54 protein-coding genes, 1 tRNA gene, 2 rRNA genes, 3 pseudogenes and 1 riboswitch (2 of these 61 only partly in view) are annotated in these 57,671 nt (G+C 69.7%); of the genes and pseudogenes, 13 read left to right on the top strand and 47 right to left on the bottom strand.

Annotation, left to right across the window (positions count from 1 at the left end):
- From VYL96_RS07300 to VYL96_RS07290, 3 genes are all read right to left on the bottom strand, one after another.
- A protein-coding gene (locus VYL96_RS07300; RefSeq protein WP_329439824.1) for a TnsB C-terminal domain-containing protein crosses the window boundary here: on the bottom strand, positions 1-181 show its 5' end (the start). 659 nt of this gene lie to the left of the window's left edge; only the first 181 of its 840 coding nucleotides appear in the window; its start codon is at positions 179-181; its stop codon lies beyond the left edge, outside the window.
- A 537-nt stretch (positions 182-718) separates the two neighbouring features.
- Entirely contained in the window at positions 719-1,285 is a 567-nt protein-coding gene (locus tag VYL96_RS07295) for a hypothetical protein (protein WP_061917924.1), read from the bottom strand.
- 228 nt (positions 1,286-1,513) lie between these two features.
- Positions 1,514-2,086 carry a transposase gene (locus VYL96_RS07290; RefSeq protein ID WP_329439821.1) on the bottom strand — a complete coding sequence of 191 codons (573 nt, stop codon included), beginning with the start codon at positions 2,084-2,086 and terminating at the stop codon, positions 1,514-1,516.
- A gap of 243 nt (positions 2,087-2,329) precedes the next feature.
- Here VYL96_RS07290 and VYL96_RS07285 point away from each other — a divergent pair, with 243 nt between their 5' ends.
- Positions 2,330-3,715: an IS1380 family transposase gene (locus tag VYL96_RS07285; RefSeq protein WP_407935065.1), complete on the top strand. Its 1,386-nt coding sequence runs from the start codon at positions 2,330-2,332 to the stop codon at positions 3,713-3,715.
- Between the two features lie 182 nt (positions 3,716-3,897).
- Here VYL96_RS07285 and VYL96_RS07280 read toward each other — a convergent pair.
- Positions 3,898-4,602 (bottom strand): annotated as a pseudogene (locus VYL96_RS07280) (transposase); the annotation flags it as partial.
- Between the two features lie 164 nt (positions 4,603-4,766).
- On the opposite strand from VYL96_RS07280, the gene VYL96_RS07275 reads away from it, so the two are divergent.
- The 3 genes from VYL96_RS07275 to VYL96_RS07265 all read left to right on the top strand — a co-directional run bounded on the left by VYL96_RS07275 (position 4,767) and on the right by VYL96_RS07265 (position 8,622).
- Positions 4,767-5,988, top strand: a protein-coding gene (locus VYL96_RS07275; RefSeq protein WP_329439819.1) for an IS3 family transposase whose coding sequence is annotated in 2 segments (ribosomal slippage) — positions 4,767-5,023 and positions 5,022-5,988 — 1,224 coding nt in all. Because the reading frame shifts where the segments join, the coding sequence is not laid out codon by codon here.
- Between the two features lie 82 nt (positions 5,989-6,070).
- Positions 6,071-7,471 carry an IS1380 family transposase gene (locus tag VYL96_RS07270; protein WP_329439075.1) on the top strand — a complete coding sequence of 467 codons (1,401 nt, stop codon included), beginning with the start codon at positions 6,071-6,073 and terminating at the stop codon, positions 7,469-7,471.
- A gap of 650 nt (positions 7,472-8,121) precedes the next feature.
- Positions 8,122-8,622 (top strand): hypothetical protein, encoded by a 501-nt coding sequence (locus VYL96_RS07265; protein WP_153038723.1) that lies wholly within the window; start codon positions 8,122-8,124, stop codon positions 8,620-8,622.
- 55 nt (positions 8,623-8,677) lie between these two features.
- Here VYL96_RS07265 and VYL96_RS07260 read toward each other — a convergent pair.
- Positions 8,678-9,178 (bottom strand): annotated as a pseudogene (locus tag VYL96_RS07260) (IS3 family transposase); the annotation flags it as partial.
- Positions 9,178-9,642, bottom strand: coding sequence for a hypothetical protein (locus VYL96_RS07255; RefSeq protein ID WP_254425955.1), 465 nt, complete (start codon positions 9,640-9,642; stop codon positions 9,178-9,180). The gene VYL96_RS07255 and the pseudogene VYL96_RS07260, both read right to left, overlap by 1 nt.
- Between VYL96_RS07255 and VYL96_RS07250 the strand changes: the two genes are divergently transcribed.
- Positions 9,641-10,783: an IS630 family transposase gene (locus tag VYL96_RS07250; protein ID WP_329439817.1), complete on the top strand. Its 1,143-nt coding sequence runs from the start codon at positions 9,641-9,643 to the stop codon at positions 10,781-10,783. The genes VYL96_RS07255 and VYL96_RS07250 overlap by 2 nt on opposite strands.
- Here the strand turns inward: VYL96_RS07250 and VYL96_RS07245 are convergent.
- The 3 genes from VYL96_RS07245 to VYL96_RS07235 form a co-directional block, all read right to left on the bottom strand.
- Complete coding sequence (locus tag VYL96_RS07245; protein ID WP_329439814.1) at positions 10,752-11,162, bottom strand: IS3 family transposase; 411 nt, start codon at positions 11,160-11,162, stop codon at positions 10,752-10,754. The two genes, VYL96_RS07250 and VYL96_RS07245, sit on opposite strands and share 32 nt — an antisense overlap.
- A gap of 53 nt (positions 11,163-11,215) precedes the next feature.
- Positions 11,216-11,509, bottom strand: a complete 294-nt coding sequence (locus VYL96_RS07240; protein ID WP_329439811.1) for a transposase — start codon at positions 11,507-11,509, stop codon at positions 11,216-11,218.
- A 31-nt stretch (positions 11,510-11,540) separates the two neighbouring features.
- Positions 11,541-12,486 (bottom strand): IS5 family transposase gene (locus tag VYL96_RS07235; protein WP_407935074.1). Its coding sequence is split into 2 segments (ribosomal slippage): positions 11,541-12,101 and positions 12,103-12,486, totalling 945 coding nucleotides; the frame shifts between segments, so codons are not numbered across the junction.
- A gap of 60 nt (positions 12,487-12,546) precedes the next feature.
- On the opposite strand from VYL96_RS07235, the gene VYL96_RS07230 reads away from it, so the two are divergent.
- The 6 genes from VYL96_RS07230 to VYL96_RS07205 all read left to right on the top strand — a co-directional run bounded on the left by VYL96_RS07230 (position 12,547) and on the right by VYL96_RS07205 (position 18,838).
- Positions 12,547-15,093, top strand: a complete 2,547-nt coding sequence (locus VYL96_RS07230; protein ID WP_131886335.1) for a DEAD/DEAH box helicase — start codon at positions 12,547-12,549, stop codon at positions 15,091-15,093.
- A gap of 83 nt (positions 15,094-15,176) precedes the next feature.
- A complete protein-coding gene (locus tag VYL96_RS07225) occupies positions 15,177-15,635 on the top strand; it encodes a DUF3817 domain-containing protein (protein ID WP_131886336.1) in 459 nt (152 codons plus the stop codon).
- Positions 15,632-16,288, top strand: coding sequence for a TetR/AcrR family transcriptional regulator (locus VYL96_RS07220; RefSeq protein WP_131886337.1), 657 nt, complete (start codon positions 15,632-15,634; stop codon positions 16,286-16,288). Before VYL96_RS07225 ends, VYL96_RS07220 begins: the two co-directional genes overlap by 4 nt.
- 59 nt (positions 16,289-16,347) lie before the next feature.
- Positions 16,348-17,163, top strand: coding sequence for an NUDIX hydrolase (locus VYL96_RS07215; protein ID WP_131886338.1), 816 nt, complete (start codon positions 16,348-16,350; stop codon positions 17,161-17,163).
- An 87-nt stretch (positions 17,164-17,250) separates the two neighbouring features.
- Entirely contained in the window at positions 17,251-18,252 is a 1,002-nt protein-coding gene (locus VYL96_RS07210) for a TY-Chap domain-containing protein (protein WP_131886339.1), read from the top strand.
- A 52-nt stretch (positions 18,253-18,304) separates the two neighbouring features.
- A complete protein-coding gene (locus VYL96_RS07205) occupies positions 18,305-18,838 on the top strand; it encodes a hypothetical protein (protein ID WP_131886340.1) in 534 nt (177 codons plus the stop codon).
- Here the strand turns inward: VYL96_RS07205 and VYL96_RS07200 are convergent.
- Positions 18,835-19,230, bottom strand: coding sequence for a YchJ family protein (locus VYL96_RS07200; protein ID WP_131886341.1), 396 nt, complete (start codon positions 19,228-19,230; stop codon positions 18,835-18,837). The genes VYL96_RS07205 and VYL96_RS07200 overlap by 4 nt on opposite strands.
- A gap of 114 nt (positions 19,231-19,344) precedes the next feature.
- On the opposite strand from VYL96_RS07200, the gene VYL96_RS07195 reads away from it, so the two are divergent.
- Positions 19,345-19,593: a hypothetical protein gene (locus VYL96_RS07195; protein ID WP_197471380.1), complete on the top strand. Its 249-nt coding sequence runs from the start codon at positions 19,345-19,347 to the stop codon at positions 19,591-19,593.
- A 41-nt stretch (positions 19,594-19,634) separates the two neighbouring features.
- On the top strand, positions 19,635-21,191 hold the full coding sequence (locus VYL96_RS07190) for a fatty acyl-CoA synthetase (protein WP_131886342.1): 1,557 nt from the start codon (positions 19,635-19,637) through the stop codon (positions 21,189-21,191).
- Positions 21,192-21,207: 16 nt separating this feature from the next.
- Here VYL96_RS07190 and VYL96_RS07185 read toward each other — a convergent pair whose 3' ends face one another.
- From VYL96_RS07185 to VYL96_RS07005, 37 genes and pseudogenes are all read right to left on the bottom strand, one after another.
- Positions 21,208-22,056, bottom strand: coding sequence for an alpha/beta fold hydrolase (locus tag VYL96_RS07185; RefSeq protein WP_243699781.1), 849 nt, complete (start codon positions 22,054-22,056; stop codon positions 21,208-21,210).
- A 25-nt stretch (positions 22,057-22,081) separates the two neighbouring features.
- Positions 22,082-22,906, bottom strand: a complete 825-nt coding sequence (locus VYL96_RS07180; RefSeq protein WP_131886343.1) for an 8-oxoguanine DNA glycosylase OGG fold protein — start codon at positions 22,904-22,906, stop codon at positions 22,082-22,084.
- A 67-nt stretch (positions 22,907-22,973) separates the two neighbouring features.
- Positions 22,974-25,850, bottom strand: coding sequence for an aminomethyl-transferring glycine dehydrogenase (gene gcvP / locus VYL96_RS07175; RefSeq protein ID WP_131886344.1), 2,877 nt, complete (start codon positions 25,848-25,850; stop codon positions 22,974-22,976).
- Between the two features lie 177 nt (positions 25,851-26,027).
- Positions 26,028-26,124: riboswitch (glycine riboswitch) on the bottom strand.
- A gap of 34 nt (positions 26,125-26,158) precedes the next feature.
- On the bottom strand, positions 26,159-26,800 hold the full coding sequence (locus VYL96_RS07170) for a MerR family transcriptional regulator (RefSeq protein WP_061228827.1): 642 nt from the start codon (positions 26,798-26,800) through the stop codon (positions 26,159-26,161).
- Positions 26,801-27,037: 237 nt separating this feature from the next.
- Entirely contained in the window at positions 27,038-27,538 is a 501-nt protein-coding gene (locus tag VYL96_RS07165) for a bifunctional nuclease family protein (protein ID WP_061228849.1), read from the bottom strand.
- A gap of 79 nt (positions 27,539-27,617) precedes the next feature.
- Positions 27,618-28,355 carry a transcriptional regulator FtsR gene (ftsR, locus tag VYL96_RS07160; protein ID WP_061228828.1) on the bottom strand — a complete coding sequence of 246 codons (738 nt, stop codon included), beginning with the start codon at positions 28,353-28,355 and terminating at the stop codon, positions 27,618-27,620.
- Complete coding sequence (gene odhI, locus VYL96_RS07155) at positions 28,352-28,771, bottom strand: oxoglutarate dehydrogenase inhibitor Odhl (RefSeq protein ID WP_174521542.1); 420 nt, start codon at positions 28,769-28,771, stop codon at positions 28,352-28,354. The genes ftsR and odhI overlap by 4 nt, the downstream gene beginning before the upstream one ends.
- Before the next feature lie 122 nt (positions 28,772-28,893).
- Positions 28,894-29,298, bottom strand: coding sequence for a glycine cleavage system protein GcvH (gene gcvH, locus VYL96_RS07150; protein WP_061228829.1), 405 nt, complete (start codon positions 29,296-29,298; stop codon positions 28,894-28,896).
- Between the two features lie 47 nt (positions 29,299-29,345).
- On the bottom strand, positions 29,346-30,110 hold the full coding sequence (locus VYL96_RS07145; RefSeq protein WP_007629038.1) for a CDP-alcohol phosphatidyltransferase family protein: 765 nt from the start codon (positions 30,108-30,110) through the stop codon (positions 29,346-29,348).
- Complete coding sequence (gene secA2 / locus VYL96_RS07140) at positions 30,107-32,374, bottom strand: accessory Sec system translocase SecA2 (protein ID WP_243699782.1); 2,268 nt, start codon at positions 32,372-32,374, stop codon at positions 30,107-30,109. The genes VYL96_RS07145 and secA2 overlap by 4 nt, the downstream gene beginning before the upstream one ends.
- Positions 32,375-32,491: 117 nt before the next feature.
- Positions 32,492-33,631 carry a hypothetical protein gene (locus tag VYL96_RS07135; RefSeq protein ID WP_061228850.1) on the bottom strand — a complete coding sequence of 380 codons (1,140 nt, stop codon included), beginning with the start codon at positions 33,629-33,631 and terminating at the stop codon, positions 32,492-32,494.
- 107 nt (positions 33,632-33,738) lie between these two features.
- Entirely contained in the window at positions 33,739-35,340 is a 1,602-nt protein-coding gene (locus VYL96_RS07130; protein WP_165928532.1) for a polyamine aminopropyltransferase, read from the bottom strand.
- Positions 35,341-35,362: 22 nt separating this feature from the next.
- Entirely contained in the window at positions 35,363-35,815 is a 453-nt protein-coding gene (locus VYL96_RS07125) for a DUF350 domain-containing protein (protein ID WP_007629042.1), read from the bottom strand.
- Between the two features lie 43 nt (positions 35,816-35,858).
- On the bottom strand, positions 35,859-36,278 hold the full coding sequence (locus tag VYL96_RS07120; RefSeq protein WP_007629043.1) for a DUF4247 domain-containing protein: 420 nt from the start codon (positions 36,276-36,278) through the stop codon (positions 35,859-35,861).
- On the bottom strand, positions 36,275-36,658 hold the full coding sequence (locus tag VYL96_RS07115; protein ID WP_131886347.1) for a DUF2617 family protein: 384 nt from the start codon (positions 36,656-36,658) through the stop codon (positions 36,275-36,277). The genes VYL96_RS07120 and VYL96_RS07115 overlap by 4 nt, the downstream gene beginning before the upstream one ends.
- A 70-nt stretch (positions 36,659-36,728) precedes the next feature.
- Positions 36,729-36,779, bottom strand: a pseudogene (locus tag VYL96_RS17275) (hypothetical protein); the annotation flags it as partial.
- Positions 36,780-36,844: 65 nt separating this feature from the next.
- Complete coding sequence (locus VYL96_RS07105) at positions 36,845-37,471, bottom strand: DUF4178 domain-containing protein (RefSeq protein WP_131886349.1); 627 nt, start codon at positions 37,469-37,471, stop codon at positions 36,845-36,847.
- Positions 37,472-37,648: 177 nt separating this feature from the next.
- Positions 37,649-37,722, bottom strand: a tRNA-Pro gene (locus VYL96_RS07100).
- Between the two features lie 71 nt (positions 37,723-37,793).
- Positions 37,794-39,260, bottom strand: a complete 1,467-nt coding sequence (gene der, locus VYL96_RS07095; protein ID WP_375545295.1) for a ribosome biogenesis GTPase Der — start codon at positions 39,258-39,260, stop codon at positions 37,794-37,796.
- A complete protein-coding gene (gene cmk / locus VYL96_RS07090; protein WP_207913593.1) occupies positions 39,257-40,003 on the bottom strand; it encodes a (d)CMP kinase in 747 nt (248 codons plus the stop codon). The genes der and cmk overlap by 4 nt, the downstream gene beginning before the upstream one ends.
- On the bottom strand, positions 40,000-40,758 hold the full coding sequence (locus tag VYL96_RS07085; RefSeq protein ID WP_131886350.1) for a pseudouridine synthase: 759 nt from the start codon (positions 40,756-40,758) through the stop codon (positions 40,000-40,002). Before VYL96_RS07085 ends, cmk begins: the two co-directional genes overlap by 4 nt.
- A gap of 7 nt (positions 40,759-40,765) precedes the next feature.
- Positions 40,766-41,494 (bottom strand): SMC-Scp complex subunit ScpB, encoded by a 729-nt coding sequence (gene scpB / locus VYL96_RS07080; RefSeq protein WP_131886351.1) that lies wholly within the window; start codon positions 41,492-41,494, stop codon positions 40,766-40,768.
- Positions 41,485-42,339, bottom strand: a complete 855-nt coding sequence (locus VYL96_RS07075) for a segregation and condensation protein A (protein ID WP_131886352.1) — start codon at positions 42,337-42,339, stop codon at positions 41,485-41,487. Before VYL96_RS07075 ends, scpB begins: the two co-directional genes overlap by 10 nt.
- Before the next feature lie 7 nt (positions 42,340-42,346).
- On the bottom strand, positions 42,347-43,222 hold the full coding sequence (locus VYL96_RS07070) for a ParA family protein (RefSeq protein ID WP_007629053.1): 876 nt from the start codon (positions 43,220-43,222) through the stop codon (positions 42,347-42,349).
- 92 nt (positions 43,223-43,314) lie between these two features.
- Positions 43,315-44,265, bottom strand: a complete 951-nt coding sequence (locus VYL96_RS07065) for a tyrosine recombinase (protein WP_131886353.1) — start codon at positions 44,263-44,265, stop codon at positions 43,315-43,317.
- A 17-nt stretch (positions 44,266-44,282) separates the two neighbouring features.
- Positions 44,283-44,852 (bottom strand): NUDIX domain-containing protein, encoded by a 570-nt coding sequence (locus VYL96_RS07060; protein ID WP_061228838.1) that lies wholly within the window; start codon positions 44,850-44,852, stop codon positions 44,283-44,285.
- Between the two features lie 6 nt (positions 44,853-44,858).
- On the bottom strand, positions 44,859-46,688 hold the full coding sequence (locus VYL96_RS07055; RefSeq protein ID WP_061228839.1) for a CTP synthase: 1,830 nt from the start codon (positions 46,686-46,688) through the stop codon (positions 44,859-44,861).
- 64 nt (positions 46,689-46,752) lie between these two features.
- Positions 46,753-47,646: a copper transporter gene (locus tag VYL96_RS07050; RefSeq protein WP_329439784.1), complete on the bottom strand. Its 894-nt coding sequence runs from the start codon at positions 47,644-47,646 to the stop codon at positions 46,753-46,755.
- Positions 47,647-47,675: 29 nt separating this feature from the next.
- Positions 47,676-48,848, bottom strand: a complete 1,173-nt coding sequence (gene steA, locus VYL96_RS07045; RefSeq protein ID WP_131886355.1) for a putative cytokinetic ring protein SteA — start codon at positions 48,846-48,848, stop codon at positions 47,676-47,678.
- Positions 48,849-48,907: 59 nt separating this feature from the next.
- Positions 48,908-50,668: a DNA repair protein RecN gene (gene recN, locus VYL96_RS07040; protein ID WP_131886356.1), complete on the bottom strand. Its 1,761-nt coding sequence runs from the start codon at positions 50,666-50,668 to the stop codon at positions 48,908-48,910.
- Between the two features lie 9 nt (positions 50,669-50,677).
- The gene (locus tag VYL96_RS07035; protein ID WP_106385957.1) at positions 50,678-51,607 is read right to left on the bottom strand and encodes an NAD kinase; all 930 of its coding nucleotides are present in this window, start codon (positions 51,605-51,607) and stop codon (positions 50,678-50,680) included.
- A complete protein-coding gene (locus VYL96_RS07030) occupies positions 51,604-52,425 on the bottom strand; it encodes a TlyA family RNA methyltransferase (protein WP_061228842.1) in 822 nt (273 codons plus the stop codon). The genes VYL96_RS07035 and VYL96_RS07030 overlap by 4 nt, the downstream gene beginning before the upstream one ends.
- A complete protein-coding gene (locus VYL96_RS07025; RefSeq protein WP_007629074.1) occupies positions 52,425-52,637 on the bottom strand; it encodes a hypothetical protein in 213 nt (70 codons plus the stop codon). The genes VYL96_RS07030 and VYL96_RS07025 overlap by 1 nt, the downstream gene beginning before the upstream one ends.
- A gap of 10 nt (positions 52,638-52,647) precedes the next feature.
- Positions 52,648-53,646, bottom strand: coding sequence for an HAD-IIA family hydrolase (locus VYL96_RS07020; protein ID WP_131886357.1), 999 nt, complete (start codon positions 53,644-53,646; stop codon positions 52,648-52,650).
- A 5-nt stretch (positions 53,647-53,651) separates the two neighbouring features.
- Complete coding sequence (locus VYL96_RS07015; RefSeq protein WP_329439772.1) at positions 53,652-54,776, bottom strand: hypothetical protein; 1,125 nt, start codon at positions 54,774-54,776, stop codon at positions 53,652-53,654.
- Between the two features lie 109 nt (positions 54,777-54,885).
- A 5S ribosomal RNA gene (rrf, locus tag VYL96_RS07010) occupies positions 54,886-55,002 on the bottom strand.
- A 95-nt stretch (positions 55,003-55,097) separates the two neighbouring features.
- A 23S ribosomal RNA gene (locus tag VYL96_RS07005) occupies positions 55,098-57,671 on the bottom strand; it runs 524 nt beyond the window's last position.

The following is a 57,671-nucleotide window of genomic DNA, read 5'->3' as shown; positions in this document are numbered from 1 at the left end:
CATAGACGCGTCGCCGCGAGATCCCGAGCTCGACAGCAACTCGATCAGCGGCATCCAATCCGACCGGATCGCGCTTGGCCAGCTCGCTGATCAGACGGGTCCGCAACCGGGCCTGCTCCCACGCGACATCAGGCATCGTCAGATGACCCGTCGCCGGAGTGCCTCTGCCGTCGCCGACCATCCCTGTCACCTTCGTGAGAACAGGACTACTGAGCAGAAACGACGCTAGCGCATAGGAGTGTTGACGACCAGAGCTCAGAAGCTGACAGCACTATGCCTGGTGAGATCTATGCTGACGTGCCGCCCACTTCGGAAAATGACAGGGTGGTTGATCGACGATGCCTCTCATGTCCAAGGCTGCGACTCATTGTGAGAACTCGACAACTGGCGGATGTTCGACTCCGGGAAGGTGATACATCGAGGCGCGGTCAGTCCGGGTTACTTTCGGGCCGCCCGCGCCTCAAAGCGGTAGGTCGAACCGATGCTTACTCGCTGTCACTCTCGCGCTGATTCGATGGGGCTCCGAATAGTCCACCGGACCACGAGCCGGTTCGGACTCGTCCCCCAGCTCCCACCACGAAGTCGGCGATCACGACACCCGCGCATAGCGCGACTCTAATTGTCTCTGAGGGTTCCTGGTTGGGGCTGACAAGCACGATCAGCGCGTAGGCGACGAGGCCGACGATGAGGCTAGTGAGAAGTGCGGCGGCGATTCGCATCAGCAGTAGCGGTCCCAGTTGATGTTGTCGCCGGCGATTGCGGCGATCCAGAGGCAGGGGAAAGTGAGCACCCCGGTCAGGGCGCAGTGGAAGCCGGTCACCCAGGTGAATGCTCCGATACCGACGAAGGACTTCCAGCAAGTTGCAGCGGGCTGCAACGGTCCATCCTGCTTGTTCGGCTCGGGGGGAAGTTCGGAGACGAGTCGGTATCCACCGGTCCCGTCAGTGTTGGGGACGAGGTACTTTCCGGCGGTCTTGGTGAGGAAAGTGTCGATCGCGTTCTCGTCCATGAGGGCTGCAAGTCGGTCCAGCTCCCCTTGCGGGTCGACCGAGTACCGATTGAGGAACGTCGTCATCGCGGGGCTCGACGACAGCTTGGAGAGGCGCCGATCATACCCTGCCGGATCTGCCTTTCGGGCCGCCTCGGTGTCGAGGTTGGCGTAAGCGTCCAGGGCGGCCTTCTCGGTCGCGCTGTCGATCGCCGTGGTGGGGTTGGCGGAGTTGCTGCTGAGAGTGTCGAGGCTTCCGGTCTGTGCGGCGGCAGTTGGCGCCAGGAGCGCTGCCATGGTGGCGACAGTCGCCCCTACCACACCGATACGAGCTTTCATGTGTCTTCTCCTGATCGACTAGGAGCATGGGTCAGTAATGGCTCGAAGCGCGCCGAGAGTACGGCGGAGTGCGTGAGAGCGTTGCGCTCGGGCCGGCGTCACTGGCGGACAGGTATTCGGTTTGCGAAGCCGCGGTGATGGCGTTCAGTCCGCGGGTCAGCCTGTAGGTCGCCCGGGCCTGCCAGTTCAGGCGATCTGGAGGCCGCCGAGCCCGGTGGCGCCGATATGACCGTGGAGCTTTCGCAGGTTGTGGCAGGCAGCGAGCAGTAGCCATTCACCGCGGGCGGCGTCCAGACCGCGAATCAGGAGTTGCTTGCCGTTCTGCAGGGTGCTCATCTGTCCGAAGACCGGTTCGACGATCGCTTTGCGCCGGGCGTAGACCGCTCGGCCTTTCTTCGTGGCGAGCTTGCGGGCCATGCGCTGCTTGTCCGTGGCGCTGGCCGGGATCGGTCCCCGGGGGGCGATCGGCGCCGGTTCCCCGCTGCGCTGTCGTCCGGTGGCGATGAAGAACTCGGTGCCCTGCTCGCCGGTGACCTCGGCGGAGGCGGCGAGGTTCGCGGCTGAGCAGTACCCGGCATCGGCGAGCATCTGCTTCGGGGCCTGCCCCGTGTTGCTGATGGCCTGCTCGGTCATGGGGATGAGGTTGCCGACGTCGGCGGCACAGTCGTTGACCTCGGCCGCCACGATGATCTGATGGGCGGCATCGACCACGGCCTGGCCGTTGTAGCACTGAGCGAACGACCCGTCCCCGGTGAGCATGATCTTCGACTCCGGGTCGGTGAAGTTGCGCTGGGCCTTCGGCCTGGGCGTGGCGCGCTCGGCGGCCTCAGCGGCCTTCTGCGCGACGGTGTCTTCGTCTTCGCCCTTACCGCGGGCCTTAGCCTCGAGATTTCATGGTGGCGGCCTCGGTAGTGCGTGTCGGGCATAAAGAAAGGTGCTCTGAGCTGGAATAATGCGGGGTGTTGAAGCTCGCAAAGTATCCAGTCAAGGAGCACCTTTCTGGTGAAGAACTCTACCCTCTCGCCCATCCGCCTGGAGGTTGACCACGCCGGGAAGGGGGTCGTCTCCCACGCCGGGATTGTGCTTCCCGCCCGGGTCGCCGAAACATCAGGCCTGGTGGAAGGCCTATCGCAGGCGTTGGCGCCATGGCGGGCGCCGACCGCGGTGTTCGACCCCGGCCACATGCTGACGCAGTTGGCACTGGCGGTCGCCGCCGGCGGAGATCATCTGGTCGATATCCGCGAACTCGCCGGTGCCGACACCATCGTCGGCCCCGTGCCTTCCCCTGCCACGATCTCCCGCCTGCTGGCCGTGCTCGCTGACGATGTCGACCGCGTCGAATCAGTCGTCCAGCAGGCAATATCTCGTGCACGGGAGCACGTGTGGAACCGGGCAGAGAACAGGCCGTCGCTGCGGGCACCGAGCGCGGAGAACCCGGTCATCATCGACATCGACGCCACCTTGATCACCGCGCACTCGGACAAGGAACACGCTGCCCCGACCTATAAGAAGGGCTACGGTCACCACCCACTGCTGGCGTACTGCGACCACGGGCCCGGCGGGGGCGGAGAACCAGTGGCCGCGCTGCTGCGGCCGGGCAACGCCGGCGCGAACACCGCCGCCGACCACAAGAAACTCCTGGCCACGGCGCTGAAGTCGATCCCGGGTATCAACACCCCCCGGCCCGGGAAACGAGTACTGGTCCGCACTGACGGAGCCGGCGCATCGCATAAGTTCCTCGAGCACCTGCACCGCAAGCGGGTCCAGTACTCCATCGGATTTGCCCTCACCCCGGCCTTGGCCGCCCTGGTCGACGATATGCCGGACCAGGCGTGGCAGTCCGCACTGACCTCAGACGGCGACACCCGCGAGGGCGCCGAAGTCGTCGAACTGACCGGTGTGGCCGATTTGAGCCACTGGCCTGCCGGAATGCGGCTGATAGTCCGAGCAGAACGACCCCATCCGGGCGCTCAACTGCGATTCACCGACGCCTCCGGACGCCGCCTGACAGCGTTCGTCACTAACACCCGCCGCGGCCACATCCAGACACTTGAGCTCCGCCACCGCCAACGGGCCCGATGCGAGGATCGCATCCGCACCGCCAAGGACACCGGCCTGGCCAAACTTCCCCTGCAGACCACCGCGCAGAACCGGATCTGGATCCTCATCTGCCAACTCGCACAGCTTCTCCTGGCCTGGTCCCAGCTCATCGCCCTCGACGCCACCCCAGCCGCGACCTGGGAACCCAAACGCCTGCGCCTGCGGCTTCTCTCCGTGGCCGCGAGTCTGGCCCGCCACGCCCGAAAAACCCGCCTCCACCTCGACGAAACCGCACCATGGGGCCACCTGATCACCCGCGGCCTCGCCCGACTCGAAGACCCTGGCTAGCACCCCGGCAAGACCCTGCAGGCCCTCGACAGACGTAGCAAAACGCGGGAGACGTGGAACCCCGACGCCCACCCGGGCGACACCGGCCGAACAATCACGCCCACACACCGAAAATCGGGCAGAATCACGAGTTGACGGCGCCTTCACTCCGCTCAACTGCCGGATGAAAAATCGAGGTTAGCCTCAGCCTTCTCCGCCGCATCGGCGGCGGCGTCGGCTTCCAGAGCAGCTTTGGCCTGGCGCAGCTTGACCAGGCGAGACTCTCGGCGGGCCAGCTCATCGGGCAGCTCGTCCCCGCGCCGGTTCTTGCCGAACTTGGCGTCCTCGGCCTTGTCGATGGCCTCGGCGGCGGCCAGCAGATCGGAGACCTCCTGGGCCAGTACCTTCTCCTTGTCCGTCAGCCGCGCGTACGACATGGCCTTGCGTTTGGAGGCGTTCGCCCGCAGCTTCGTCCCATCCAGCGCGACCTGTCCAAGCGTGACCATCCCGGCGGCCTGGCACAACGCCAACGCCTGCAAGAACAGGTTGCCCAGCGCGGCCAGGTGCCTCTTGCGAAACCTGGCGATCGCGCGGTAGTCCGGGGCCGCCCCGGCCGCCAACCACCGGAAAGCGACGATGTCGGTGCAGGCCTTCTCGATCCCGCGGGAGGAGCGCACCCCCGTGGTGTAGCCGAAGATCAGCAACCGCACCATCAACCGCGGATCGTACGGCGGGGCCCCGCGCCCCTCCTGGTAGGAGACGTAGATCCGCGATAAATCCAGGTGCTCATCGACCAGATCCGCCACGAACCGTGCCAGATGATCGGCCGGAAGCCAGTCATCCAGCGACGGCGGCAGCAACAACCCCTGGCCCGGGTCGAACGCCCGAAATGTCTTGCCTGCGCCCACCGGCTCGACCTCGCCCTGCCGGTCAGCCCGCTCGACGCGGAACTCCTCGGCGGCGAACAACCCTTCCTCGCCCATGACGACAATTATCCCGCCGAACCCGCCCCATCAGCGGTGGGGTGTATCAAAGATCTTGGACAACCTCTTGAGGCGAGAGGATCGAGATCATGGCAGCGAGTTCGAGGCGGAAGTTCAGTCCGCAGTTCAAGACCGAGGCGGTGCAGCTGGTCCTGCAGAGTGACCGCTCGATTGCCGAGGTGGCCGGGGAGTTGGCGATCAACCCGGGCACCCTGGGCAACTGGGTTCAGAAGCACCGGCAGGCCAATCCGGAGCCGGACACGTCGATGAGTCCGGCCGACCACGGCAGGCTGGCCGAGCTCGAGGAGCAGAACCGCAAGCTGAAGATGGAAAATGAGTTCCTAAAAAAGCCGCGGCCTTCTTCGCCCGGGAGCAGGACTGAACGAGAAGTCAGTCCTGATCGAGGCGGAGAAGGCGAACTTTCCGATCGACTGGATGTGCGCCCAGCTCGGCGTGGCCCGCTCGTCGTTCTACGCGTGGCGCGCCCGCGCCGGGCAGGTTACAGCCACCCAGGCGCGCCGCGAAGCGCTGAAGATGGAGGTCGAGCGCGTTTTCCATAAGCAGCGCGGCACTGCCGGGTGCCGGCGCATCGCTGCCATTCTCAATGACGAGGGGCACCCGGCCTCGGTGGGGCTCGTGGCCGACCTGATGCGCGAGCTCGGCCTGGCGGCGATCCAGCGCAAGGCCTACAAACGCACCACCGTCCCGGACGAGAAAGCCCAAGTCTTCGCCGACAAGCTGGGCCGCGACTTCGCCCCGAGCAGTCACCGCCCCGGCACCGCACTGGTCGGCGACATCACCTACCTACGCACCGGCCAGGGGTGGCTGTACCTGGCCACCGTGATCGACCTGGCCACGCGCAAGGTGATCGGATGGCAGACCGCTGAGCACATGCGCGCCAGCCTGGTCGTCGACGCCCTGGAAATGGCCCGTACGCAGGGCCAAGCCGCCGAAGGGGCAATATTTCACTCCGACCACGGGTCTCAGTACACCTCCGACGAATTCGTCACCTACTGCACCCAGCACGGGTTCGTGCAGTCGATGGGCCGCACCGGGGTGTGCTGGGACAACGCCGCGGCGGAGACGTTCTTCGCCACCCTGAAAAACGAGATGTACCACCAGCAGGTGTTCCATACCCGCGCCCGAGCACGGTTCGCCGTCGCCGAGTACATCGAGGTGTTCTACAACCGTCAAAGACCGCACTCCAGCCTGGGCTACCGCACCCCGGCCCAGGCATGGGCCGACGCCCACAATCCCGCCGCCGAGGACCTAACCCCGGTGATTCACGGGGATCTGCGGATCGCTGGGTGAAAATAGACCGAAGTGCTTCCTGAACAGGGGAAACTGGGACTTGTCTAGAGCTCCAGGTTCTCAAGCAGAAAGCACTCGGTAGGTGAAGCGTACTTCGTGGTCGTCTGGTCTGTCGTTCTCCGTCGAGGATGTCGGGGTGATTGCTCATGCCGGGGTCATCGCGCCACGTCTTCTGGCTGATCGCGTCGGCCTGACCGCCGAGCTGTCGGGGGCCATGGCGCAGCGCCGATCCATCCCGATCCATGACCGTGGACGGGTGTTGACCGATGTCGCGGTGATGCTCACCGGTGGCGGCACGTCCATTGCCGATATCCGCGTCCTGCGCCACCAATCCACGGTCCTGGGTCCGGTCGCCTCCTCTCCGACGGTGTGGCGCACGCTGGATGAGGTCACCGCTGGTAAACGCAAGAAGATCCAGGTCGCGCGTGCCCGCACGCGGCGGCATGTGTGGTCCCAGCTGCCTGGCGGGGTGCCGGCCTCTAAGTGCGCGGGCCGGGATCTGGGGGACACGGTCGTGCTTGATGTGGATGCCACCATCGTGGTCACCCACAGCGAGAAAGAACAGAGCGCGCCAACCTATAAGCGCACCTTCGGCTACCACCCGATCGGCGTGTGGTGCGACAACACAGAAGAGTTCCTCGCTGCGAGCTTGCGCCCGGGCAACGCGGGGTCGAACACCGCGGCCGACCACATCGACGTCCTCGGGCAAGCCATCGCCCAGATTCCCGCCGCCCATCGGCGTGATCTGCTGATCCGATCCGACGGCGCCGGCGCCTCCCATGACCTGTTGGAGTGGATCTCCGAGCAGAATCGGATCCGTGGTCGGCGGGTGGAGTACTCGGTCGGCTTTTCGATCACCGCCGGAATCCGCCGGGCCATCGCGATCGCCCCCGACACCGCGTGGGGGCCAGCGGTGAATCAAGGCGGCGACCTGAGGCCGGGCGCGGAGATCGCCGAGCTGACTGGACTGCTGCCGCCCAGGATGCTCGCCAAGTGGCCCGACGGGATGCGGGTCATCGTCCGCCGTGAGCGGCCCCACCCCGGCGCCCAGTTGTCGATGTTCGAGGAACTCGACGGGTGGCGCTACCAGGCGTTCGTCACCAACACCGCCACCGGTCAACTGCAGTTCCTCGAGGCCAGGCATCGGGCGCATGCCCGGGTGGAGGACCGGATCCGCCACGCCAAAGACACCGGCCTGGGCCGTCTGCCCTCGCGAGAGTTCGCTCTCAACCAGGCATGGCTGGTGGCGGTGATGATCGCCGCCGACCTCGTCGCCTGGACCCGGATGCTGGCCTGCACCGGCGCCGCCGCCATCCTCGCAGCGTGCGAGCCCAAAGCGATGCGCTACCGCTTCCTCCACGTCGCCGCCCTACTGACCCGCAGCAGCCGACGTAGACGGGTCAAAATCCCCGAAACCTGGCCCTGGGCCACCGCCATCGAAGCGGTGTTCCACAAGATCGCCGCGATCCCCAAACCGGCCTGACCCCGCCTGCCCACCCTTGAGAGCACCACCCGGAGACCCGCCCACCGGCAGCGCCAGCCGGCGCCCAAACACGTCTACACGACCCGCCGGGCACAACATCCGTAGAGAACCGACTCCATCACGCCCCATGAATCAGCGGGGCTAACCGAGGCGGCCTGACACACCCGAAATCACCGAGGACCTGTCCACAATCCTTGACACAGCCCAGCGGACCTGAACTGGCGTGTTACTGACCCACGCCCCTAGGTGGCGGAGGGGTGAGCACAACAGCAAAGATACTGATGCTCACATTGCGGACGCTAACACCGTCAGTGGGTGCGCACAGCAAACAATGGGAAAAAAGACCTCACATCAGCAGGGGCACTTCGGTGTTGATGACCCACCAGCCAGGTTGATGAATCGCTGCAATGGGCCTGTGGAGGGCCGGTCGCTCGAAAAGCTGGGCAGTCCGTCCCGGTTTCGACTGCCGGGGACGTTGACTCACGTCTGAAATGGTGGCACTACGTCAGCGTTCGATCACGGCCACTGCCTGCCGCGGCTACCGGCGATCGCCTCTCATTCGGTCTGCTTCCACATCCAAGGTGATGAGAGACCACGTGCGGACCGTGCAAACTATTGCGCCGCAATGCTGTGTGCTTTACCGTGACGCCATGTCACAGAACGAAGCCGTGCACAGAACCCATGCTGTTCTTTCTCCGGAGCAAGTTGAGCTACTCAGGCAGCACGGAATGCCGCCGGCAGAGCCTCACCGATCAACACAGCTCCGACGTCAGGCAAAGCAGGGGCGACCGTTTCCGGTGATCTCGCGTTCTGGCCGTACGTACAAGGACCCCGACGGGCGGCCGTACGGAGAAGTCGACCAGCGCCAACAGGAGCAGGCGGACGCCGGGTACTGGAAAGTTGGCGCGGCGGTTCGTGCGGCGTTGGAGCCCATGACGATTGCGGTGGGCGGGACCGTGAAGCGCATCCGCGAGGTCACCGCGTGGACCTATCACGCCGACAGTGGCAAATGGGTGGCAACGTTCGGCCAGACCTTCGATACGCCCGAAGACAATCCGCGGATCGACGCCCTCTACCCGGACTATCCGTACCGAATCGGGGACGACTGTCCGACCCGGCGCGGAGCAGCGTATCGGCCTGAAACCTACTAGGGCGTGTTGGGCTGTGTCAAGGATTGTGGACAGGTCCTCGGTGATTTCTGGTGTGTCAGGCCGCCTCGGGTAGGTCCTCGGCGGTGGTCTGGTGCGCGTCGGCCCATGCGCGGGCCGGAGTGCGGTAGCCGAGGCTGGAATGCGGTCTACGACGGTTGTAGAACACCTCGATGTACTCCGCCACGGCGAACCGTGCCCGGGCTCGGGTGTGGAACACCTGCTGGTGGTACATCTCGTTCTTCAAGGTGGCGAAGAACGTCTCGGCGGCGGCGTTGTCCCAGCACACCCCGGTCCGCCCCATCGACTGCACGAACCCGTGCTCGGTGCAGTAGCTGACGAACTCATCGGAGGTGTACTGCGACCCATGGTCCGAGTGAAATATCGCTCCTTCGACGGCTTGTCCCTGCGTACGCGCCATTTCCAGGGCGTCGACCACCAGGCTGGCACGCATGTGCTCGGCGGTCTGCCACCCGAGCACCTTGCGGGTGGCCAGGTCGATCACCGTGGCCAGGTACAACCACCCCTGACCAGTGCGTAGGTAGGTGATGTCGCCGACTAGTGGGCATCTCCGTTAGTTCGTCGGGGGTCGGTGATCCAGGCGGTGGGGTCGCCGAGATAGAGGCCGCAGGCGGTGTCGAGGGCTTCTGCGGGAGTGCCTGAGGGCCATCCGTTTGGCAGGGCGGCTTGCTGGTAGTCGTCGTGGCTGGCGCGGTAGATCGCAAAACCCCACTGGCTGGCTGATCCGGCGTAGCGCAGTCGGCAGAGCTTGACTTCGTCCCCGTCGGTCAAGGTGGCATCGATGTAGGCGAATCCGGCCCGGTAGCGGGTGTGCAGGGCCTGGATCTGGGGCCACCGTTCGGCAGCGCGGGCCAGGAGTTTCTGTCGCAGTGAGGTCTGTGTCGAGTCGGGGATCTTGGCCATGGTCTCCATCATCGCCGCCGCCGTTTCTCGCCCTCGACTTTCGGCTTGTTCCGGCGTGGCGGCTTGGCGGGCGCCGCTGGGTGCGTCAGAAATGAACATGCCTCCCACCAGCGCCGTTATCGTCATCCTGTCCGGCAAAGAACGCGACGTGCTGACCCGCCGCGCGCACGCTGCTCGTTGTGCGCACCGCGATGTACTGCGAGCCCGGATCGTCCTGGCGGCCGCTGCCGGTGATGCCAACGCTGCGATCGCCCGCGAGGTCGGGGTGTGCGAAGACACGGTGCGCCAGTGGCGGCATCGGTTCTGCACCGAGCGCCTGGAGGGTCTCAAAGATCGGCCCCGCTCGGGACGACCGCGAGTGTTCACCCCCGTCGAGGTCGCCCAGGTCAAAGCGTTGGCGTGTACGCGCCCGGCTGACCACGGTCTGCCACTGACCAGATGGTCGGCCGCCGAGTTGAGAGCCCACGCCGTGGCCACAGGGCTGGTGCGCCCCGTGGCGTCGGCGACGATCGGGCGCTGGCTGGCCGCAGATGCGATCAAGCCGTGGCAGCACCGGTCGTGGATTTTTCCCCGCGACCCCGACTTCGCCGTCAAGGCCGCCCGGGTGCTGGACCTGTACCACCGGCGCTGGAACGGCGTTGCTCTCGGCGACGATGAGTACGTCATCAGTGCGGACGAAAAATCACAGCTCCAAGCCCTCAAACGCCGTCACGCCGAGACTCCCGCCAGGCCCGGTCAGCCGCGGCGCGTGGAGTTCGAGTACCGCCGCGGTGGGACGTTGGCCTACTTCGCCGCCTACGACGTCCACCAGGCCCGCGTGATGGGGATGACCGCACCCAAGACAGGGATCGCCCCGTTCACCGAACTGGTCGAGCAGGTGATGACCCAAGAGCCATACGCATCCGCGAAGCGAGTGTTCTGGGTCGTCGACAACGGCTCATCCCACGCAGGTCAGGCCTCGAAAGACCGGATGCGTCATGCGTTTCCCAACGCGGTCCTGGTGCACCTTCCGGTGCACGCCTCGTGGCTCAACCAGGTCGAAATCTACTTCTCGATCCTGCAGCGCAAAGCCATCGCCACCGGCGACTTCGCAGACCTCGACGATCTCGCCGCACGCCTCCTCGCGTTCCAGGATCGCTACAACCGAAGCGCCGAACCGTTCGGCTGGAAGTACACCCGCGACGACCTCAACCGCCACCTCGACCGCCTCAACAACGACGGCACCCTCCGCGCAGCATGACCCCCGACGAACTAACGGAGATGCCCACTAGCGCGGTGCCGGCGCGGTGACTTGCGGGGGCGAAGTCGCGGCCCAGCTTGTCGGTGAAGACCTGGGCGTTCTCATCGCTGATGGTGGTGCGTTTGTAGGCCTTGCGCTGGATAGCCGCCAGTCCGAGCTCACGCATCAGGTCCGCGATCAGCCCGACCGAGGCCGGGTGCCCCTCGTCATTGAGGATCGCGGCGATGCGCCGGCATCCGGCCGTGCCGCGTTGCTCGTCGAAGATGCGCTGGATCTCGACCTTGAGTGCCTCGCGGCGGGCCTGGGTGGCGGTGACCTGCCCAGCGCGGGCACGCCAGGCGTAGAACGACGAACGGGGCACGCCGAGCTGCGCGCACATCCAGTCGATCGGGAAGTTCGCCTTCTCCGCCTCGATCAGGGCTGATTTCTCGCTCAGTCCTGCTCCCGGGCGAAGAAGGCCGCGGCTTTTTTTAGGAACTCATTTTCCATCTTCAACCGGCGGTTTTGCTCTTCCAGCTCCGCCAACCGACCGTGGTCTGCCGGGCTCATATCCGGAACTGGATCCGGGTTGGCCTGCCGGTGCTTATTGACCCAGTTGCCCAGGGTCCCGGGGTTGATCGCCAGCTCCCCGGCAACCTCGGCGATCGAGCGGTCACTCTGCAGGACCAGCTGCACCGCCTCGGCCTTGAACTGCGGACTGAACCTCCGCCTCGAACTCGTTGCCATGTTCTTAATCCTCTCCCATCAAGAGGCCTGTCTAAGAACCTTGGTACACCCCAGTGTCTACTAATTGGCGTAGCCAGGTCAGGATTGCGCAGAGCGTGACGGCGGCGCGGTAGGTGATCGCGAGTTTGTCGTATCGGGTGGCCAGAGCTCGCCACTGCTTGGCCAGCGCGAAGGATCGCTCGACGACGTTGCGGTCTTTGTAGAGGTCGGCGTTGAGTTTCGGAGGCCGGCCACCGCGGGAGCCTCGGCGTTTGCGGGAGGCGATGGTGTCGCTCTTCTCGGGGATGGCCGCGGTGATTCCACGGGCGCGGAGCTGGCGGCGGATCGTGCCGGACGAGTACGCCTTGTCGGCGATCACCGCGTCGGGACGGGTGCGAGGCCTGCCCCGGCCAGGGCGCGGGACGTGGATGTCGGCCAAGACCTGTTCGAGCATCGCGCCGTCGTGTCGTTGGCCGCCGGTGACCACACTCGCCAGCGGCCGGCCGCGACCGTCGACGGCGCTGTGAATCTTGGTGGTCAGCCCGCCGCGGGAGCGGCCAATGCCGTGACCTGCAGGTTCACAGTCCAGGAAGGGGCGGTTCTTGTGATTCGATCGTGCCCCCTGTGTCCTGATCAGGGCGCGTTGTGTTTGTGCCGTGCTGGTGGGCTCGGCAGATGGTGGCATCTACCGAGACGTTCCAGTCGATCTTTCCGGCCGCATCGGCCTCGGCAAGGATGGCCTGCAAGACTCGGTCCCACGTGCCGTCTCGGGCGTAGCGGGCGTGACGCTTCCAGACCGTCTGCCAGGCCCCGAACTCCTCCCGCGGCAGGTCCCGCCAGGGAATTCCTGCTCGGTAGCGGTAGATGATGCCCTCGACGACCTTGCGATTGTCGCGGAACGGATGCCCCTGCCGTCCTTCGTTCGAGGGCAGCAGGGGCTCGATCCGTGCCCACTGCTCATCGGTGAACTGGCGAAAACGTGACTTCGTCTGTCCCATCCGGCCACGGTCTCGCGAGTCAACACTCAACTATGGGAGACACGCCCTAGGCTCGGCCGGGTGCAGCTGCCCCAACTCCTCACCGATCTCGACGACGTCCCCGCCGACCTCCACGAGGAGGCGGTGTTCGACGCGTTCGTGGCCTGGGCCGCGGACCGGGGTCTGACGCTGTACCCGGCCCAGGAGGAGGCCGTACTCGAGATGGCCGCCGGGAGCCACGTCGTGCTCGCCACCCCCACCGGGTCAGGCAAGTCCCTGGTCGCCCTCGGCGCCCACTTCGCCGCGATGGCCCGCGGTCAGCGCAGTTACTACACCGCGCCTATCAAGGCGCTCGTGAGCGAGAAGTTCTTCGCGCTGTGCGAGGTGTTCGGGGCCGAGAACGTCGGCATGCTCACCGGCGACGCCGCCGTCAACGCCGACGCCCCCATCGTCTGCGCGACGGCCGAGATCGTCGCCAACATCGCGCTGCGCGAAGGGGCGGGCGCCGAGATCGGGCAGGTGGTGATGGACGAGTTCCACTACTACTCGGAGCCCGACCGGGGCTGGGCGTGGCAGGTCCCGCTCATCGAGCTGCCCGACACCCAGTTCCTGCTCATGTCCGCCACGCTCGGCGACGTGGACTGGCTGCAGGAGGACCTGCACCGGCGCACCGGTCGGCAGTGCGTCTACATCGGCGGCACCGAGCGCCCGGTGCCGCTCTCGTTCGAGTACGCGCTGTCCGGCGTCCACGAGTCGGTCGAGCTGCTGCTGCGCGACGGCAAAGCCCCCGTCTACATCGTCCACTTCACCCAGGCCGCCGCGCTCGAACAGGCCCAGGCCCTGACCTCGCTCGCCGTGGCCGACAAGGATCGGAAAGCCGCCATCGCCGCCGAGATCGGCGGCTTCCGCTTCACCACGAACTTCGGTAGGACGCTCCGCAAGCTCCTCCTCCACGGCATCGGCGTCCACCACGCCGGGATGCTGCCCAAGTACCGCCGGCTCGTCGAGAGGCTGGCCCAGGACGGCCTGCTCACCGTCATCTGCGGCACCGACACCCTCGGCGTGGGCATCAACGTCCCCATCCGCACCGTCCTGTTCACCGGCCTCACCAAGTTCGACGGCCGCCGACAGCGCGTGCTCAAGGCGCGCGAGTTCCACCAGATCGCCGGCCGTGCGGGCCGCGCAGGCTTCGACACCGAGGGATTCGTCGTGGTGCTCGCCCCCGAGCACGAGATCGAGAACGCCAAGGCCGCCGCGAAGGCCGCCGCGAGCCCCAAGAAGAAGGCCAAGGCCGCCAAGAAGAAGCCCCCGGAGGGCTTCGTCAACTGGTCGCGCTCCACCTTCGACAAGCTCGTCGGCGCCCAGCCCGAGCAGCTCACGAGCCGCTTCGAGGTGAGCAACTCGATGCTGCTCAACATCATCTCCCGACCCGGCAGCTGCTACACCCACATGCGGCACCTCCTGCTGTCCTCGCACGAGACCCGCGCGCGGGTGCGCCACCACGTCCTGCGCGCGATCGAGCTGTTCCGGGGGCTGGAGGCCGCCGGGATCGTCGAGCGCCTCGCCGAACCGGACGACGACGGGCGGCACGTGCGCCTGACGGTGGACCTCCAACGGGACTTCGCCCTCAACCAACCCCTCGCGCCGTTCGCGATCGCGGCGATGGAGGTCCTCGACCCCGACTCCCCGACGCCCGAACTCGACCTGGTCTCCGTCATCGAGGCCGTGCTGGACGACCCTCGCCCCATCCTCTACGCCCAGCAGCGGGAAGCACGCGGCGAGGCGATCGCCGCGCTCAAGGCCGACGGTGTCGAGTACTCCGAGCGCATGGAGCTGGTCGAGGACATCTCCTGGCCCAAGCCGCTGGACGACCTCCTCGCCGACGCCTACGACGCGTACAGGGCCGGGCACCCCTGGGTGGCCGGGATCGAACCCTCCCCCAAGTCGGTCATACGGGAGATGGCCGAGCGCGGGATGACCTTCTCGGACCTGGTCTCCGCGTACGGGCTCGGCCGGTCCGAGGGCGCCGTCCTGCGCTATCTCACCGACGCCTACCGCGCGCTTCGTCAGACCGTCCCCGCCGACCGCCGGTCCGAGGAGTTCGACGACCTCGTGGAGTGGCTGGGCGAACTGGTCCGGCAGGTCGACTCCAGCCTGCTCGACGAGTGGGAGCTGCTCACCGATCCCGACGTGTCCTCCGAGCGGGTCGCCGAACTGGCCTTCGGCGAGACCGCGGGCGCCTCCCGCCCGGTCACGGCGAACCGGCGTGCGTTCCGGGTGATGGTGCGCAACGCGATGTTCCGCCGCGTCGAGCTGCTCGCCCGCGACGACATCGAGCGCCTCGCCGAGCTGGACACCGACGTGCCCGAGCACCCCGACTGGGACTCGGAGATCGACGCCTACTGGGACGAGTACGACGAGATCGGGACCGGGCCCGCCGCGCGGGGCCCGGCACTGTTCACCGTGAGCGAGTCGGGCCCCACGGTGGCGCCGGGGACGTGGCGGGTGCGCCAGGTGCTCGACGACCCCGAGGGCGACCACGGCTGGGCGATCGAGGGGGTGGTGGATCTGGCCGCCAGTGACGAGGCCGGGGAGGTCCGCTTCGCCTCGCTCTCACTCCACGGGTGAGCCGCCACCGACCGGGGGGCCGCCCACCGGGCCGGGGACCGTACGATGTCCGACGAACCCCACCCGATGACTGGAGGCCTGCTGTGACCCCCCGCGTTCTCTACAAGCGACTCGCTCTGGCGGAGGTGGTCACCTGGACTCTCCTGATACTGGGGATGATCGGCAAATACGGCTTCGGGCAGGACTGGGCCACCTCGGTGGGTGGCGGCGTCCACGGATTCGTGTTCCTGTGCTACGTCGTGGCGACCCTGGCGGTGTGGACGGACAAGCGCTGGTCCGCCGGCACCGGGATCCTCGGTCTGGCCTCGGCGGTGATCCCGTACGCCACGGTCCCGTTCGAGCGGTCGGTCGAGCGACGTGGCCTGCTCGAGGGCCCGTGGCGACTCGGTCCGGGTGGCGACCGGCCCGGCAGCCCGGCGGACCGGGTCCTCGCCTTCGCACTGCGCTCGCCCGTCGTGGCGCTGGTGGTCACCCTGATCGTGGTGGCGATCGTGTTCTCGCTACTGGTCACCGCCGGCCCGCCCACCGAGTGGTTCTCGTGAGTCAGACCCGAGAGCCGGGCCGCCGCGAGCTCAACAAGGCCGACAAACAGCGGCGCATCCACGCCGCCGCCCTCGAACTGTTCTCCCGGCACGGGTACTCGACCGTCACCACCCAGCAGGTGGCCGACCGCGCCGAGGTCGGAACGGGGACGCTCTTCCGCTACGCCCAGTCCAAGGGCGAACTCCTGTGCATGGTCGCCAACGAGGAGTTCCGCGCGATGGTCGAGACCGTTCCCGAGACCGGGGACGCGGTCGAGGACCTGGTCGTCCTGTGCGAGCCCCTGCTGGTGGCGCTCGACAGGCAGCCGGAGAACATCGCCGCCTATCACCGCGAGACGTTGTTCGGGGAGGCCGGCCCCCACCGGGCCGAAGCGCAACGCATCCTCGGCGAGCTGCGGGAGCTCATCGCCGCCGTACTCGCGGGGTACGCGGGCGGCGCGGTGACACCCGCGGACATGGCCGGCGCCGCCCAGACCGTGTTCGACGTCCTCTACATGACCCTCGTGCGGTGCGGCGTCGAGCGCTCCTCCGCCAGCGAGGGACGCAGGGAACTCGAGGTGCACGTCCGGCGGGTCCTCTACGGCGTACTGACCGACCGCCCCGAGGGCGGCCCCACGTCGGACCCCGGCGACGGCGTCGACTCGACGGTCTGACGGGGCCGTGAGCGGACCCCGGTGGCGCGTGTCACTATGCGGCGGGCGAGACTGACCTCATGACCGAGGTTGACCAGACCACCGCCCGCCCCGTCAAGGACGCCTCCACCGTGATGGTGATCCGCGACTCCGATGCCGGCCCGGAGGTGTTCGTCGCGCGCCGCGTGAAGGGCATGGCCTTCGCCGGCGGGATGACCGTGTTCCCCGGGGGTGGCGTCGACGCCGCCGACGACGACCCCGACCTCGCCTGGACCGGCCCCGCCCCCGCGTGGTGGGCCGAGCGCCTCGGCTGCGACGAACCGCGCGCACGGCGGCTGGTCTGCGCCGCCGCCCGCGAGACCTTCGAGGAGTGCGGCGTCCTCCTCGCCGACCACCGGGACGGCGCGCCCGTCTCCGACGCGGGGCGGTACCACGCGGCGCGCACCGAGCTCGAGGCCCACGAGCTGTCGTTCAGTGCCTTTCTGGCCCGCGAGGAGCTGTCCCTCGCCGCGGATCGCCTGCGCCCGTTCGACCACTGGATCACCCCGTCGGTCGAGCCCCGCCGGTACGACACCCGGTTCTTCCTCGCCGCGCTACCCGTGGGTCAGGAACCCGACGACCAGACCACCGAGGTCGACCTCACCATGTGGGCGCGCCCGGTCGACCTGCTCGCCGACTTCCGCGCGGGTCACTCCATGCTCCTCCCTCCCACCTGGACCCAGCTCCGTCACCTGTCTGAGTTCCCGGACGTCGCCGCCGCCCTGGCGGCGGAACGCACGATCTCACCGATCGAGCCGGAGATCATCGAGCACCGCGGCGGCATCCGGGTGGGCTTCGACGGTTCCGACGAGTACTGGGCGGACCACCAGGCGGGGCACGCGCGCGAGGACGCCTGACCGGTCACCGACGATCCATGACCCCTGCGGGCCGGACACCGCCCGAACCGCTGACGGGCGCGGTGCCTCGATGGTTGACTGCCATGCATGCCGGCATTCGAGTTCGACGTGGACGCGTCGATCGCCGCCGGGTGGGACCGGTTCGCCTCCCGCCTGGCGGATCTCCTTCGCGACCTCATTCCCGGCGCCACCTTCGACCTGGCGGTGCCCGTCCTCGGCGCACCGTCGCCCCTCACGCCGTTCATCCGCTTCACCGCGGTGGGACAGCGGCGACTCGAGGCCGAGGTCTCCGGGGGCGGATCGGACGACGCCCCCGCCCCGCTGCGACCCGAGCAACTCGCGCAACTGGCCGCGCTCGGCTGGCGGGCCGCGGACGCCGAGGCGACGGCGGTGCCGACACCCGGGCCCCAGGTCTCCCTGCCGACGGATCGGGCCACCGAACTCGCCCACCTCGTCGCCGGCACGCTCGAGCAGGTCTTCGGAATCCGACATCCGGTCTTCCTCCACGACGTGGTCGGCGTCGACGAACCGGACGCCCCGGCTACGACGCCCGGCCCGGATCCGGCGACCACGGCCACGGCCCACCCCGGCGGCCCCACGGGACCGGCCGGGAGCGGCGACGAGGACGATTTCCGCCCGCAACCCATCACCGACCCCGACCAGGCGACCAGGGCGGTGGGAGCGGCGCTCGCCGAGGTCTACCGCAGGCGCATGCACCCCGACGAGCACGACGTGTTCACCGTTCCCGCGGGCTGTGTCCTGCTCTTCGTACGCGCACACCGCTCTCTCCCCCTCATCGTGTTCCGCAGCCCGCTGGTGACCGGGGTGCGCGACGCGGCAGCAGCCGAGACCGAGGTCGCGATCCTCAACCGCGACTCACTGTGGTGCCGCTACGTGTTCGACGGCTCGACCATCACGGCCGAGTCGGAGTTCGTCGACAGGGTCTTCGTCCCCGTCAACTTCAAGATCCACCTCGCCGAGATCACCGCCGAACTCGACGACGTCTACCCCGATCTCGCGCGACGTGTGTCCGGCGGGCACTCCCGCGACCTGCGCGCCTCCGACGATCCCGGCACCGGTGAGACGTAGGATCGGCACCGCCGGGAAGGGCCCGGCGCCCGATCCCGCCTCAGGAGTGCCCATGCGTCGCGTCGCCCTCGTCGCCGTGGTCACCACAGCGACCATGCTGACCAGTGCCTGTTCGCTCTTCGGAGACGACGAACGACGCGGCGTACCCGCCCCTGCCGCCGCACCGAGCGGGCCGTTGCCCACCTCGCAGCAGTTCGACCGGCCGTTCCCGGTGTCCGCCGAGGACGGGGACGCCACCGTCACCGTGTCGAACCTGCGCTTCGTGCGGTCCTACTCGTACCCGGACCCCGTCCTCGTTGTGGACGTGCGCGCGGTCCAGTCCGCCGGCCAACCGGAGATCGGCCCCGAGGACCTCACCGCCTATGACCCGTCGGGCAGGCCGTTCGAGCGGATCGCCGACCCCTCCGGGACAGTGCCCGACCCGCTCGTCCCGTCGGTGATGACGACCCCCGGGCAGGAGATCAGCGGCATGGTGGCGTGGACCGTGCCCCGTGGGGCCAGGGTCGGCCGCATCGACCTGACGAGCCCGTCCACGATCGGATCGATCACGGTGACGCGCCAGCCCGTCGACCCGACGCCGTCCTAGTCACCCGCCGGGCCCGCTTCCGCCGGATCCGCCGCGACGTACGTCCACCGCCCTCCCCTGCGCTCGAACAGGGAGCGCTCACGCACCAGACCCCGGTCGCCGAGCTCGACGTACCGGGCCTCGAACTCGACCACCCCGCCGTCGTCACCCTCGCCCCCGGCGACCACCTCCAGGACGGTGAGCCCGGTCCACTCCACACCCGACGCCTCCACGACCGGCGGACGCGTCCGCGGATGCCACGTACGCCAGAGGTGGTCCGTCCGCCCCAGCGCGAACGCCGTGTAGCGCGAGCGCATCAGTTCCTCCGCCGTCCGCGCGGGCACCCCGTCCTCCACGAGCGGGCCACAACACGCCCCGAGATCGACCCCACTGCCACACGGGCACGCACTCATCCGTCCGCTCCGTTCCCCGATGATCCGCCCAGGCTACCGACCCCCGAGGCCACCCCTGCCGGCCCCCCGCATCGCGGACCGCGCCGCCCCCGCCGGACTATCGTGAACGGTGACATGTCTGGACTAGCCTCCCTCCGTTCCCTCGCGCGGCGCCGCGCCGACCCCGACCTCGCCGCCCTGCGGGTACGGTCCTGCCGCGACCTGTGCAACTGGAACCGCACGCCCGTCGAGCGCCGCGGCGAGCCCCTGTTCGCGTGCCGGGGCTGCGGCTCCCAGTGGGTCCCCAGCGAGCAGTGGACCCCGCGCGAGGCCGACGGCGCCATCCCGCCGGCCGTCCTCGAGCTGCTCCGCTCGGACGACTGACTTTCCGACCCGGCCGGCGCACGCCGCTATAGGGTCGGGCCATGACCGACTCCGCCTCACTCGCCCCCTCGACCGCCGCCGCCGGCACGATCGACGCCACCCTGCGTCGATCAGCGTCCCGGTTCCCCGACCGCGTCGCCCTGACGTTCGCGGACCGTCGCTGGACCTACGCGGCCCTCGACGCCGCCGTCGACCGCGTCGCCACACTGCTCGCCGGTCATGATCTCGAGGACGGCGCCCGCATCGCCGCATACGGCGTCAACTCGGACGCCTACCTCATCGCCTTCCTCGCGACCTCGCGGGCGGGCTACATCCACGTCCCCGTGAACTACGCACTCACGGGGGGCGAGCTCGAGTATCTGCTCACCGACTCGGGGGCCTCGCTCGTCCTGGTCGACCCCGCCCAGGCGCCCACTCTCGAGGCGGTCCTGGACGACCTACCCGCCCTGACGTCCCTCGCGCTGCAACCCGCCGTCGGCAAGGCACCCGACGGCACCGTGCTGGGTACGGCACTCGAGACCGGCGACGTCACGCCCGTCGACTCGCCGGCCTCCGGCGACGACCTCGCCCAGCTGCTGTACACCTCGGGCACCACCTCGCGGCCCAAGGGCGCGATGATGACCCACTCCGCGCTGGTCCACGAGTACCTCAGCTGCATTCTGTCCCTCGATCTGGCAGCCGATGACAAGCCGCTGGTGACCATGCCGCTCTACCACTCCGCGGCGATGCACGTGTTCGCGATGCCGTACCTGTCCCTGGGCGCGACCGTGCACCTGATGGCCGCCCCAGACGTCCCCGAGATCCTGCGCCGCATCGAAGAGGACGGGATCGGCTCCCTGTTCCTCGCACCCACCGTCTGGGTCCCCCTGGCGTCCCATCCGGACCTCGAGCGTCGCGACCTGTCGAGCCTCCGCAAGGCCCAGTACGGAGCGTCGATCATGCCGGTGACGGTTCTGCAGCGCCTGCGGGCCAGGTACCCGGAGCTGGGGTTCTACAACTGCTTCGGCCAGTCCGAGATCGGCCCGCTCGCCTGCGTCCTGCGCCCCGAGGAGCACGACGACAGGCCGGCCAGCGCGGGTCGACCGGTCTTCTTCGTCGAGGCCCGGGTAGTCGACGAGTCGGGACTCGAGGTCGCCGACGGCGAGCGGGGCGAGGTGGTCTACCGCTCCCCGCAGCTGTGCAGGGGCTACTGGAACAAGCCCGACGCCACCCGCGAGGCGTTCCGTGACGGGTGGTTCCACTCCGGGGACCTCGTCGTGCGCGACGCCGGGGGGTACATCGAGGTCGTCGACCGCATCAAGGACGTCATCAACACCGGCGGTGTCCTGGTGGCCTCCCGCGAGGTCGAGGACGCCGTGTACCAGGACGAGCGGGTCGCGGAGGTGGCGGTCATCGGTACGCCCGACCCGAAGTGGATCGAAGCGGTGACCGCCGTCGTGGTCCTCAAGGGCGGCGCGGAGGCCACTGAGGACGAGATCATCGCGGGCACGCGAGAGTACCTGGCACCGTTCAAGGTGCCCAAGCGCGTCGTGTTCGTCGACGAGCTGCCCCGCAACCAGTCCGGCAAGTTGCTCAAGCGCGAACTCCGGCAGGGGTGAGCCGGGCGGGCGGCGGTCAGCCGAGCCGTTCCAGGACCTCGCGCGCGACCAGCGCGGGGTCCTCCTCGGGCAGCCAGTGGCCTCGGTCGGTGAGCGGGACGAACCGGTACTCCCCCGTCATCCTGGCCGCCGTCGCCTCGGCCCCGCTCCGCGCGATCGCCGGATCCTGACCGCCCCACAGATAGGTGGTGGGGACGGAGACGTCGGGCAGTTCGTACCGTCTCATCGCGCGGTACCAGTTGAGCGCGCCCGTCAGCGCGGACCGGTCCCCGAGCACCTCGAGATGTCGGCCCACGAGATCGTCCGGGACCTGCCCGCCGAACATGACGCGCAGGCGGCGGGCCCCGTCCTCGAGCAGCACGTCCTCGGCCTTACCCTCCTGCCGGAACAGCCCGAAGTAGGCCGACCGCGCCTGCTGGTCGGGATCGGACGCGATCGCGTCGCCGAACGCCCCGAGATGCGGTACGGAGATGGCGGTGAGGCTCGCGACCCGGCTCGGGTGGTGGGCGGCTAGCCACCACGCGACGCATGCGCCCCAGTCGTGCCCGAGCACGTGTGCGCGCTCCAGGCCGAAGCGGTCCATCACCGCGAGCGCGTCGGCGGACAGGTGCTCGATGGCGTACGCCTCGACGCCGTCCGGCCGGGCACCGGGTGAGTAGCCCCGTTGCATCGGAGCGAGCACCCGGACGCCCTGGCCGGCGAGCCCCTCCGCGACGCCCGCCCACTCCCACGCCGATTCGGGGAAACCGTGCAGTGCCAGCACCGTGCGCGCCGGCTCCACTGCCGGTGCCCCGCCGTCCCCCTCCCAGACGAGCACGTCGAGCGCGCCGACCGGGACGTCCACTGTGACCGTGCGTGGTTCCATGCGCGGACCCTAACCGGTCCGGGGCTCACCGCGGGCGACTTCCCGGGGGCGTGTGGGTGGACGATCCGCGGGAGGACACCCGGGCGCGCCGTTCGTTCCAGTCGTGGACCAGCCACATCTCCACCACCAGCGGATCGACCGCGGCCTCGCGGGCCCACGTGCCGACCACGTCGAGGTAGCGCTGGTAGCGCCGGGGCGTCAGCCGGGCGGAGGACTCGATCTCGGTCCACCCGGCGTGCACGAGGGTCCCGATCCCGGCGGGGTCGACCGGCACGATGCTCTGTGCCGACCACGCCATGCCCAACGAGGACAGGTAGAGCGAGGCGAGCGGGTACCCCAGGTCCGGGACGCCGCGGCCGGCGCCCGCGGGCGCGCCGTGACGCAGCAGGTTCATGGCCTCCACCGGCGCGTCGAGCCAGTCCACGACCTCGTGCAGCACCAGGGGATAACCGTGGGGTGACACCGAGCGCCATCCGGCGCGGTCGCGGGCGGGGACGCGGAAGTCGGGCAGTCCCCGCTTCACCCCGGACCGGAGCGGGTGAGCGGACAGCCAGGCCGCGCACATGTAGAGCGCCACCACGGATTCCTCCAGGCTGCCGCGGGCGCGGCGGCCCGCCGCCCACAGATCACTCCTGCGCAGGTACCCGGACCCGGACTCCACGATCCCGCCGTCGGGCCCTCCCGCGACGAGGCGGAGGTCGATCCCCCTCTCCGCGAGCCGGAGATTCCAGCGGTCGAGGTCGATCTCCACGTACTCGTCCGCCACGAGCAGGGCGGGCGGCTGGGCGCGGCACCAGTCGAGACAGTCCGCGGGTAGTTCGGGCGCGAGGCGGGGTCCGGTGGTGGTCATGCCCGCACGGTGTCATACGGGTACGACACTCCCCGGACCCCGAGCCCGACCCCGCCCCGGATGCTGCTCAGTCCTGCGCGAACGCCTCGAGGGGCGGGCACGAGCAGACGAGGTTCCGGTCTCCGTACGCGCCGTCGATCCGGCGGACGGCGGGCCAGACCTTCGGCCGCCAGGCCGACCCGAGGGGGTAACCGGCGACACTGCGCGGGTACGCGTGGTCCCACTCGTCGGCGGAGACGCTCTCGGCCGTGTGGGGCGCTCCGCGCAGCGGGTTGTCCTCCACGGTCCACTCGCCGGCGGCGACGCGGTCGATCTCCGCGCGGATCGCCGCCATCGCCTCGCAGAACGCGTCCAGCTCGGCCAGGTCCTCGCTCTCCGTCGGCTCCACCATCAGGGTGTTGGGCACCGGGAAGCTCATGGTGGGCGCGTGGAACCCGTAGTCGGCCAGCCTCTTGGCCACGTCGTCGATCGAGATGCCGACCGAGTCGATGAGCGGACGCAGGTCGAGGATGCACTCGTGCGCGACCCAGCCACCCTCGCCGGAGTACAGCACCGGGAAGTGCTCGCCGATGCGTCGGGCCAGGTAGTTGGCGCTCGCGATCGCGGTCAGCGTGGCCTTACGCAGGCCGTCGGCGCCCATCATCCGGATGTACGCCCAGGTGATGGGCAGGATCGAGGCGGAGCCGAACGCCGCCGCCGAGACCGCGCCGCCCGAGCCCAGCCCGGACTCGTGCGGATGGCCGGGGAGGAACTCGCGCAGGTGCTCGGCCACAGCCACCGGACCGACGCCCGGTCCGCCGCCACCGTGCGGGATGCAAAAGGTCTTGTGCAGGTTCAGGTGGCTCACGTCGCCGCCGAACCGGCCCGGGCGCGCGACGCCCACGAGCGCGTTGAGGTTCGCGCCGTCGATGTAGACCTGGCCGCCCGCGTCGTGGACGATCGCGCAGATGTCCTCGATGTCGTGCTCGTACACGCCGTGGGTCGACGGGTAGGTGATCATGATCGCCGCCAGCTCGGAACCGTGCTTGTCGACCTTCGCCCGCAGGTCGTCGACGTCCACGTCGCCGTTCTCGCGGCAGGCCACCACGACCACCTTCATGCCGGCCATCACGGCCGACGCGGCGTTCGTCCCGTGCGCCGAGGACGGGATAAGGCAGACCGTCCGGTCGTCGTCGCCGCGGGAGCGGTGGTACTCGCGGATGGCCAGCAGGCCCGCGTACTCGCCCTGGCTGCCGGCGTTGGGCTGGAGGCTGACGGCGGCGTAACCGGTGATGTCGACCAGCCACTGCTCGACGTCTCCGATCAGCTCGCGGATCCCGGCGGTCTGCTCGGCCGGAGCGAAGGGGTGTAGCCGGTTGAACTCCGGCCACGTGATCGGTTCCATCTCGGTGGTGGCGTTGAGCTTCATGGTGCACGAACCGAGCGGGATCATGGTCCGGTCCAGCGCCATGTCCTTGTCGGACAGCGCCCTGAGATACCGCAGCATGGCCGTCTCGGTGCGGTAGCGGACGAACGCCTCGTGCTGCAGGAACTCGCTCGTGCGGTCACCGTGGGTCGGGTCGACCGTGATCTCGGTGCGGGCGGCGTCGGCACCGAACGCGTCGAGGACGATCCCCACGTGCTCGGCGGTGGTGGCCTCGTCACACGAGACGGACACCGTGTCGTCGTCGACCTTCCACAGGTTCACGCCGCGCGCGGCGGCAGCGCCGAGCACCTCGTCGGCGCGGCCCGGCACGCGGGCGCGGACGGTGTCGAAGAACGCGTCGTGCAGCACCTCCACCCCGGCTGCGCGGAGACCGTCGGCGAGCGCGGCGGCATGGGCGTGGACGCGCCGGGCGATGGCCGTGAGGCCCTCCGCGCCGTGGTAGGAGGCGTACATCGCGGCGAGAACGGCCAGCAGGACCTGCGCGGTGCAGATGTTGGACGTGGCCTTCTCGCGACGGATGTGCTGCTCCCGCGTCTGCAGGGCCAGTCGGTAGGCGACGTGCCCGTCCTCGTCCGTCGAGACACCGACCAGCCGGCCGGGGAGATTGCGTGCGTGCGCGGAGCGACACGCCAGGAACCCGGCGTGGGGCCCGCCGAAACCCATGGGGACGCCGAACCGCTGCGTGGTGCCGAAGCACGCGTCCGCGCCCTTCTCCCCCGCCGGCGTGTGGACCGTCGCGGCCAGCAGGTCGACGCCCGCGGCGACCATGACGCCGCGCTCGTGGCACTTCTCGATGAGGGGCGCCACGTCGGCGACGCGGCCGGAGGCACCGGGGGTCTGGACCAGGGCCCCGAAGAACTCGCCGTCCGGGAGCCCGTCGTCGACGAGGTTCGCCGTGACCAGTTCGATGCCGAGGGGCTCGGCGCGGGTGGCGAGGATCGCCGCGGTCTGGGGGAAGATGTCGGCGTCGACGGCGAAGCGGGGGCTCTTGGACGAGCGGTTGGCCCGTCGCAGCATCGTCATGGCCTCGGCCGCGGCGGTCCCCTCGTCGAGCATGGAGGCGTTGGCCATGTCCATGCCGGTCAGGTCCGAGACCATCGTCTGGAAGTTCAGCAGCGCCTCGAGACGGCCCTGGCTGATCTCCGGCTGGTACGGGGTGTAGCCGGTGTACCAGGCCGGGCTCTCGATGATGTTGCGAATCAGCACCGGCGGCGTGAGGGTGTCGTAGTAGCCCTGCCCGATCATGGACACCGCGACGGTGTTGCGGTCGGCCAGCGCCCGCAGCGCCGCGAGGGTGTCGGCTTCCGACAGCGGCTCCGGGAGCGCGTTGATGCCTGCCGCCCGTCCGTCCGAGCCGACCTCGTCGAGGATGACCGAGGGGACGGCGCGCTCGGCGAGCTCGTCCAGGGAGCCGACGCCGATGGTGTCCAGGATCCGCGCGAGTCCGTCGGCATCGGGGCCCAGATGGCGGGCGACGAACTCGCCTCCGGTCCGGGCAGTGTGGGGGGTCGTCGTCACAGGTGCTCCTCAGGTGGCGGGGCCGCCCGGACAGGCGGCCTGCGGGCCGGTGCTCCCTCTCCGCTCTGTCCCCTGCCGGACGGGTGCCGGCGCCTGAGAGATTCGCGGGACCCTCACGACGGACCCCCGCTTTCCCCGTGGGCGGGTGGTCTGTTCCACCGCTCTCCAGAGGCGTTCGACGACCGCACGGTCCGGGTGCCTGAGAGATTCTCGGAGAGGAGTTGCTCCTTCGGCGCCCGCGGCCATGGCCGCGGAGCTCTCCCGTGGGACGCGTGAACGCACCGCCGAGTCTAGACGACGACGGCCGACTAGCCGGTACGGCGTGAGGCGCGGGCCCGGCGGCGAGCGGCGAGCTCGTCCTCCACGGGCGCGACGATGTCGTCCTCGGTCACCGTCTCCGCGGGGAACTCGGAGATCGAGCCGGCGAGCTCACGCATCGCGCCGCCGATCCCGATGCCGAACACCCCCTGGCCGCCCTGGAGCAGGTCGAAGACCTCCTCCTTGGACGTGCACTCGAATACGGTCCGGCCGTCGGAGAACAGGGTGATGGTGGCCAGGTCCTCCACACCCCGCGACCTGATCTGATCGACGGCCTTGCGGATGTTCTGCAGGGAGATCCCGGTGTCCAGCAGCTGCTTGACGATCTTGAGGACCAGGATGTCCTTGAACGAGTAGAGGCGCTGGCTGCCCGATCCGGCGGCGTTCCGGATCGACGGCACGACGAGGTCGGTGCGTGCCCAGTAGTCGAGCTGACGGTAGGTGATACCGGCGATCTGGCACGCGATGGGCACCCGGTACCCGCTGGTGCCGTCCGGGATCCCGTCGTCGGGGAACAGTCCGGGCTGCACCTCGTCGAAGGACGCCTGCGTCCCCTCGACGGCGTCACCGAAGAGGCTCGGCGTGTTCGGTACGGCGTCGGACGGCTCCGAGACCCGGGTGTGGTCGGCCACGATTGCTCCCTCAAGCTGCGGGTGCCGCCTCGTTCGGGGCGGCACGGTACCGGGACGAGACCCGGATCCTGGACGCGTGAACACCATCGGTGTAGTTCACTGGGGGCAACGCTATGCCCGCCGCGGTCCACTATCAATAGGACACGCGGTAAACCTCAACCTCAAGTTGAACTTTAGGCTCATTCGTCACCTGCGAGTTGGTGCAGCAGTGACTGGAGGGACCGCCGAATCCGCTGCTCAGGAGGTGGATCCGCCGGGATTCTCGGCCGGCCCGCCGCCTCCGAGGAAGTCGTCCGGGCTCACCTGGTCCAGGAACTCACGGAAGGCCTCGACCTCTTCCTCGCCCTGCTCGACGAGCGAGATGCCGACCTCGTCGAGCACCTCGGGACTGACCAGGACGGGCGAGGCCGTGCGGAGCGCGACAGCGACCGCGTCGGACGGGCGCGCCGACACACGGGTGTTCGCGAACACCAGTTCCGCGAAGAACGTCCCCTCCGACACCCCGATGATCTCGACCTTCTCCAGAGGGTGGGAGAACGTCTCGAGAAGCGTGGCCAGCAGGTCGTGGGTCAACGGCCTGCTCGGCTGGACCCCCTGCTGCTGGAGACTGATCGCCGCGGCCTCGGACGCGCCGATCCAGATCGGCACGTACCGCCCACCGTCCTTCTCGTGCAGGATCAGTACGGGCGCGTACTCCGGCTCCTCGAAACGGATACCGACGACGTCGACCTCTCGCATGTTCTTCCCCATGTTCTCCGCCTCTCCCACGTCACCAGCGTAGCCCTGATCCGGTTCGGCGCGAGCGGACGCGGGGCCCTCAGGGCTCCAGTGCGTGCCTCACGGCCACGGTCACCAGGGTCGAGTGCAACGACACCGACAGTGCGGCGATCTCCCGCGCCAGCTCGGCGGCCCGGTCCCGGGCGTCCGCGTCGCCCTGGCGGGCTACCGGGCCGGCGATCTGGGTGATCAGCCCGGTCTGACGATCGGCCGCGGTCCTGAAGCTCCGCAGGTGGCGTACGTCCACCCCGTGGGTGGCGAGATCGTGCGCGGTGCGGGCGATGAGGACCGCCTCGGGATCATAGAACCCACCGGGCCCCGCGGCGATCAGGCCGGCGTCGACGAGAGCGTCCACGAGCCCGGCGTCGACGCCGGACTGTTCGATGACGTTCTCCCGGGTGAGACGCTTGACGGTGTCGCTGCGGAAATCGTCCGGCGTCGACCCGGGCACGCCGTCTGCGCCGGGCCGCGGCCGGAGCGCCGTGGTCGACCCGTCGGCGATCGCCGCGTCGAGGGCGTCGAGCTCCTGGCGGATCACCTTCAACGGCAGGTACCTGTCGCGCTGGGCGGTCAGGACGTACCGCAGGCGCTCCCGATCCTCGACGCTGAAGCGCCGGTAACCGCTCGCCGTGCGCTCAGGGGTGACCAGCCCCTCGTTCTCGAGGAACCGGACCTTCGACACCGTGAGGTCCGGGAACTCCGGACTCAGAAGTGCGATGACACCTCCGATGGAGAGGAACTCCTCCTCTTTCGGGGCGCCCTGTCCGGCGGCTGTCACTGCCCGGGCGTACCCGTCAGGAACACGAGGCGGAACTTGCCGATCTGGACCTCGTCACCATTGGACAGCGACGCGGAGTCGACGGGCTCACGGTTGACATAGGTGCCGTTGAGCGAGCCCACGTCGACGACGGTGAAGGTCTCGCCCTCACTGCGGAACTCCGCATGCCGACGGCTCACGGTCACGTCATCGAGGAAGATGTCGCTGTCCGGATGACGACCGGCGGAGGTGGTGCTCTGGTCGAGAAGGAACCGCGAACCCGCGTTGGGGCCGCGCTTGACGACGAGCAGGGCCTGCCCCTCGGGGAGACCCTCGACACCCGTCACCGCGGAATCGGACTGCGCCGACTGCTGATCGGACTCGTTGAGGAGTTCGGCACGGAACACGGAGGTGGTCTCGGCGGTCGCCTCGGGCATGTTCTTGTTCTCGGTCACGTTGGTCTCTCCTCGTCCGAGCCCGTCAGCGGGCTCACCGTACGGTGCAGTTGATTCTATGTCGGAGTCGTCGCCCGCGGGGTCCGGGGGCGTCGGCGATCCGCTCAGCTCTCCGTGATCTTCGCGTACCCGTCGGAGTCCAGCGTCTGCTCGAGCTGGGCCTCAAGGTCCTCGATATCGGCGATCTCGAGAACGACGATCCATCCCTCCCCGTACGGGTCGGAGTTGACCAGCTCGGGGGACGTCTCGAGCGCGGTGTTCACCTCGACGACCTTGCCGCTGAGCGGCGCGTACAGGTCGGAGACGCTCTTGGGTGACTCGACCTCGCCGAACGGCTCACCCGACTCCGTCTCGCCCCCGACGTCGGGCAGCTGGACGAACACGATGTCGCCGAGCTTCGACTGCGCGTACTCGGTGATGCCGATACGCACCCGCGTGTCCGACACCCGTTCCACCCACTCGTGCTCATCGGTGTACCGGAGCTGGTCGGGGATGTTCTGATCGCTCACTGACGCGCCCTTCTCGAGTGGCTCACTACGAATTCCATCTGGCGACATTACACACCGTCGCGCCCGCCCACAGCAGCCGATCGAGCCCGGCGGAGGGGAACCGCGCGGACGATGTTCAGTGCCTGCCACAGGTAGATGCCACCGCTCCAGACGTACAGACCGACACCCCAGTAGAGGCATGCCTCGCCGATGATCTGGAACCCCTCGCCGCCGGGCGCGTCCGCGTAGCCGGCCAGCAGCAAGGGGAACGACCAGAACAGCGCGAACGTCGCCGCCTTGCCGAGGTACGTGACCTCCGGGTCGAGGCCGCGCCGGCGGTAGACCGGCAGGGTGGTCACCAGCAGCAGGTCGCGGGCGACGAGCACGACGACGATCCACGCGGGGATGAAACCCGCCAGCGCGAACGTGACCGGAACCGCCGCCACGAGGATCCGGTCGGCGATGGGGTCGAGCCGCTCCCCCCACGTCGAGCGCATGTTCCACAGTCGCGCGATCTTGCCGTCCAGCCAGTCCGAGACGACCAGGACGCCGAGGAGCCACAGCGCCAGCATCGCGTCGTCCCACACGAGGATGCTGACGATCAGCACGGGGATGAGGGCGATCCGACCCAGCGAGATCGCGTTGGGCAGGGTCCAGAAGCGGTCGCTGACCCGCGGGTCGCGCGATGGGCTCTCGGGCCCCAGGCCGGGCGGGACCGCCGCGGACAGATGCCCGCCCCGCGGTGGCGGGATGCGGGCGCCCAGAACCCGAGCCTCGCCGGTTCGCCACTCCCTCAGGTCGGTCTCGCGCCCTCCCTCGCGTGCCGCACTCATCGGAACGTCGACATCATCCCGGAGAAGACGCTACCGCCGGCAGCCATCGGGTTGTCGTGCACCATGTACGTCCAGGTCGACGTGGGGCGCGCCATGGAATTGGCCTCCAGATCGACTCCGTCGGCAGTGAACTCGATCTCCGCGAACGTGGCCTCCGACTCGCGGACCGCGTCTGCCGCGAGATCGCGGAAGTGGTCGATCGCGATGCGGTGGAATTCGTCGAGGGGGTTCTCCCGGCCGAGGGCGCGGAGGTGGATCGACTCGCGGACGTCGGTCATCGTCTCCAGGTGACGAGCCCAGCCACGGTCGAGGTGCCACAGCATGATCTCGCGGCACCCCCGGACCACCGCGTCGCGTCCGTGTGCCTCCACCAGCCGCGCACTCCGCTCGGGATCATGCGCGGTGAGCTCCTCGAACGCCTTCTCCGTGCGGAGCAGAGCGCTCCTGCGCTCGGCGAGGATCTCGCGCTGCTCGGCGAGGAGCCGACTGTACCGCCAGGTGTTGGCGTGGATCTCCAGCATCTGCCCCTCGGTGACCCGCTGCGCGTGGTCGACGGCGTCCCGCCCCCGATTGCCCTTGAGCAGCCCGGTGATCCTGTCGTGGGCGGTGGGGATCTTCTCCGGCTCGAGCGCCGACGTCACCACCGGATCGTCCATCGCTGCGAAGAAGACAGAACTGCCCGGATCGCCCTGACGCCCGGCCCGGCCCCGCAGTTGGTTGTCCAGCCGCTCGGTGCGGTGCCGGCCCGTGCCCACGACGTGGAGTCCGCCGAGCGCGACGACCTCGTCGCGCCGGGCCTCGTCGGATCCGCCGAGCCGGATGTCCGTCCCGCGGCCGGCCATCTGCGTGGAGACGGTGACGTGCCCGACGTCGCCGGCCTCCGCGATGATGGACGCCTCCTCCTCGTCGTTCTTGGCGTTGAGAACCGAGCACCGGACGCCCTTTTCCGCGAGCCGGGCTGCCAACGCCTCGGACTCGGCCACGTCGTGGGTGCCGACCAGCACCGGCTGCCCGGTGGCGTGGACGGCGGCGATGTGCTCGACCAGCGCGCGGTTCTTGCTGTCGTTGTCGATGTAGGTGCGGTCGGCTTCGTCGACACGGATGTTGGGCGTGTTCGGCTCGATCTGGGACACCCCGAGGGAGTAGAACTCGCGCAGCTGCGCACCTGCGGCCAGCGCGGTGCCGGTCATGCCGCACACCTTGTCATATCGGCCGATGAACGCCTGGACCGTGAGGCTGTCGAGGATCTGTCCCGCCTCGGAGACCGCGACGCCCTCCTTGGCCTCCACCGCGGCCTGGAGCCCGTCCGGCCATCGCTGGAGTTCGGCCACGCGTCCACGGGAGGCGTTGACGAGCTGGACCCGGCCCTCGCGGACGATGTAGTCGACGTCCCTGCGCAACAGGAAGCACGCGTGCAGGGCGACGTTGACCTGGACCAGGGTCGTGCCGACGTGGTCGGCGTCGTAGAGGTCCTCGATCCCGAGTTCGGTTTCGATGGCCTCCGCCCCGTCGTCGGTGAGGAAGATGTTGCGACGCTCTGAATCCGTCTCGTAGTGGCGGCCGGGTCGTAGCTTCCGCACCGCCGCCAGGACCTCCCCCGTCGGCGCCTCACCGGACGTGGATCCCGCGAGCACCAGGGGAACCAGCGCCTCGTCGACCAGGACGGAGTCCGCCTCGTCCACGAGGGCGACGTCGGTGGTCGGCGAGATGAGGTCGGCGGGATCGGTCACGAGTTGCTCGCGCAGGACGTCGAACCCGATCTCGGACACCGAACCGTAGGTGATGTCGCAGGCGTAGGCCGCGCGGCGCTCGTCACGCGTCGACGTCTCCGTGACGTGGCCGACCGACAGGCCCAGCAGCTCGAGCATCGGTCCCATCCACCGGGCGTCGCGGGCCGCGAGGTAGTCGTTGACCGAGATGACGTGGACGGTGTGTCCCTGCAGTGCGTACCCGGCCGCCGCCACGGCGCCGGACAGCGTCTTGCCCTCGCCCGTGGCCATCTCCACGACGTCGCCGGCGAACATCCGGAGAGCGCCCTGGAGCTGTACGTCGAACGGGCGTAGGCCGACGGCCCGGCCGGCCGCCTCCCTCGCCAGGGCGAGGAACCGCGCGAGATCCTCCGGCGCGTCACCGAAGAGGCGCAGGCCGTGGGCGGCGTCCGCGAACTCGCCGTCGTCCAGTCCCGCCGCCCAGTCGTCGAACCCGTGCGAGGCCTCGACCGCGCTCTGGGCGCGCGACGTGTCGCGTCCCTGGGTGGAGCCCATCAGCTTCCAGAAGCGGTTGGCCAGTCCCACGCGTGGAGTCCTTCCCGGTCACGAACAGTTGCCCCCACCGTACGCAGGGCCCGGCACCGTCGGGGCCGCGGCCCGCCGGTCGCCGCATCAGCGATCGGGGTCGATCTGCCCCCGTAGTCGGCGCATGGCCTCGGTCGAGAGCATCCGGTCCCCCGCGCGCGCCGCGAGGTGCTCGGCCGCGAGGTCGGCGGGCGTCGGGCGGTGGGCTGCGGTCGGGGGCCGGACGCCGTTGTCGCGGGCGATTCCGGCGAGCCTCTCCGCCTCGGCCACCGCGGTCTCGGCGCGGGTCTCCACCGACTCGACGAGCTCACGGAACGCGACCGCGCGATCGACCACCTCGGCCCACACTCCGTCGATGGAGGCGCCGAGTCCGGTCAGCGTGGTGAAGCCGTCGCGAGCCGGAGGCACACCCGCCGAGGCGGAGGCCTCGCGCAGTCGGCACAGATCACCCGCGAGTCCCACGACCTCGGTCTCGGCGTCGAACTGCAGGCGGATCTCCTCCACCGCGCGTCCGCCCCGGCCGTACGCCCGTTGTAGCCGGTCGTAGAGCCCGCCCACCTCCATCAACATCGCGGTGTACATCTCCGGGATCCGGCGACGGTCCGCGCGGATCCGTGGCAGCGACGGTAGCGACGCGACTGCGTTCTGCACGCGCTGCGGCAGCACCACCCGGCCCATCTCGCGCTGGCCGTAGGCCGCGGCGACCGTGCCCAGTTCGCCGAGCGTTCGGGGCACCAGGGGCACCGGCGCCATGGTCGGCGTCGAGGCCAGCGCGTCGAAGAGCCGCCCGCGGTCATCGGTGTCCAGATGCACGCCGCGGCGGCGGTCGGCGCGGATGTCCTTGACCCGGAACGCCCACACCCCGGTCCCCCGGGTGAAGCCCGTGCGCATCACCAGGTATCTGCGGTCGAGGTCGGCCAGGCGGGTGCGGAGGGCCATCCGCAGCATCGACGGCGCGGGGCTGTCGATCGTCCTCCTCAGATCGTGCCGTTGCTCCTCGATGATGCGCACCTGGTGGAAACCACCGACCGTGGGGAACGGGAGGTTGCGGTGGAGCCGGGCCAGCACCACATCGCAGATCCGCGGTTCGACGAGGCCGCAGGCGACGAGCAACGCCGACCGGTCGGACAGCTCGGCGACCGGTGGTCGGCCCTCGCCCCGGCACATGAGGTCGACATCGGACACGATCCGGTCCCGTGCGGTCCGTGGCCCGCGCTCATCCGCCATGTGCCCCTCCTCGCCCGTGTCCACTCTGTCGGCCCGCCTTCATCGGGGTACAACGGTCGGGCCGTGTCCCGTGTTCCCCCGCGGGCCGCGTGTCGGCGCCGCGTCGGTCACCGTTCATAGCCCCGTCGGGCGTCGTCGAGGATCCGCGGCCGGTCGAGTGTGGAGGGCTCGAGCCGCATCGGCGCCACATCGCGTCCGAAACGGCCGGCGGCCTCGAGGGTTCCGGGGTCGAGGAACCTCAGACCGCCGACGTCGGGGCGTAGTCGGAGATCCGGGGCGTCACCGTCGGCCGACGCCAGGACGAAGCCCCAGTCCCCGAACGTCGGGACGTGGACGTGATACGGGGTCGTCCCCCACCCGGCCGAGTCCACCGTCGCCACCGTGCGCCAGAACTGCCTCGGCGTGGAGTACGGGCTGCCCGACTGGACGACCATCAGACCGTCCTCACCGGTCACCCCGCGCACGAGGCCGTAGAACTCCTCGGAGTACAGGCGGGTCAGCGCGGCGTTGCGCGGGTCGGGCAGATCCACGAGCACCGCCCCGAACCCTCCCGGTGGCACCGCGCCGTCGCCGCCCCGGCGCAGCCACGCGAAGGCGTCGTCCACCACGACCTCCACCCGCGGGTCGTCGAGGGAGCCCCTGTTGTCCGGGAGCAGTTCGGTGCGGGCGATCTCGAGGACGGCCGGGTCGAGTTCCACCTGGACCACGCGCCGGACCCCGGGCACGGCCAGGAGGTCTCTGGCCGCCAGTCCGTCGCCGCCCCCGAGCACCAGCACCTCGCCGGGCCGGTTGGCCATGGCGGGCTGGACCAGCGCCTCGGTGTACCGGTACTCGTCGAGACTCGAGTACTGGAGGGTGCCGTCGAGGTAGAGCCGTCGGTCGGTGCGGCCGTTGTACCGCGCCCGCGTGACGACGATCTCCTGGTAGGCGGACTGGGTGTGGGAGAGCACCGGGTCCGGGTAGAGCTTGGCCCGCGACCATTCGGTGACGCCGTCGAGAGCGACGAGCAGCGTCCCCAGCAGGGCCGCGACCACGGCGAGTGACAGGCCCGCGACGACGGCCTGAGTCCGGGACAGCAGACCGCGCAGCGCGAGTACGAGCAACACGGTCGCCGCGGCGACGTTGACCAGTCCCGTGATGGCGGCGGCCTGCTGCATCCCGAACGACGGCAGGAGCAGGAACGGCCACAGCAGCCCGCCGACGAGCGCCCCCAGGTAGTCGGCGGCGTTGAGATCGGCCAGCACCCGTCCGGCCTCGGCCGACCCGGTCCGCCGGCCGGTCTGCAGCAACGACATGAGCAGCGGGACCTCCGCGCCCACCAGCATGCCGATCGCGGCCGTGGCCACCACGAGCGTGAACAACGACGCCGCGTCCGACCCGAGGGTCGTGAAGGTCACGTAGAGGGCTGTCGCCGACACCCCGCCGACGAGTCCGAGCGTGGCCTCGACGGCGATGAAGCTCGACGCCGCGCGCTCGACGAACGGCTTGGCCAGCAACGCGCCGAGGCCGAGGGCCGCGACGTACCCGGCCACCACGAGACTCGTGGCGACGATCCCGCCGCCCTGGACCGTGGTCGCGAGCGTGAGGAGGGCGAGTTCGTAGATGAGCCCGCAGGCGGCGCCCGCGGCGACGGAGGCCAGGACGACCGGGCGCCACCACCGGCCGGCGCGCGACGCGGGCTGTCCGGCGTGGTCCGCCCCGGTCGGCACGGTGGCCGCCGTGCCGACCTCGTCAGGCAATGGCGGCCGCGTTTACGGCGGCGACGGCTAGGAGCGTGGCAGCGACGGCGAGCGCGGCGGTGCTGAACCGCGGCGCGCTGACGAGGTCCCGGAATCTGCCGGGGACCAGCAGTTCCAGGATCACCAGGGTGACAGCCTGGAAGATCACCCCGAGCAGGCCGTATACGGCGACGTCGATCAGCCCCAGGACCAGGGAGTCCGAAGCGTTGGTCATGACGGTGACGACGATGATCGCGAGGGAGATAGCCGAGGCGGCGAACAGCGCGGCGGCGTTGGGGCGGTGGTCGACGAAGACGTGGTGGCGCAGGCTGCCGGGCGTCAGCAGGTCGAGCATGACGAAGCCGAGCGCCAAGACCAGGGCGCCGACGCCGAAGTAGGCCAGCGACACCCCTATCCCGTCCAGGAGTTCGGGTACGTGGTCGGCGGGTCCGGCGGCGATGATCACCGTGTCTCCTTGGGGTTCGGTTCGTGGGTGGGCGTCTCGTGGGTCACTTCGCGCCGACCCCGCCGGAGCTCCCCCCGGCGGACCGGGCCGGGCTGCCGGGCCCGAAAGCGCCGCCGAGGAAGATGAAGCCTCCGGAACGGAGCGTGCGGGAGTTCTCGTCGAGCTGAACGCGACAGGCGAGATCGCCGGACCGGCCGATGACGATCATGTCGTCCCCGTACCGCAGGTACCGGGTGTCCTCGTTCAGCTGGTCGGCGTCCGGCCGTTCGTGGTCGCTGATGTCTTTCGCCGTGGCGTCCCGGTCGCCCCGGCACTCGTAGGTCTGGGAGGCACCGGCGACCGGGGTGTAGTTCTCCCGCACGTAGCGCACGGCGTTCTGGCCGGCCCCCACCAGCACGAGGCCCAGCAGGACCGCGCACAGTCCGGCGACGAGCGCGATGATCCACCCGCGATAGCGCTTCACGAGGCCACCTCCACCGCCGCGCTCAGCCCGGCGACAACCACACGGGACGTGGTGGCGACGACGTCACCACCACCGTCTCCGGCGGAGTCCTCGCCCGCCGGGTAGAGGTGCCAGGTGTCCCACGACCAGCCCGTGTCGCCCGGCGTGGGGGCCACCACCGTGAGCGCCCCCTCAGAGCCCGGGAAGCGCCCCGCGAGCACGGTCGGCTCCGTCGCCGCGAGCGCGGTCAGACGATCCACCAGTTCTCCGAAGGCGTCGGCGGAGAGCGTCTCGGTGGCCCCGCGCAGGTGGTGCACACCCCACGGGCCGGGGCAGGACACCTCGGCCGGCAACGGCGCGCCCCCGGCGGTCGTCGCGCGGCAGGACACCTCCTCGGTCATCGCGTCGCGTCCGCACGAGCGTCACGGCGTGCGACGCGCCGAGGATCGACAGGCGTAGAGCGATGTCGTGCACCGGGTGTTGGAGGACGGTCGAGACGAGGGCGTCCCGCTCGGGCGCCACGCCGACCCGGTAGCCGAGCGCGGCGGCCGCGACGTCGCTCGGTTCCGCGACGAGGTCGTGCACGGTCACCGCCTGTAGTCCGGGTCGCCGGCCGCGGGGGGCGCCGGGTAGACGGTCAGCTCGCCCCGGGACATCGGGCGGCCGGACGAGACCTCCCAGCCCGCCCCGTCCCAGTTCTCGAACGACAGCAGCGAACTGCCGTCCCCGGTGCGCATGTCCTGGTAGCGCATCCGACCACGCTCGGGCAGGCCGGTGGTCCCCTCGCACGAGTACTCCGCCTCGCCCGACTCCTCGAGTCGATGGACACGGCCGTCGACGATCACCTCGGCTCCGGGGCTGACGCCGAGGCCCTTCCGGGTGGTCCACCAGGTCAGCTCGAGGGTTCCCTCGTCCTCCTCGACACCGAGCCACTGCGCACCGTCCCCGCCCTCGAGGAGGTGCTCCCACCAGACGTACGGGCCCTGGCGCAGGGTGATCGATCCGCGCACCACGTAGTCGATACCGCCGTAGGCGACGATCGCGCCGGGGCCGAGCTCGCGCGGCCCGAAGCCGTGGATCGGCTGGTCGGCGGCGAGCGGGTCGCGGCGGGGCGCGGCCGTGGCGGGCCTCTCCCCGCCGCGGGCCTTGGCGATGATCCCGATGATCGCGATCACCGCGACCACGAGCCCCACTATGACGAGTAGCTCTCCCACCGCGCATCCACTCCTGGATCGATGACTGACGGTCGACCCGGGCCGCCGCTTCGTGACGAGGAAAGGCTAACCCACCCGGCTCCGTGGGAGGCGCCCGGTTCCCGCGCGGCGACTCCGCTTCTCCGAAATGGACTCAGGGCCGGTTCCCCTATCGGGAAACCGGCCCTGATCCTCGTGTCGGGCTGACAGGATTTGAACCTGCGACCCCTTGACCCCCAGTCAAGTGCGCTACCAAGCTGCGCCACAGCCCGTCCGTCTCCGCGGCTCGCGCGGCGACTCGATCAGACTAGCGCACCCCCTCGCCCGGACCGAAATCGCCTGGTCACTTGCGCTGTCGACGCTCCTTGACGCGGACGTTGACCCGCACCGGGGAGCCGTCGAAACCGAACGTCTCACGCAGACGACGCTCGAGGAACCGGCGGTACCCGGCCTCGAGGAAGCCCGTGGAGAAGAACACGAACGTCGGCGGCCGGGTGGTGGCCTGCGTGCAGAACCGGATGCGGGGCAGACGCCCGCCGCGCATGGGCGGCGGCGTCGCCGCGACGACCTCGTTCATCCAGGTGTTGAGCGGCCCGGTGGGGATCCGCTTGTCCCACGAGTCGAGCGCGGTCTCCATCGCCGGCACCAGCTTCGCCAGCGCACGGCCCGTCTTGGCGGAGATGTTGACACGGTGCGCCCAGGAGAGGACCCGTGACAGCTCGCGGTCGATCTCCTTGTCCAGGTCGTAGCGGCGGTCCTCGTCGACGAGATCCCACTTGTTGAACGCGATCACCAGCGCGCGCCCGGCGTCGGCGACCATGGAGATCACCCGCAGGTCCTGCTCGGTGATGGGCTCGGAGGCGTCGAGGAGCAGCACCACGACCTCGGCGGCCTCGATCGCACCGCGGGTGCGCAGCGAGGCGTAGTACTCGTGCCCGTAGGCCTGGTTGACCTTGCGCCGCAGCCCGGCCGTGTCGACGAACCGCCACGTGCGGCCCCCGAGCTCGACCAGCGAGTCGACGGGGTCGACCGTGGTGCCGGCGACGTTGTCGACCACGGCGCGGTCCTCGCCCGTGAGCTTGTTGAGCAGGCTCGACTTGCCCACGTTGGGCTTGCCCACCAGGGCCACCCGGCGCGGCACGTCGGCCGCCTCGCGCATCCTCGCCTTGGAGGGCAGCTGCCTCAGGATCTCGTCGAGCAGGTCGGCGGTGCCGCGCCCGTGTGCCGCGGAGATGGCATAAGGCTGGTCGAGCCCGAGCCCCCAGAACTCGGCGGCCTCGAGCTCGGCCTTATCGCTGTCGACCTTGTTGACGGCGAGGATCACCGGGGTCTCGGCGCGGCGCAGACTCCTGGCCACCGTCTCGTCGGCCGCGGTGATCCCCACGGTGCCGTCACAGACCAGCACGATGAGGTCGGCGGTCCCCATGGCGATCTCGGCCTGCTGGGCGATCGAGCGGTGCATGCCCTTGGCGTCCTGCTCCCAGCCGCCGGTGTCCTGGACCATGAAGGTCCGGCCGTTCCACAGCGCCTCGTAGGAGACGCGGTCGCGCGTGACCCCCGGGACGTCCTCGACCACGGCCTCGCGGCGGCCGATGATCCGGTTGACCAGCGTGGACTTGCCGACGTTGGGGCGGCCGACGATCGCGACGGTGGGGAGGATCTCCACGCCCTCGGTCACCGCCCCGATCTCGTCGGCGAACTCCGCGGCGACCGCGTCCCAGTCGGTGTCGTCGTTCCAGGCGTCCTCGACGGTCTCCTCGCCGGGGCCGGTCGGCAGGTCGAAGTCGGTGGTGTCCTCGTTGCTCGTCACTGTGCGTTCCCTTCTGCGGTGGCGCCGTGCGACGCGTGGGTGCCCTCGGCGAGCGCGACCAACCGGTCGAGCACCTCGTCGAGGGTGAGGTCGGAGGTGTCGATGACGACCGCGTCGGCGGCCGGCCGCAGCGGGCTCGCGGCGCGCGTGGAGTCCTTGCGGTCGCGCTCGATGACGGCGGCGAGCACCTCGTCGTAGTCGGCCGCGCGTCCGGCGGCTCGGTCCTGGTCGGTACGGCGGCGCGCGCGCACCTCCGGGCTGGCGGTGAGGTAGATCTTCACCTCGGCGTCCGGCAGGACGACGGTGCCGATGTCCCGGCCCTCGAGGACGACCGTGCCGCCGTCGGACGCCAGGCGCCGTTGGAGCCGAACGAGGTTCTCACGCACCTCCGGCACGGCCGACACCGCGGAGACGGCCGCGGTGACGCGGGCGGTGCGGATCTCCTCGCTCACGTCCTCGCCGCGGAGCAGGACGCACTCGGCGCCGGCGTCGGTGCCGATCTCCAGGGGGAGATCCGCGGTCGCGGCGATGACGGCGGCGGAGTCCTCGGGGTCGATCCCGGCGCGCAGGACCTGCAGGGTGGCGACCCGGTACATGGCGCCGGTGTCGAGGTAGGCACCGCCGAGCCGGCGCGCCAGCGTCCGGGCGAGCGTGGACTTACCGGTACCGGCCGGCCCGTCGATGGCGATACGGCGACGCGGCGCGGGCCCCGTCGCGGAGGCGGAGGCGGGAACGGCGCTCACAGGCCCACCGCCTCGTACAGGTCGGAGACCTCTCTGCGGTTGAGCTTGCGGAAGGTGCCCGCGCGCTGGTCGCCGAGCGCGACCGAGCCGAAGCGGGTCCGGACGAGTGACTCGACCGGGTGGCCGACCTCGGCGAGCAGCCGACGGACGATGTGCTTGCGCCCCTCGTGGAGCACGACCTTGACCAGCGACCGCCCGTCGTGCACGTCGAGGAGCGAGAACTGGTCGACCTTCGCCGGACCGTCCTCGAGCTCGACGCCCTCGCGCAGCTGCTTGCCGATGCCCTTGCCGACCACGCCGGTTACGGTCGCCATGTACGTCTTGGACACCTCGTACGACGGGTGCATGAGACGGTGCGCCAGCTCACCGTCGTTGGTCACCAGGAGCAGGCCCTCGGTGTCGGCGTCGAGGCGGCCGACGTGGAACAGGCGCTGCCCCGCGTCGATGCGGTCGGCCACGAGGTCGCCCACGCAGGGCCGACCCATCTCGTCGGACATGGTCGTGTGGTACCCGCGGGGCTTGTTGAGCGCGAGGTGCACGAGGGTGTCGTCGAGCACGATGCGGGTGCCGTCGACGCGGATCACGGCGGTGGCGGGATCGACCTTGACGCCCATCTCGCGCACGATCTTCCCGTCGACCTCCACCCGCCCGCGGGCGATGAGCTCCTCGGAGGCCCGGCGGGAGGCGACCCCGGCCTGCGCCAGGATCTTCTGCAGGCGGACCGGTGCGCCGTCTCGGCCAGCGGATTCAGTCATGGGTGAGTCACATCTCTTCGTCGTCGTCTCGGGGGGTGGGTTCGGGCGCCGCCGCGCGGCGCCGCCCCAGGGGGATCCGCGGATCCTCCGCGGGGTCGTCGCTCATCTCGTCGACCAGGTCGACATCCGGTAGCAGCGGGGCGATGTCCGGCAGCTCGTCGAGCGACGCGAGCCCCAATCTTTCCAGAAATAGTTCCGTCGTCCTATACAGCATGCCCCCGGTGTCGGCGTCGGTGCCGCATTCGACCGCCAGTCCGCGCGCCACGAGGGTCCGCATGACGCCGTCGACGTTGACGCCGCGGACCGCCGCGATGCGGGAGCGGGTCACCGGCTGGCGGTAGGCGATCACCGCGAGCGTCTCCAACGCGGCGCGGGTCAGCCGCGAGCTCGTCCCGTCCGTGAGGAGCCGCTCGACGTACGGCGCCAGCTCGCGACGCGTGTAGAGGCGCCAGCCGTCACCGGTGCGTCTCAGGTCGATCCCACTGCCCGCCGCGGTGAGCTCCTCGCGCCACGCCTGCAACTCCGCCTCGACCTCCATGACCGTGGACCCGGCGGCCGCCGCCAGCGCGTTCTCCGCCGTCGGCTGGTCCACCACGAGCAACAGGGCCTCGAGCCGCGCCCGCAGGGGCGGGACGTCCGTTCCGGGGCCACCGGGCTCGTCGTCGTCGCCGTCCGGTCCCACCGCGCCCACCCGACCCACGTCGCCGGGAGCGCCCACGTCACCACTCACGTCCACTCGTCCCTCCCCCTCGTCACCTCGTCGGCCTCGCCGCCGGTCCAGCTCACCGACAACTCCCCCAGCGCCTCGTCCTGGGAGAGCGCGACCGCGCGCGCCCGGTACAACTCCAACAAGGCGAGGAACCTGGCGACGACGACGAGGGAGTCGTCACAACCCGAGATCAGTTCGCGGAAATCCACCCACCGGCCCTCGCCGTGGAACCGCAGTAGCTCGAGGACGCGGGCAGCCTGCTCGGGGACCGAGACCACGGGAGCGTGGACGTGCCCCACCCCCACCTCCTCCACCGGCCGCGGCCGGAACGCCACCGCGGCGATGGTGGCGAACTGCTCCGGATCCACCCCGAGCTCGACCTCGGGCAGCAGTCCGAGGAACTCCTCGTCCGGCCCGGCGGTCCGGGGATACGAGTGCCGCGCGGTCCGGTCGAGCTCGGCGAACAGCTCCGCCACCCGTCTGAACGCCCGGAACTGCAGCAACCGCGCGAACAGCAGGTCGCGGGCCTGCAGCAGCGCCAGGTCCTCGGGGTCCTGCACCTCACCCGACGGCACCAGCCGCGCGGTCTTGAGGTCCAACAGCGTCGCCGCCACCACGAGGAACTCGGTGACCTCCTCCAGCCCCGCCTCCTCGCCCAGCCGGCGCGTGTGGGCGATGAACTCGTCGGTCACGGCGTGGAGCGCGACCTCGGTGACGTCCAGCCTGCGCGAGTCGATGAGCCCCAGCAGCAGGTCGAACGGGCCCGTGAAGTTCGTGAGGTGAACGGTGAACGCCCGCGGGTCGCCGGCCTCCGGGGCGGTGATGTCCCCGGCGCCTTCCCTCTCAGGGGACCGCGCCCCCGCCCCGGTCACCGCGCGCTCACCTGCCGCGTTGGATGACCTCGCGCGCCAGGGCACGGTAGGCCTGGGCACCCGCGGACCTCGGGGCCCACGTGGTGATCGGTTCCCCGGCGACGGTGGTCTCCGGGAAGCGGACCGTGCGGGTCACGAGCGTGTCGAAGACCTTGTCGCCGAACACCTCGACCACCCGGCCCAGGACGTCGCGGGCGTGGACCGTGCGCCGGTCGAACATCGTGATGAGGATGCCGGTCAGGTGCAGCCGCGGGTTGATCCGGTCGCGGACCTTGTCGATCGTGTCCGTCAGCAGCGCGAGCCCGCGCAGGGAGAAGTACTCGCACTCCATGGGGATGAGCACCCCGTCCGAGCAGGCCAGCGCGTTGACCGTGAGCAGGCCCAGCGACGGCTGGCAGTCGATCAGCACGTAGTCGTAGCGGTCGAGAACCGGGTACAGCGCCCGGCCCAGGGCCTGCTCGCGCCCCACCTCGTTGACCAACTGGATCTCCGCGGCCGACAGGTCGATGTTCGCGGGGATGAGGTCCACGCCCTCGACGCGCGTCCGGACCAGGACCTCCTCGGTGGACACGGAGTTGTCCACGAGCAGGTTGTAGACGGTCAGGTCGAGCTGGTGGTGCGGGATGCCCAGACCGGCCGACAGCGCGCCCTGCGGGTCGAGGTCCACCACGAGCACGCGACGCCCGTACTCGGCGAGCGCGGCGGCGAGGTTGATGGTGCTGGTGGTCTTGCCGACGCCGCCCTTCTGGTTGCACATCGACACCACCACGGCGGGCCCGTGCGAGGTCAGAGGCTCGGGCTCGGGGATCGCGGAGAAGCCCTCACCGGCGGCGGGGTCGTCCGCGCCCAGCAGCTCCGCGCGCGAGAACAACGCGGGATCCATCGCCCCAGTGTCCTGCGCCACCCGCGTCTCCTCTCGTCACCGTCTCACCCGGACCCGCCTGTCTCGCGGCCCGCGCCGTACCCACGGTCACGTTACCGTGCGCGGGGGTGGCACTCGGCCCAGACCTCGCGGAGCGTGTCGACCGTGACGAGGGTGTACACCTGCGTGGTGGTGACCGAGGCGTGTCCCAGCAGCTCCTGCACCACACGGATGTCCGCTCCGCCGTCGAGCAGGTGGGTAGCGAACGAGTGCCGGAACGAGTGCGGGGACACCTCCTGCGTCACGCCCGCGCGTGCCGCGGCCGCCGAGACCACGTTCCACAGGGTCTGCCGCGAGACCCGGCCGCCGCGCGTGTTGAGGAACAACGCGGGTCCACCTCGCTTCGCCAGCGCGGGCCGGGCGCGCGTGAGGTAGGCGCCCACCGCCTCGCACGCCGGGCGGCCCACGGGGACGAGTCGCTCCTTGCCGCCCTTGCCGCGCAGGATCACCGTCCCGCCGTCGGGGTGGTCCAGGCCGTCGAGGTCGTCGACGTCCAGGCCGATCAGCTCGGCGGCCCGGGCCCCGGTCGCGTAGAGCAGTTCGAGCATCGCCCGGTCCCGCAGTCGCGCCGGGTCGGTGTCGACGCCCGTGTCGCCCGCCGCCTCGATCACGGCGATCATCCGATCGACGGGCAGCGCCTTGGGCAGCCGGCGCGGCGGGCGGGGCGGGGCGACCGCCGCCGCGACGTCGGTGTCGGTCACTCCGTCGTGGGTGGCGAACCGGTGCAAGCCGCGGACCGCCGCGAGGGTCCGCGCGACCGAGCTCGGGGCCAGCGGGGGGCGGCCCTCGTCCGGGTCACCGGTGGCCAGCCGGGCGCGGAAGTCCTCGACGTGCGCCTCCGTGACGGCGGTGAGGTCGTCGACGCCCACCGCGGCGAGGTGGCGGCGGTACCTGTCCAGGTCGCGACGGTAGGCGGCGAGGGTGTGGGCCGACGCGCCCTTCTCGACGACGAGGTGGTCCAGGTACTCACGGATCCGAGCGGTCGCCCCGCCCCCGGAGGTCATCGACGATGCCCGCCGCGTCAGGGCCGGTCGATCACCGCGCGGGCCGCGAGGATGCCGGCCACCGCGATGCCGTTGACGATCCGTCCGTCGAGGACCGAGTCGACGGCCTCCGCGAACGGGATGCTCGCGACCTCCATGTCCGCCTCCTCGTGTTCGGCCTCAGGGCGCCCGACCTCGCGCAGACCCGTGGCCAGGTACACGTGCACGCGCTCGGTGCAGAACCCCGGCGAGGGGATCATCTCGATGACCGGCCGCCAGTGCTCGGCCTCGAGCCCGGTCTCCTCGACGAGCTCGCGGCGCGCGGTCCCCAGGGGGTCCTCACCCTCGACGTCGCACAGGCCGGCGGGAAGCTCCCAGAGTCGCTCCCCCACCGCGTGACGGTACTGCCGCACCAGCGTGATGCGCTGCTCGTCGTCCAGCGCCACCACCGCGACCGCGTCGTCGTGGCCGCAGACCTCCCGCTCGGCGGTGCCCCCGCCCGGCATGGTCAGGGTGTCGACACGGAGGCGCACCACCCGACCGTCGAAGATCTCCCGGCTGGAGACGGTCCGGTAGTCGTGGGACCCGGGGGCACCGCTGTCGGTCATCTGCGCTCAGTTCCCGTCCGCGGAGGCGCCGGCGGCCGACTCGGAGTCGACCTCGTCGGCGCGGACCGTCGAGGTCTTGGCGTCCGGGGCGTCGACGACGCCGGCGGAGTTCTCCCCCGCCTGACCGGAGCGCCACGGCTCGACAGGCAGCCGCATCTCGTTCTCGTAGTCCAGGGCCGCCTTGATGAAGGCCACGAACAGCGGGTGCGGCCGGGTCGGACGCGACTTGTACTCCGGGTGCGCCTGGGTGGCCACGAAGAACGGATGCTGCTCGCGCGGGTACTCGACGAACTCCACCAGGTGGCCGTCCGGGGAGGTGCCGGAGAACTGCAGACCGGACTCGGCGATCGTGTCGCGGTAGGCGTTGTTGACCTCGTAGCGGTGCCGGTGGCGCTCGGTGATCTCGGTGGTCCCGTACGCCTCGGCGACGATCGACCCCTTGGCGAGGACGGCCGGGTAGGACCCCAGGCGCATCGTCCCGCCGAGGTCGGCGTTGCCGGCGACCGCGTCGACCTGGTCGGCCATGGTCGAGATCACCGGGTGCGCGCCGTCGGGCTCGAACTCGCTGGAGGAGGCGCCCTCGAGGCCGACCGAGCGGGCCGCCTCGATGACCGAGCACTGCAGTCCGAGGCACAGCCCGAGCAGCGGGATCTTGTTCTTGCGCGACCAGGAGATCGCCCCGAGCTTGCCCTCGATGCCGCGGATGCCGAAGCCACCCGGGATGAGCATGCCGTCGACGCCGTGCAGCGCCTCGCGCGCGCCGGCCTCGGTCGTGCAGGCGTCCGACTCGACCCACCGGATGTTGACCCGCGCGTGGTGGGCGAAGCCGCCCGCCCGCAGGGCCTCGGTCACGGACAGGTAGGCGTCGGGCAGGTCGATGTACTTGCCGACGAGGGCGATCTCGACCTCCTCGCGCGGCTCGTGCACGCGCGTGAGCAGGTCGCCCCACACGGTCCAGTCGACGTCACGGAACGGCAGGTTGAGGCGGCGGATGACGTGGGTGTCGAGGTGCTCGTTGAACAGCACCTTGGGGATGTCGTAGATGCTCGGCGCGTCCGGCGTGGACACGACGCCCTCGAGGTCGACGTCGCACATGAGCGCGATCTTGGCCTTGAGGCCGTCCGGCACGTTCCGGTCCGAGCGCAGGATCAGCCCGTCGGGCACGATGCCGATCGACCGCAGCGCGGCGACGGAGTGCTGGGTCGGCTTGGTCTTGAGCTCGCCCGAGGGCGCCAGGTACGGCACGAGGGAAACGTGGAGGAAGAAGATGTTCTCCCGGCCGACCTCGTGGCGGACCTGTCGGCAGGCCTCGAGGAAGGGCTGCGACTCGATGTCTCCGACGGTGCCACCGACCTCGGTGATCACCACGTCGGGACGGCGACCCTGATCATCAGGGTCCCCCATCGCGATGATGCGTTCCTTGATGGCGTCGGTGATGTGCGGGATCACCTGGACGGTGTCGCCGAGGTACTCGCCGCGCCGCTCCTTGGCGATGACCGCCGAGTAGACCTGGCCGGTGGTGACGTTGGCCTTGGCGTTGAGGTCGCGGTCGAGGAACCGCTCGTAGTGGCCGAGGTCGAGATCGGCCTCCGCGCCGTCCTCGGTGACGAACACCTCACCGTGCTGGAAGGGGTTCATCGTGCCCGGGTCGACGTTGATGTACGGGTCGAGCTTCTGCATGGTGACGCGGAGTCCGCGGGCGGTGAGCAGCTGCCCGAGGCTCGAGGCGGTCAGCCCCTTGCCCAGCGACGACGCCACGCCGCCGGTGACGAAGATGTGCTTGGTCGCGGACCGCGATGCGGCTCGATTCAGTGCCAAGGGGACTCCCGTGTCCATACGCCGGAATGGATGAATGCTGGTGCGGCTCCGGTGCACCCCACGGGGCTTCAGGCTATCACCGCTACGGCGTCGGGGGGAGCGGCGGCGCCGCGGCCGACGCATCCGGCGCGAGACCGTAGTGACCCTGCTCACGGGCGAGTTGTTCGGCCAGCGCTAACGCCGTCGCCAGCCGGCCGGCGTCCGTTCCCGCGTCGTCGACGGTCGAGACGTCCTCCTCGCCGGAGGACCGCAGCACGCCCACCGCGTCGTGGCCGGTGCCCGCTCCGAGGCGGGCGGAGACCACGGTTCCCGCGCCTTCACGGTCGAGCGTCCGGGCCAGGGCGGCCACGCGGACGGCGGTCGACTCCTGCTCCTGCGGGCCGGTGACGACGAGCGCCAGCTGACCGGGTCGGAGAGTGCCGGGTTCGAAGTCGATGACGTCCGCGTCCGCGAGGGTGGTGAGCACGGTCGCCCGGTCCTCGTCCCCCAGGTGCGGCTCGGCGTCCTCGGCGCGCAGCAGCCCCGCGCGGCCGAGCGCGGTGCCGAGCTGGGTGCCCAGGTCGGCGTCGGCGGCCGGGGCGGTGCCGATCGGCAGGTTGGCCACGAGTGCCTGCAGCTCCGAGTCGGCGGCCGGGTCCACGGCCTTGTCGGTGAGGGTCACGCGGCCGGCGTCGATGCCGCCCGCCGCGGCGATGACGTCACCCGCCGCCGTGACGTCCTCCTCGGCCGCGCCGGGTGCCACGACGATGAGGACCGGCCGGCCGTCGAGCCGACCGTCCAGGACGGCCGGCGTCAGGTCCGCCGCCAGGCCGTCCAGCCGGTCGACCGCCCTGCGCTCGGCGGCGAGGTCGTCCTGCGCCGCCTCGAGCCGCGCCGCCGTGGTCTCCTCGCGGTCGACGACCGCGTCCCGGATCGACGTCGCGACGGACGTGGACCCGAGGACGACCCCCACCGCGAGGGCGAGGAAAACGGCCACCAACGTCAGGACATGGCGGCGCATCGAGATCAACGGACGAGCCCCTGGACCCACAGCGCGAAGGAGTTCCAGGTCTCGATGGCCCAGAGCAGGAGGTCCTGGGCGGCGTCGCGGGCCACCACGACGGCGGCGACAGCGACCAGGGCGGCGAGCACGATCAGCGCGAGGCCGATCCCCGAACCGCGGGAGCGGTAGAGGGTGGCGCAGGCGTGGGCGTGCACGAGTCGCGAGGAGACGGTCGTGTCGACCATGGTCGACGACGGCGCGGAGGCCGGGCGGAAAACGTTCTCCAGGCCCCGGTCGTCCCCGGTGACCACGATCATCTCCGCCCCGCCGTGGTAGGCCAGCAGGAGCGCCATGTCCCGCGCCGTCGCGGCGGCCGGGAACGTCGTGGCGCCGACCCCGAGCTCGGTGATCTTCTCCAGCCCCTCGGCCCGGCCGTCACGATCCGCCGGCACGACGAGGACGGCACCGTCGGTGAGGACCTCGTCGGAGACCTCGGTGGGGGTGGCGACGACGACGTCGGCCGCCAACCGGGCCGAGCGCAGCAGCTCGGCGCCCCCGTCGACGCCCACGATGAGCGGGCGGTACTCCCGGATGAACGGCTTGAGCTCGGCCAGCTGGGCACGCGAGGACGCGTCGCCCGTGACCACCACGACGTGACGGTCGGTGAACTCGACATCGATCTCGGGCAGCCCCTCGCCGTCGAGCAGGAGTGGATGCTCGAGGCTGAGGAACTCGGTCGCGTTGGCCAGGTGCGCCAGCGCCGACTCGACGTAGTTCTTCTCCGCGCTGTCGACCTCGGCGAGCAGGGTCGCGGAGTCGACCTCGCGGCCACCGGCGAGTTCGTCCTCGGACTTGACGGAGTAGATGACCCCGTCGTCGATGCGGACCCGGGTCCCGTCGGTGACATCGGCCAGGTCGGCGTCCTCGATGACGGGCACCGTCGAGGCGGCCAGGGTGCGGAAGGCCGCCCGGGGCAGCATCTCCTCACCCGCGGCGGGGACGTGCACCACGGCCGCCACCTCCGCCTCGACGAGTGCGTGGGCCGTCTCCGCCGTGGTGCGGTTGAGGTCGAGGACGGCGACGTCCTTGGCACCGAGCCTCTTCGGTACCGGAGTCCCCGGCTCGATCCGGCGCACGGTGCCCACGACACCGGCGAGGTCCTGGGAGCGACGATTGAGCAGACCCGACATCTTCATGCGCACGAGTATCACGCGTGTGATTCGAGTGACGAGGGAGGTCACCCCGGCGTGTCGCCTTAACGGTCGACCTCAGCTTGAGACTTTTCGTACTGGGCCTTCTCCAGCAGCTCGCGGGCGTGGGCGAGCCCGGTATCGGTGTCCTCGAGTCCCGCGAGCATCCGTGCCAGTTCGGTCACCCGATCGGCGTCCGCGACCGCCGTGACCCCGGAGACGACGACACCGGAGCTCCCGGAGTCGGCGCCCGCGGGATCGGCGTCCTTGTGCACGACCAGGTGGGTGTCGGCGTAGGCGGCGACCTGCGCGAGGTGGGTGACGGCGATGACCTGATGCGTCCGCGCCAGGCGGGCCAGTCGCTTGCCGATGCTCAGCGCGGCCCGGCCTCCGACGCCGGCGTCGACCTCGTCGAACACCAGGGTGCCCCCGCCCGAGCGCTCGGCCAGGACCACCTCGAGCGCGAGCATCACCCTCGACAGCTCGCCGCCGGACGCGCCCTTGCCGAGCGGCACCAACCCGGAGGGCCCGTCGAGCGCCAGTTCGACGTCGTCGAGCCCGCTCTCGGTGGCGCCGTCGAGCCCGTCCCCCGACGGGGTGACGCGGACGGCGAGGCGGGCGCCACCCATCGACAGCTCGGCGAGTTCGGCCGTCACCCGGGCGGCGAGGTCTTCCCCCGCCGCGCGTCGGACGGCGGTCAGCGCGGCGCCGCGTTCACACAGTTCCGCCGCGAGTCGCTCCACGGTGGCTCGCAGCTCGGCGACGGCGGTGTCGGAGGTGTCGACCTCCCCCAGTCGGGTCCGGGCTCTGGCGGCCCAGGCGATGACGTCGTCGACGTCCGTGCCGTACTTGCGCGTCAACGCGCGGAGATCGTGGCGTCTCTCCAGCGCCGAATCGAGGTCGGCGGCGTCGACGGGCAGCTCGGCGAGGTACAGGCCGAGCTCGGTGGCAGCGTCCCCGAGTGCGGCGACGGCCTGTCCGATGCTCGTGGCGATTGGCTCGAGCGCGGGGTCGCCGGCGCCGGCCAGCCGCTGCCGCAGCTGGTCGAGCAGCCCCACCATCGGCTCGGTGGTCTCGCCGTCACCGGTGAGCGCCTCGTGGGCCTGCCCGGCCACCTCGCGCAGTTCCTCGGAATCGGTCAGGCGGCGGATGAGGGCGTCGAGTTCGGCCTCCTCGCCCGGTTGTGGGTCGAGGGTGTCGATCTCCTCGAGCCCCATGCGCAGCAGGTCGGCCTCGCGGGCGAGCTCGCGGGCCCTACCGGTGCGCTCGGCCAGTGAGCGTTCGGCCTCGCGCCACCGCCTGTAGGTCTCGCGATACGCCTCGAGCGCGGCGCGGGCGTCATCACCGCCGTGGGCGTCGACGGCGTCGCGCTGCCGGTCCGGGCGCAACAGACGGAGTTGGTCGTTCTGGCCGTGCACGGCGAGGACCGGCGCGCAGAACCGGGCGAGGGTGCCGGCGGGGACGGAACGACCACCGAGCCGGGCGCGGGAGCGCCCGTCCGCGCCGACCCGTCGGGCGGCGATCACGCTGCCGTCCTCGTCGAGGTCGACGTCGGCGTCCTCGAGGAGGTCGTCGAGATCCCGGCGATCGGCGGGGTCCATCGTGGCGGTTGCGGACAGGTCGAAGCGCCCCTCGACGACCGCCTTGTCCGCACCCCGGCGCACGCGGCCGGGGTCGGCGCGTCCCCCGGCCAGCAGTCTCAGACCGGTGACGACCATGGTCTTGCCCGCGCCCGTCTCTCCGGTGAGGACGGACAGCCCTGGCGAGAAGTCGGCGACGGCCTCGTCGATGACGCCGAGGCCGCTGATCCGGAGTTCCGTGAGCACGCACCCACCCTAGGTGAGCGGCCGGACACCCGATCGTCCGCGCCACCCGGTCACCGGCAACTCGAACTTGGTGACCAGGCGATCGGTGAACGGCGAGTCGTCGAGCCGCACCCACTTGACCGGGCGTCGACCGCGGACCACTTCGACGCGGCTACCGGGCGGTGCGTCGACCAGGCGCCGCCCGTCGAGCACGACCACGGCGGGGCCCGAGTGCACTCCGGTCTCCACCGCGACCCTGGAGGTGGGCGCCACGACCATGGGCCGGGCGAAGAGCGCGTGGGCGTTGTTCGGCACGACGAGGATGGCGTCGAGCTCGGGCCAGACGATGGGGCCGCCGGCGGAGAACGCGTATGCGGTGGATCCCGTGGGGGTGGAGACCAACATGCCGTCGCAGCCGTAGTCGCTGACGGGGCGGCCGTCGATCTCGACGGAGGCCTCGAGCACGCCCTGTCGTGCCACCTTCTCGATGCTGACCTCGTTGAGCGCCCAGTCGTGCGCGAGCCGGGTCTCGCCGTTGATGACCGTCGCCTCGACCGTCATCCTCTCCACGACGCGGTAGTCGCGCGCGGCGATCTGCTCCACGACGCCGCTGAGGGAGGAGACCTCGGACTCGGCGAGGAAGCCGATGTGCCCGAGGTTGACCCCCAGGACGGGCACGTCCGCTGCGTGCGCGTACTGGCAGGCGCGCAGGAACGTCCCGTCCCCGCCCAGGACCAGGACGAGTTCGCATCCCTCGGCGGCGGCGGGCGTGTCGGGGACGCACTCGACTCCACCGCCGGTGGCGACCCGGTCCCGGGTGTCCTCGAGAACCCGGACGGCGATGCCCCGCTCCGCGCACGCGTCGACCACCTGCGCGACCGTCGCGACGATGTCCGGTCGGGCGATGTTGGGTTCGAGCAGGATGCGCCGGGGCTGCTCGGATCCGGGGATGTCATTCATCGTGGGCCCTCCTCGACTGCCGTGCGGATCGCGTGTCGCGACTCGTCGGTGAGGTCCGCCGGCTCTCCCGATGCGGACCTGCGCAGGTGCAGGAAATACTCGACGTTGCCGGACGGGCCGGGAAGCGGACTGGCCACGCAGCCCAGGAGTTCGAGCCCCAGTCCCGCGGCCGCGTGGGCGACACCGGTGACGGCCTCGATCCGCAGCTCGGGGTCACGGACGACGCCGCCCTGCCCGACGCGGTCGCGCCCCACCTCGAACTGTGGCTTGACCATCGGGAGGAGATGCCCGCCCGGCCGCGTGCACAGAGCGAGCGCCGGCAGCACGAGCGGCAGGGAGATGAACGACAGGTCGGACACCACGAGATCGACCTCCCCACCGATGTCCCCCGGGGTGAGCGACCGGACGTTGGTCTTGTCGTGGACGCCGACGCGCTCGTCGCTGCGCAGTCGCCACACCAGTTGTCCGTACCCCACGTCGACGGCTTCGACACGGGCTGCGCCCCGGCTCAACAGCACGTCGGTGAAGCCGCCGGTGGAGGCTCCGGCGTCGAGACAGCGCGCCCCGTCGACGGTCACGCCGGCGAAGGTGTCGAGGGCGCCGACCAGCTTGTGGGCGCCGCGGGACGCCCAGTCCGGCTCGTCGGATGCGGTGAGCGCGATCGAGGTGGTGGGTTCGACCTGGGTGGCGGGTTTGGTGGCGGCCACCCCGTTGACGATGACGCGCCCGGAGTCGATGAGGTCCCGCGCCCGTTCGCGACTGTCGCACATCTTGCGACGTACCAGTTCGGCGTCGAGCCGCATGCGTCTGGCCGCCATCAGCGTCGGTTGTCCAGGGCCGTGAGAGCCTGCGCGAGGAGCTCGTGGGCGGCGTCGAGCGCGGCGACCTGGTCGTCGCGGACCGCCCCGCCGCCGGCGTCGGTCCCCGGCGCGCCGACCGAGTCGCCGAGCAGGTCGTCGAACGCCGAGCGGAGCTCGTCGATGTCGGGCCCCGTGGGCCCGGGACGTGGATGGGGTCCGGGGGTGGTCACGGCCTACACGCTAGCCGACGACGAGTCCCGCATCCGCGAGCCGGGATCGGAGGCCGTCTCCGCCCGCGGACACCTGCGACACGTCGTGACGCCACGCCAGTGCGATCACGGCACGGGCTAGATCCAACCCGTGCAGATGGTCCGGGACTACGGAGAGGTGTAGCACCCCGGCCTCGACCGCGCCGTCGAACTCAGCGGTGTGCGGGATCCGGGACGCGTCGGCGGGCTCGGCGAGAGCCGACAGGTCGGGCGCGAGATGGGTGGGGCGCCGGTGCGGATCCGCCGACAGCAGGTGGGTCTGGTCGTGGACGCCGGTGAGGACCATCAGCGCGGGCATCCCGGCGGCGACGGCTCCCTCAATGTCCGTGTCGAGTCGGTCGCCTATCACCAGGGGGCGTGTGGACCCGACGCGGTCCGCGGCAGCACGCAGCACGCCAGCCGCGGGCTTCCCGGCGACGACGGGCTCGCGATCCGTGGCGGCCCGCAAGGCAGCGACGAGGGATCCGTTGCCGGGGAGCAGACCCCGTTCGGTCGGAAGGGTCGTGTCGACGTTGGAGGCGATCCAGGGCACGCCTCGGCGGATCGCGAGGCAGCCCTCCGCGAGGTCGGCCCAGGTCAACTCTCGCGACAGGCCCTGCAGCACGGCGTCGGGCCGGTCGTCGGCGGAGAGGACGACATCGTAGCCGCCCTCCCGGGCGAGTTCCCGGAAACTATCGTGACCGACGACCAGGACCCTGGAGCCCGGGTCGACGTGGTCGCCTAGCATGACCACCGCGGCCTGTGCGCTGGTCATCACCTCGCCGGGGCGGGTGGCGAACCCGAGCTCACGGAGGTGGGCGGCGGTGTCCTCCGGGGACCGGCTGGCGTTGTTGGTCACGTACACCACGGGCAGACCCGCCCGCTCGAGTGCGTCGGCGGCGCCGGGGATCGGCTCAGTGCCGCGGATCAGTGTGCCGTCGAGGTCCACGAGGAGTGCATCGTGGGCCTCGGCCAGGGTGGTGACGCTCACCGCGATCAGTCCTCCAGTTCGGCCAGACGAGGCGCGGCGCCGGTGACGTCCTCGGGGTCGGCGGAGAGTGCGTGGCGGAACCACTCCGCCGCCTCGTCCCTGCGGTCGGAGGCCAGGAGGACCTCCGCGTAGGCGTAGTCGAGCCGGGCGGCGGACTCGCCGCGGGCGTCGGCGTCGACGCCGGCGTCCTGCAGGGTCACGAGGGCGGCGTCGAGCTGGCCCATGTCGACACGGGCTCCCGCCTCGACGATGCGCAGCTCGATCAGCTCGTCGGCGTCGAGCATCCGCGACTCGTCGCCGCGGGCGAGTTCGATGGCGCGCTGCGGGCGCTCGAGCCCGCGCTCGCAGTCGGCCATCATCGCGAGCAGACCGGGCCCGCCGGAGATGCGTCGGGCGGCGCGGAGCTCGCTGAGCGCCTCGGACCACTCGCCGGCACGGTAGGCCAGGACGCCGAGGGTCTCGCGGACGACGCCGATGCGGCCGGCGCGGTTCTTGGCGGCGCGGCCGTGCGCCAGGGCGAGCTGCGGGTCGTCGTCGACGAGGTGCATGGCGGCGACGAGGTGCCTGGCGACCGTCTCGGCGTTCGACTTGTCGAGGCTGCGCAGGTCGCGACGGACGTCGGCGTCGAGGTCGGCGGCCTCGATGTCGTCGGGGAGGGCGGGCTCATCGGCGCGGGCGGCCTGCCGTGCGTCCTGACCGGGGCGCCCTTCGTTCCTGCGGGCGCCCACCGGCCGCTCCCCGCGACCGGTGCCGGCGCGCGGGCCGCCGCCCCGCCGGTTTCCGCTCGGGGCGCTACCACGGCGCTCACCGCCGGAGGCGCCGGCGCGGCGATCACCACCGGCGCGGCCACCGGCGGTGGCCCTCCGGGGACTGCCCGCGGCGCGGGGAGCGCCGTCCCCTCGACGCGGGTCCTGACCGGACGACGAGCGCGCGCCGCTACCGCGCCGTTCGCCGGACTGGTTCCGGTCGGTGCGGGGGGTGTCGGAACCGTCGTATCGCTTCCCGCGGCGCTCGCCGTAGGAGCTGTTGTCCCGACGCTGTGCCTGTGGGACCCGGTCGCCTCGGCGGGGTACGTCGCGGTCGCCGCGTCGGGGCGAGCGGTCTGTGTTCTCGGACCGGGGTTCGTTCACGTCGTTCACCTTACGTGCGCCGGTTGGTCCGGCACGGAGTGGGTAGAAGGGGCACAAATGCGACCAGCGGGAGGAACTGTGAAGTCCCTCCCGCTGGTCATGAAGTTGTGTTCGGCGGTGTCCTACTCTCCCACACCCTCGCGAGTGCAGTACCATCGGCGCTGGCAGGCTTAGCTTCCGGGTTCGGAATGGGACCGGGCGTTTCCCTGCCGCTATGGCCGCCGTAACTCTGCGAAACAAGGCCCACACACGCTTTCGGTGTGGGTGTGTTGTTTCAGATACTGCACAGTGGACGCGAGTCGATCTCGTAAAAAGGTGTTTGTGTGTAAGTCCTCGGCCGATTAGTACCGGTCACCTGCACGCATTGCTGCGCTTCCAGTTCCGGCCTATCAACCCCATGGTCTGTGGGGGGCCTTAACCACGCGAAGGTGGTGAGAAACCTCATCTTGGAACAGGCTTCCCGCTTAGATGCTTTCAGCGGTTATCCCTTCCGAACGTAGCTAACCAGCGATGCTCCTGGTGGAACAACTGGCACACCAGAGGTTCGTCCGTCCCGGTCCTCTCGTACTAGGGACAGCCTTCCGCAAGTTTCTTACGCGCGCGGCGGATAGAGACCGAACTGTCTCACGACGTTCTAAACCCAGCTCGCGTGCCGCTTTAATGGGCGAACAGCCCAACCCTTGGGACCTACTCCAGCCCCAGGATGCGACGAGCCGACATCGAGGTGCCAAACCATCCCGTCGATATGGACTCTTGGGGAAGATCAGCCTGTTATCCCCGGGGTACCTTTTATCCGTTGAGCGACACCGCTTCCACATGCCGGTGCCGGATCACTAGTCCCGACTTTCGTCCCTGCTCGACGTGTCAGTCTCACAGTCAAGCTCCCTTGTGCACTTGCACTCAACACCTGATTGCCATCCAGGCTGAGGGAACCTTTGGGCGCCTCCGTTACTCTTTGGGAGGCAACCGCCCCAGTTAAACTACCCACCAGGCACTGTCCCTAACCCAGATCATGGGCCGAGGTTAGACGTCCAATACGATCAGAGTGGTATTTCAACAACGACTCCACACACACTGGCGTGCATGCTTCACAGTCTCCCACCTATCCTACACAAACCGAATCGAACGCCAATACCAAGCTATAGTAAAGGTCCCGGGGTCTTTTCGTCCTGCCGCGCGTAACGAGCATCTTTACTCGTAATGCAATTTCGCCGAGTCTGTGGTCGAGACAGCAGAGAAGTCGTTACGCCATTCGTGCAGGTCGGAACTTACCCGACAAGGAATTTCGCTACCTTAGGATGGTTATAGTTACCACCGCCGTTTACTGGGGCTTAAATTCTCAGCTTCGCCTTGCGGCTAACCGGTCCTCTTAACCTTCCAGCACCGGGCAGGCGTCAGTCCGTATACATCGACTTACGTCTTCGCACGGACCTGTGTTTTTAGTAAACAGTCGCTTCTCTCTGGTCTCTGCGACCACCCCCAGCTCCCACCGCAACGGTGTTCACCGGGCGTGGTCCCCCTTCTCCCGAAGTTACGGGGGCATTTTGCCGAGTTCCTTAACCACAGTTCTCTCGATCGCCTTGGTATTCTCTACCTGACCACCTGTGTTGGTTTGGGGTACGGGCCGTGTATGAACTCACTAGAGGCTTTTCTCGGCAGCATAGGATCACTGAATTCCCCACAACGGGTACGCATCAAGTCTCAGCCTGTGTGTGACACGGATTTGCCTGTTGTCACGGCCTACACTCTTACACCAGTACAACCACTGACTGGCCCAGCTACCTTCCTGCGTCACCCCATCGCTTGGCTACTACCAGATCAGGTCCCGCGCATCCCCACCACGTACACCGAAGTGTCTCTAGGTGGTTCAGGGCGGTTAGTATCACTGATTCACCATGGGCGCGCATACACGGGTACGGGAATATCAACCCGTTGTCCATCGACTACGCCTGTCGGCCTCGCCTTAGGTCCCGACTCACCCTGGGCAGATTAGCTTGACCCAGGAACCCTTGGTCATCCGGCGGACGAGTTTCTCACTCGTCATTCGCTACTCATGCCTGCATTCTCACTCGTGTGGCCTCCACACCTGGATCACTCCGGCGCTTCTATGGCCACACGACGCTCCCCTACCCACCCACACACCTGCCCGGAGGAGGATATACGTGTGAGTGCCGCGGCTTCGGCGGTGTACTTGAGCCCCGCTACATTGTCGGCGCAGGACCACTTGACCAGTGAGCTATTACGCACTCTTTCAAGGGTGGCTGCTTCTAAGCCAACCTCCTGGCTGTCTCAGCGATCCCACATCCTTTTCCACTTAGTACACGCTTAGGGGCCTTAGCCGGCGATCTGGGCTGTTTCCCTCTCGACTATGAAGCTTATCCCCCACAGTCTCACTGCCGCACTCTCACACCTCGGCATTCGGAGTTTGGCTGACGTCAGTAACCTTGTAGGGCCCATCGGCCATCCAGTAGCTCTACCTCCGAGGTGAAACATGCGACGCTGCACCTAAATGCATTTCGGGGAGAACCAGCTATCACGGAGTTTGATTGGCCTTTCACCCCTACCCACAACTCATCCCCTCAGTTTTCAACCTAAGTGGGTTCGCGCCTCCACGACGTCTTACCGTCGCTTCACACTGGCCATGGGTAGATCACTCCGCTTCGGGTCTAGAGCATGCCACTAACATCGCCCTATTCGGACTCGCTTTCGCTACGGCTTCCCCACACGGGTTAACCTCGCGACATACCACTAACTCGCAGGCTCATTCTTCAAAAGGCACGCCATCAGCTTATGAGCCTCTGACGGATTGTAAGCACACGGTTTCAGGTACTATTTCACTCCCCTCCCGGGGTACTTTTCACCATTCCCTCACGGTACTAATCCGCTATCGGTCAC

This window comes from Dietzia maris (assembly GCF_036287335.1).
Taxonomy (GTDB): Bacteria; Actinomycetota; Actinomycetes; order Mycobacteriales; family Mycobacteriaceae; genus Dietzia; species Dietzia cinnamea.
This window is presented reverse-complemented; position numbering and strand designations above follow the sequence as displayed.

Bases quoted from the DNA above. Each gene is read 5' to 3' on its own strand.
- VYL96_RS07295 (WP_061917924.1), bottom strand. From the start codon at position 1,285: ATGGCAGCGCTCCTGGCGCCAACTGCCGCCGCACAGACCGGAAGCCTC.
- VYL96_RS07290 (WP_329439821.1), bottom strand. From the start codon at position 2,086: ATGCTCACCGGGGACGGGTCGTTCGCTCAGTGCTACAACGGCCAGGCC.
- VYL96_RS07265 (WP_153038723.1), top strand. From the start codon at position 8,122: ATGTCACAGAACGAAGCCGTGCACAGAACCCATGCTGTTCTTTCTCCG.
- VYL96_RS07250 (WP_329439817.1), top strand. From the start codon at position 9,641: ATGCCTCCCACCAGCGCCGTTATCGTCATCCTGTCCGGCAAAGAACGC.
- VYL96_RS07255 (WP_254425955.1), bottom strand. From the start codon at position 9,642: ATGTTCATTTCTGACGCACCCAGCGGCGCCCGCCAAGCCGCCACGCCG.
- VYL96_RS07245 (WP_329439814.1), bottom strand. From the start codon at position 11,162: ATGTGCGCGCAGCTCGGCGTGCCCCGTTCGTCGTTCTACGCCTGGCGT.
- VYL96_RS07240 (WP_329439811.1), bottom strand. From the start codon at position 11,509: ATGGCAACGAGTTCGAGGCGGAGGTTCAGTCCGCAGTTCAAGGCCGAG.
- VYL96_RS07215 (WP_131886338.1), top strand. From the start codon at position 16,348: ATGACCGAGGTTGACCAGACCACCGCCCGCCCCGTCAAGGACGCCTCC.
- VYL96_RS07210 (WP_131886339.1), top strand. From the start codon at position 17,251: ATGCCGGCATTCGAGTTCGACGTGGACGCGTCGATCGCCGCCGGGTGG.
- VYL96_RS07205 (WP_131886340.1), top strand. From the start codon at position 18,305: ATGCGTCGCGTCGCCCTCGTCGCCGTGGTCACCACAGCGACCATGCTG.
- VYL96_RS07200 (WP_131886341.1), bottom strand. From the start codon at position 19,230: ATGAGTGCGTGCCCGTGTGGCAGTGGGGTCGATCTCGGGGCGTGTTGT.
- VYL96_RS07195 (WP_197471380.1), top strand. From the start codon at position 19,345: ATGTCTGGACTAGCCTCCCTCCGTTCCCTCGCGCGGCGCCGCGCCGAC.
- VYL96_RS07190 (WP_131886342.1), top strand. From the start codon at position 19,635: ATGACCGACTCCGCCTCACTCGCCCCCTCGACCGCCGCCGCCGGCACG.
- VYL96_RS07185 (WP_243699781.1), bottom strand. From the start codon at position 22,056: ATGGAACCACGCACGGTCACAGTGGACGTCCCGGTCGGCGCGCTCGAC.
- VYL96_RS07180 (WP_131886343.1), bottom strand. From the start codon at position 22,906: ATGACCACCACCGGACCCCGCCTCGCGCCCGAACTACCCGCGGACTGT.
- VYL96_RS07165 (WP_061228849.1), bottom strand. From the start codon at position 27,538: ATGCGAGAGGTCGACGTCGTCGGTATCCGTTTCGAGGAGCCGGAGTAC.
- odhI (WP_174521542.1), bottom strand. From the start codon at position 28,771: ATGCCCGAGGCGACCGCCGAGACCACCTCCGTGTTCCGTGCCGAACTC.
- VYL96_RS07145 (WP_007629038.1), bottom strand. From the start codon at position 30,110: ATGAGTGCGGCACGCGAGGGAGGGCGCGAGACCGACCTGAGGGAGTGG.
- secA2 (WP_243699782.1), bottom strand. From the start codon at position 32,374: ATGGGCTCCACCCAGGGACGCGACACGTCGCGCGCCCAGAGCGCGGTC.
- VYL96_RS07135 (WP_061228850.1), bottom strand. From the start codon at position 33,631: ATGGCGGATGAGCGCGGGCCACGGACCGCACGGGACCGGATCGTGTCC.
- VYL96_RS07115 (WP_131886347.1), bottom strand. From the start codon at position 36,658: ATGACCGAGGAGGTGTCCTGCCGCGCGACGACCGCCGGGGGCGCGCCG.
- VYL96_RS07085 (WP_131886350.1), bottom strand. From the start codon at position 40,758: ATGACTGAATCCGCTGGCCGAGACGGCGCACCGGTCCGCCTGCAGAAG.
- VYL96_RS07070 (WP_007629053.1), bottom strand. From the start codon at position 43,222: ATGGATCCCGCGTTGTTCTCGCGCGCGGAGCTGCTGGGCGCGGACGAC.
- VYL96_RS07065 (WP_131886353.1), bottom strand. From the start codon at position 44,265: ATGACCTCCGGGGGCGGGGCGACCGCTCGGATCCGTGAGTACCTGGAC.
- VYL96_RS07060 (WP_061228838.1), bottom strand. From the start codon at position 44,852: ATGACCGACAGCGGTGCCCCCGGGTCCCACGACTACCGGACCGTCTCC.
- VYL96_RS07055 (WP_061228839.1), bottom strand. From the start codon at position 46,688: ATGGACACGGGAGTCCCCTTGGCACTGAATCGAGCCGCATCGCGGTCC.
- steA (WP_131886355.1), bottom strand. From the start codon at position 48,848: ATGAAGATGTCGGGTCTGCTCAATCGTCGCTCCCAGGACCTCGCCGGT.
- VYL96_RS07035 (WP_106385957.1), bottom strand. From the start codon at position 51,607: ATGAATGACATCCCCGGATCCGAGCAGCCCCGGCGCATCCTGCTCGAA.
- VYL96_RS07030 (WP_061228842.1), bottom strand. From the start codon at position 52,425: ATGGCGGCCAGACGCATGCGGCTCGACGCCGAACTGGTACGTCGCAAG.